This is a genomic window from Streptomyces sp. NPDC031340, assembly GCF_055569945.1.
The window spans coordinates 1-54,632 of the sequence record NZ_JBVIIE010000060.1 but is presented as its reverse complement, the minus strand read 5'-3'; the positions used below and the strand labels follow the sequence as shown (position 1 = coordinate 54,632).

General features: G+C 72.0%; 43 protein-coding genes, 1 tRNA gene and 1 rRNA gene. 30 read left to right on the top strand and 15 right to left on the bottom strand.

What is annotated here, in order from left to right; translation table 11 throughout:
- The 3 genes from rrf to ACZ5GT_RS33630 form a co-directional block, all read left to right on the top strand.
- Nucleotides 1-92: ribosomal RNA gene (rrf, locus tag ACZ5GT_RS33640) — 5S ribosomal RNA — on the top strand; the annotation flags it as partial.
- 114 nt (nucleotides 93-206) lie between these two features.
- A complete protein-coding gene (locus ACZ5GT_RS33635) occupies nucleotides 207-869 on the top strand; it encodes a DegT/DnrJ/EryC1/StrS family aminotransferase (protein ID WP_469033988.1) in 663 nt (220 codons plus the stop codon).
- Nucleotides 870-945: 76 nt separating this feature from the next.
- Nucleotides 946-1,021 (top strand) — tRNA-Thr (locus tag ACZ5GT_RS33630).
- Between the two features lie 53 nt (nucleotides 1,022-1,074).
- Here the strand turns inward: ACZ5GT_RS33630 and ACZ5GT_RS33625 are convergent.
- A complete protein-coding gene (locus ACZ5GT_RS33625; protein ID WP_469033983.1) occupies nucleotides 1,075-3,828 on the bottom strand; it encodes a SpoIIE family protein phosphatase in 2,754 nt (917 codons plus the stop codon).
- Between the two features lie 379 nt (nucleotides 3,829-4,207).
- Here ACZ5GT_RS33625 and ACZ5GT_RS33620 point away from each other — a divergent pair, with 379 nt between their 5' ends.
- The 9 genes from ACZ5GT_RS33620 to ACZ5GT_RS33580 all read left to right on the top strand — a co-directional run bounded on the left by ACZ5GT_RS33620 (nucleotide 4,208) and on the right by ACZ5GT_RS33580 (nucleotide 18,558).
- Nucleotides 4,208-9,667, top strand: coding sequence for a HAMP domain-containing protein (locus ACZ5GT_RS33620; protein ID WP_469033982.1), 5,460 nt, complete (start codon nucleotides 4,208-4,210; stop codon nucleotides 9,665-9,667).
- A gap of 277 nt (nucleotides 9,668-9,944) precedes the next feature.
- Entirely contained in the window at nucleotides 9,945-10,619 is a 675-nt protein-coding gene (locus ACZ5GT_RS33615) for a response regulator (protein ID WP_469033980.1), read from the top strand.
- A gap of 185 nt (nucleotides 10,620-10,804) precedes the next feature.
- Nucleotides 10,805-13,552 (top strand): DNA translocase FtsK, encoded by a 2,748-nt coding sequence (locus ACZ5GT_RS33610; RefSeq protein WP_469033978.1) that lies wholly within the window; start codon nucleotides 10,805-10,807, stop codon nucleotides 13,550-13,552.
- A gap of 259 nt (nucleotides 13,553-13,811) precedes the next feature.
- Nucleotides 13,812-14,651 (top strand): helix-turn-helix domain-containing protein, encoded by an 840-nt coding sequence (locus ACZ5GT_RS33605; protein WP_469033976.1) that lies wholly within the window; start codon nucleotides 13,812-13,814, stop codon nucleotides 14,649-14,651.
- A gap of 154 nt (nucleotides 14,652-14,805) precedes the next feature.
- Nucleotides 14,806-16,275: a 30S ribosomal protein S12 methylthiotransferase RimO gene (gene rimO, locus ACZ5GT_RS33600; RefSeq protein WP_469033974.1), complete on the top strand. Its 1,470-nt coding sequence runs from the start codon at nucleotides 14,806-14,808 to the stop codon at nucleotides 16,273-16,275.
- Nucleotides 16,272-16,997 carry a CDP-diacylglycerol--glycerol-3-phosphate 3-phosphatidyltransferase gene (gene pgsA / locus ACZ5GT_RS33595; RefSeq protein ID WP_469033972.1) on the top strand — a complete coding sequence of 242 codons (726 nt, stop codon included), beginning with the start codon at nucleotides 16,272-16,274 and terminating at the stop codon, nucleotides 16,995-16,997. The genes rimO and pgsA overlap by 4 nt, the downstream gene beginning before the upstream one ends.
- Entirely contained in the window at nucleotides 16,994-17,539 is a 546-nt protein-coding gene (locus tag ACZ5GT_RS33590) for a CinA family protein (protein ID WP_469033970.1), read from the top strand. The genes pgsA and ACZ5GT_RS33590 overlap by 4 nt, the downstream gene beginning before the upstream one ends.
- Before the next feature lie 109 nt (nucleotides 17,540-17,648).
- Complete coding sequence (locus ACZ5GT_RS33585; RefSeq protein ID WP_324789644.1) at nucleotides 17,649-18,029, top strand: helix-turn-helix domain-containing protein; 381 nt, start codon at nucleotides 17,649-17,651, stop codon at nucleotides 18,027-18,029.
- Between the two features lie 265 nt (nucleotides 18,030-18,294).
- The gene (locus ACZ5GT_RS33580) at nucleotides 18,295-18,558 is read left to right on the top strand and encodes a hypothetical protein (RefSeq protein WP_469033968.1); all 264 of its coding nucleotides are present in this window, start codon (nucleotides 18,295-18,297) and stop codon (nucleotides 18,556-18,558) included.
- On the opposite strand, the gene ACZ5GT_RS33575 is transcribed toward ACZ5GT_RS33580, so the two are convergent.
- The 3 genes from ACZ5GT_RS33575 to ACZ5GT_RS33565 form a co-directional block, all read right to left on the bottom strand.
- Nucleotides 18,506-19,270 carry an SDR family NAD(P)-dependent oxidoreductase gene (locus ACZ5GT_RS33575; protein ID WP_469033967.1) on the bottom strand — a complete coding sequence of 255 codons (765 nt, stop codon included), beginning with the start codon at nucleotides 19,268-19,270 and terminating at the stop codon, nucleotides 18,506-18,508. The genes ACZ5GT_RS33580 and ACZ5GT_RS33575 overlap by 53 nt on opposite strands.
- A gap of 79 nt (nucleotides 19,271-19,349) precedes the next feature.
- Nucleotides 19,350-20,186, bottom strand: a complete 837-nt coding sequence (locus ACZ5GT_RS33570) for an Fpg/Nei family DNA glycosylase (protein WP_469033965.1) — start codon at nucleotides 20,184-20,186, stop codon at nucleotides 19,350-19,352.
- Nucleotides 20,187-20,229: 43 nt separating this feature from the next.
- Nucleotides 20,230-25,134, bottom strand: coding sequence for an ATP-dependent helicase (locus ACZ5GT_RS33565; protein ID WP_469033963.1), 4,905 nt, complete (start codon nucleotides 25,132-25,134; stop codon nucleotides 20,230-20,232).
- A gap of 379 nt (nucleotides 25,135-25,513) precedes the next feature.
- Here ACZ5GT_RS33565 and ACZ5GT_RS33560 point away from each other — a divergent pair, with 379 nt between their 5' ends.
- From ACZ5GT_RS33560 to ACZ5GT_RS33550, 3 genes are read left to right on the top strand one after another with little or no spacing between them, the layout of a single operon-like run.
- Nucleotides 25,514-26,380: an AraC family transcriptional regulator gene (locus tag ACZ5GT_RS33560; RefSeq protein ID WP_469033961.1), complete on the top strand. Its 867-nt coding sequence runs from the start codon at nucleotides 25,514-25,516 to the stop codon at nucleotides 26,378-26,380.
- Nucleotides 26,377-27,081, top strand: coding sequence for an AzlC family ABC transporter permease (locus ACZ5GT_RS33555; RefSeq protein ID WP_469033958.1), 705 nt, complete (start codon nucleotides 26,377-26,379; stop codon nucleotides 27,079-27,081). The genes ACZ5GT_RS33560 and ACZ5GT_RS33555 overlap by 4 nt, the downstream gene beginning before the upstream one ends.
- The gene (locus tag ACZ5GT_RS33550; protein WP_469033956.1) at nucleotides 27,078-27,386 is read left to right on the top strand and encodes an AzlD domain-containing protein; all 309 of its coding nucleotides are present in this window, start codon (nucleotides 27,078-27,080) and stop codon (nucleotides 27,384-27,386) included. Before ACZ5GT_RS33555 ends, ACZ5GT_RS33550 begins: the two co-directional genes overlap by 4 nt.
- Before the next feature lie 4 nt (nucleotides 27,387-27,390).
- Here ACZ5GT_RS33550 and ACZ5GT_RS33545 read toward each other — a convergent pair whose 3' ends face one another.
- On the bottom strand, nucleotides 27,391-28,335 hold the full coding sequence (locus ACZ5GT_RS33545; protein WP_469033954.1) for a hypothetical protein: 945 nt from the start codon (nucleotides 28,333-28,335) through the stop codon (nucleotides 27,391-27,393).
- A 78-nt stretch (nucleotides 28,336-28,413) separates the two neighbouring features.
- Between ACZ5GT_RS33545 and ACZ5GT_RS33540 the strand changes: the two genes are divergently transcribed.
- The 4 genes from ACZ5GT_RS33540 (at nucleotide 28,414) to recX (ending at nucleotide 32,095) form a co-directional block, all read left to right on the top strand.
- Nucleotides 28,414-28,608 carry a DUF3046 domain-containing protein gene (locus ACZ5GT_RS33540; RefSeq protein WP_469033952.1) on the top strand — a complete coding sequence of 65 codons (195 nt, stop codon included), beginning with the start codon at nucleotides 28,414-28,416 and terminating at the stop codon, nucleotides 28,606-28,608.
- A gap of 60 nt (nucleotides 28,609-28,668) precedes the next feature.
- Entirely contained in the window at nucleotides 28,669-30,030 is a 1,362-nt protein-coding gene (locus ACZ5GT_RS33535; RefSeq protein ID WP_469033950.1) for an AI-2E family transporter, read from the top strand.
- Between the two features lie 256 nt (nucleotides 30,031-30,286).
- Nucleotides 30,287-31,414 (top strand): recombinase RecA, encoded by a 1,128-nt coding sequence (recA, locus tag ACZ5GT_RS33530; protein ID WP_469033948.1) that lies wholly within the window; start codon nucleotides 30,287-30,289, stop codon nucleotides 31,412-31,414.
- 3 nt (nucleotides 31,415-31,417) lie between these two features.
- A complete protein-coding gene (gene recX / locus ACZ5GT_RS33525; RefSeq protein ID WP_469033946.1) occupies nucleotides 31,418-32,095 on the top strand; it encodes a recombination regulator RecX in 678 nt (225 codons plus the stop codon).
- Nucleotides 32,096-32,281: 186 nt separating this feature from the next.
- Here recX and ACZ5GT_RS33520 read toward each other — a convergent pair whose 3' ends face one another.
- The 8 genes from ACZ5GT_RS33520 to ACZ5GT_RS33485 all read right to left on the bottom strand — a co-directional run bounded on the left by ACZ5GT_RS33520 (nucleotide 32,282) and on the right by ACZ5GT_RS33485 (nucleotide 38,808).
- The gene (locus tag ACZ5GT_RS33520) at nucleotides 32,282-32,719 is read right to left on the bottom strand and encodes a rhodanese-like domain-containing protein (protein ID WP_469033944.1); all 438 of its coding nucleotides are present in this window, start codon (nucleotides 32,717-32,719) and stop codon (nucleotides 32,282-32,284) included.
- Entirely contained in the window at nucleotides 32,716-33,312 is a 597-nt protein-coding gene (locus tag ACZ5GT_RS33515) for a cupin domain-containing protein (RefSeq protein WP_469033941.1), read from the bottom strand. Before ACZ5GT_RS33515 ends, ACZ5GT_RS33520 begins: the two co-directional genes overlap by 4 nt.
- A gap of 77 nt (nucleotides 33,313-33,389) precedes the next feature.
- Nucleotides 33,390-33,461 carry a putative leader peptide gene (locus ACZ5GT_RS33510; protein WP_309544753.1) on the bottom strand — a complete coding sequence of 24 codons (72 nt, stop codon included), beginning with the start codon at nucleotides 33,459-33,461 and terminating at the stop codon, nucleotides 33,390-33,392.
- Nucleotides 33,462-33,573: 112 nt separating this feature from the next.
- On the bottom strand, nucleotides 33,574-35,178 hold the full coding sequence (locus ACZ5GT_RS33505; RefSeq protein ID WP_469033939.1) for an FAD-dependent monooxygenase: 1,605 nt from the start codon (nucleotides 35,176-35,178) through the stop codon (nucleotides 33,574-33,576).
- A gap of 188 nt (nucleotides 35,179-35,366) precedes the next feature.
- Nucleotides 35,367-36,278 carry an amino acid ABC transporter permease gene (locus tag ACZ5GT_RS33500; RefSeq protein ID WP_469033937.1) on the bottom strand — a complete coding sequence of 304 codons (912 nt, stop codon included), beginning with the start codon at nucleotides 36,276-36,278 and terminating at the stop codon, nucleotides 35,367-35,369.
- The gene (locus tag ACZ5GT_RS33495) at nucleotides 36,275-36,943 is read right to left on the bottom strand and encodes an amino acid ABC transporter permease (RefSeq protein WP_469033934.1); all 669 of its coding nucleotides are present in this window, start codon (nucleotides 36,941-36,943) and stop codon (nucleotides 36,275-36,277) included. The genes ACZ5GT_RS33500 and ACZ5GT_RS33495 overlap by 4 nt, the downstream gene beginning before the upstream one ends.
- Before the next feature lie 109 nt (nucleotides 36,944-37,052).
- Entirely contained in the window at nucleotides 37,053-37,892 is an 840-nt protein-coding gene (locus tag ACZ5GT_RS33490) for a glutamate ABC transporter substrate-binding protein (RefSeq protein ID WP_469033932.1), read from the bottom strand.
- Nucleotides 37,893-38,031: 139 nt separating this feature from the next.
- A complete protein-coding gene (locus tag ACZ5GT_RS33485; protein WP_469033930.1) occupies nucleotides 38,032-38,808 on the bottom strand; it encodes an amino acid ABC transporter ATP-binding protein in 777 nt (258 codons plus the stop codon).
- Nucleotides 38,809-39,094: 286 nt separating this feature from the next.
- On the opposite strand from ACZ5GT_RS33485, the gene ACZ5GT_RS33480 reads away from it, so the two are divergent.
- Both ACZ5GT_RS33480 and ACZ5GT_RS33475 read left to right on the top strand, forming a co-directional pair.
- Complete coding sequence (locus ACZ5GT_RS33480; RefSeq protein WP_469033929.1) at nucleotides 39,095-39,781, top strand: response regulator transcription factor; 687 nt, start codon at nucleotides 39,095-39,097, stop codon at nucleotides 39,779-39,781.
- 9 nt (nucleotides 39,782-39,790) lie between these two features.
- Nucleotides 39,791-41,206: a sensor histidine kinase gene (locus ACZ5GT_RS33475; protein WP_469033926.1), complete on the top strand. Its 1,416-nt coding sequence runs from the start codon at nucleotides 39,791-39,793 to the stop codon at nucleotides 41,204-41,206.
- Here the strand turns inward: ACZ5GT_RS33475 and ACZ5GT_RS33470 are convergent.
- Nucleotides 41,185-42,183 carry a TAXI family TRAP transporter solute-binding subunit gene (locus tag ACZ5GT_RS33470; RefSeq protein ID WP_469033923.1) on the bottom strand — a complete coding sequence of 333 codons (999 nt, stop codon included), beginning with the start codon at nucleotides 42,181-42,183 and terminating at the stop codon, nucleotides 41,185-41,187. The genes ACZ5GT_RS33475 and ACZ5GT_RS33470 overlap by 22 nt on opposite strands.
- Nucleotides 42,184-42,290: 107 nt before the next feature.
- On the opposite strand from ACZ5GT_RS33470, the gene ACZ5GT_RS33465 reads away from it, so the two are divergent.
- The 3 genes from ACZ5GT_RS33465 to ACZ5GT_RS33455 all read left to right on the top strand — a co-directional run bounded on the left by ACZ5GT_RS33465 (nucleotide 42,291) and on the right by ACZ5GT_RS33455 (nucleotide 45,261).
- The gene (locus ACZ5GT_RS33465) at nucleotides 42,291-42,695 is read left to right on the top strand and encodes a pyrophosphohydrolase domain-containing protein (protein ID WP_469033921.1); all 405 of its coding nucleotides are present in this window, start codon (nucleotides 42,291-42,293) and stop codon (nucleotides 42,693-42,695) included.
- An 87-nt stretch (nucleotides 42,696-42,782) separates the two neighbouring features.
- On the top strand, nucleotides 42,783-44,300 hold the full coding sequence (miaB, locus tag ACZ5GT_RS33460) for a tRNA (N6-isopentenyl adenosine(37)-C2)-methylthiotransferase MiaB (protein WP_469033919.1): 1,518 nt from the start codon (nucleotides 42,783-42,785) through the stop codon (nucleotides 44,298-44,300).
- Nucleotides 44,301-44,538: 238 nt separating this feature from the next.
- Complete coding sequence (locus ACZ5GT_RS33455) at nucleotides 44,539-45,261, top strand: class III extradiol dioxygenase subunit B-like domain-containing protein (protein WP_469033917.1); 723 nt, start codon at nucleotides 44,539-44,541, stop codon at nucleotides 45,259-45,261.
- A gap of 159 nt (nucleotides 45,262-45,420) precedes the next feature.
- Here the strand turns inward: ACZ5GT_RS33455 and ACZ5GT_RS33450 are convergent, their stop codons facing one another.
- Complete coding sequence (locus ACZ5GT_RS33450; protein ID WP_469033915.1) at nucleotides 45,421-45,696, bottom strand: antitoxin; 276 nt, start codon at nucleotides 45,694-45,696, stop codon at nucleotides 45,421-45,423.
- 579 nt (nucleotides 45,697-46,275) lie between these two features.
- On the opposite strand from ACZ5GT_RS33450, the gene miaA reads away from it, so the two are divergent.
- The 6 genes from miaA (at nucleotide 46,276) to hflX (ending at nucleotide 54,465) form a co-directional block, all read left to right on the top strand.
- Complete coding sequence (gene miaA / locus ACZ5GT_RS33445; RefSeq protein ID WP_469033913.1) at nucleotides 46,276-47,214, top strand: tRNA (adenosine(37)-N6)-dimethylallyltransferase MiaA; 939 nt, start codon at nucleotides 46,276-46,278, stop codon at nucleotides 47,212-47,214.
- Nucleotides 47,215-47,322: 108 nt separating this feature from the next.
- Nucleotides 47,323-47,826 carry a hypothetical protein gene (locus tag ACZ5GT_RS33440; protein ID WP_469033985.1) on the top strand — a complete coding sequence of 168 codons (504 nt, stop codon included), beginning with the start codon at nucleotides 47,323-47,325 and terminating at the stop codon, nucleotides 47,824-47,826.
- A gap of 154 nt (nucleotides 47,827-47,980) precedes the next feature.
- Nucleotides 47,981-48,850 (top strand): diaminopimelate epimerase, encoded by an 870-nt coding sequence (gene dapF / locus ACZ5GT_RS33435; RefSeq protein ID WP_469033911.1) that lies wholly within the window; start codon nucleotides 47,981-47,983, stop codon nucleotides 48,848-48,850.
- A gap of 212 nt (nucleotides 48,851-49,062) precedes the next feature.
- Nucleotides 49,063-51,216: a RelA/SpoT family protein gene (locus ACZ5GT_RS33430; RefSeq protein WP_469033909.1), complete on the top strand. Its 2,154-nt coding sequence runs from the start codon at nucleotides 49,063-49,065 to the stop codon at nucleotides 51,214-51,216.
- Between the two features lie 69 nt (nucleotides 51,217-51,285).
- Complete coding sequence (locus tag ACZ5GT_RS33425; RefSeq protein ID WP_469033906.1) at nucleotides 51,286-52,824, top strand: M1 family metallopeptidase; 1,539 nt, start codon at nucleotides 51,286-51,288, stop codon at nucleotides 52,822-52,824.
- Nucleotides 52,825-52,971: 147 nt separating this feature from the next.
- On the top strand, nucleotides 52,972-54,465 hold the full coding sequence (gene hflX, locus ACZ5GT_RS33420; RefSeq protein ID WP_469033904.1) for a GTPase HflX: 1,494 nt from the start codon (nucleotides 52,972-52,974) through the stop codon (nucleotides 54,463-54,465).
- The last annotated feature ends 167 nt before the right edge of the window (nucleotides 54,466-54,632 follow it).

The following is a 54,632-nucleotide window of genomic DNA, read 5'->3' as shown; positions in this document are numbered from 1 at the left end:
CGCCCGGTTACATTCCGAACCCGGAAGCTAAGCCTTACAGCGCCGATGGTACTGCAGGGGGGACCCTGTGGGAGAGTAGGACGCCGCCGAACAAACTTTGAAAGGGTTGGGCCCGGAACTTCGGTTCCGGGCCCAACCCTTTTTTGTTGCACGTCACTTGAAGTTCACGTTGCGCAACCACCATCCGCAGCATGGGTACTGCTGCAATGCTCAGAGCCGCGGGCGTCGGGCCCGGTGACGAGGTCGTCGTGCCGGCGTTCGGGAACGTCGACGTCGCCGAGGCCGTCCGCCTGACCGGGGCGCTTCCGGTGTTCGCGGACATAGATCCGCTCACGTACTGCCTCGACCCGTCCGCCGTCGAGGCGGCGACAACTCCGCGGACCGCGGCCCTCGTTGCCGTGCACCGCTTTGGGCGGCCGGCCGACGTCGCGCGGCTGCACGGTGTCGGGCAGCGGCACGGGCTCCTGGTGCTGGAACAGGGGGAGTCCGAGGCGCCGTACGACGAGGTGGCTCAGCGCAGGGAGCGGGCGGCCTACCTCGACGCCAGGCTGAGGGGGGTGCGTACGCCCGACAGCGGTGAGGGGCACACCTACCAGCAGTACGTGGTGCGCGTACCGGGCAACGGACGGCCGGACCGGGACGCGTTCGCGCGAGCCGTACGGGCCAGGGGAGTCGAGTGCCGGGTGCCGGTGAAGACCCCCGTGCACCGACTGCCGGAATTCCGTAGCTGCGTGTCGCTTCCGGAGACCGAGCTCGCGGCCGACGAAACCCTTTCGCTGCCCGTCGACGCCACCCTGACCCGGCGGGACATGCAGCGGATCGTGGCCGCCTGCAATGCGCTCGGAGGACTGCTCCAACCCGCCTTCTGACGGAGTTGGGAGCAGCCATGTGTTCGGGGTATGATCTATTCCGTTGCCGCCGGGGGAAACTCCGAAAAGGCGACCGGCCCCTATAGCTCAGTCGGCAGAGCGTCTCCATGGTAAGGAGAAGGTCAACGGTTCGATTCCGTTTGGGGGCTCCAGAGAAAAGGCCCCGCCCTCTCGGGCGGGGCCTTTTCGCGTCTCCCAGCGTCTCTCAGTCCTTGTGGGGGACCGGAACCCGCATCGCCAGGATCGCCATGTCGTCCGAGGGCGCGTCCGAGGCGAAGCGCTCCACCGCGCGCATGATGCGAGCCGCGACCGCGCCCGCCGTCAGACCCGTACAGGTCGTCAGAACCTCGGCCAGGCCGTCGTCGCCCAGCATGCGGGTGCCCTCGCGGCGCTCGGTCACGCCGTCCGTCACACACAGCAGGACGTCGCCGGGGTCCAGGGTGACCGTCTGCTCGTACAGCTCCAGGTCCTCCATGACGCCCAGCAGCGGCTGAGGCTCCGCCGCCGGTTCCACCGTGCCGTCCTGGCGCAGCCGCAGCGGCAGCGGGTGTCCGGCGCAGACCACCTTGAGGACCGCGCTGCCGTCGTCCTGGGGCCACAGCTCGCCGTACAGCAGGGTCAGGAAGCGGCTGCGGGCGCCCTCGTCGAGGATCGCCGAGTTCAGGCGCTCCAGGACCGCCGGGCCGCCGAAGCCCTCCCGGGCCAGCAGCCGCAGCGCGTGCCGGGCCAGGCCGGTGACCGCGGCCGCCTCCGGGCCCGTACCGCAGACGTCGCCGATCGCGAAACCGTAGGCGCCGTCGCTGATCGGGAACAGGTCGTAGAAGTCGCCGCCGACCTCGTTGCCCTCGCCGGCCGCGCGGTAGATGACCTCGACCTCCACGCCGTCGATCCGGGGGAGCTCCGGGGGCAGGAGACTGCGCTGGAGGGACTGGCTGATGGCCGTGCGCTCCGAATACAGGCGGGCGTTGTCCAGGGCGAGCGCCGCGCGGCGGCTCAAGTCCTCCGCGAGTTCCAGTATTTCCTGGCGGAAGTGCTCGTCGGTGGGCTTGCCCAGGGTCAGCATGCCGATGACGCGGTTGCGGGCCACCAGAGGCAGCACGACGGTCTCGCCGCCGACCGCCGAGGCCGTGGCGAGGGTGGGCCCGATGCCCGAGGCGACCCGGTAGGTGGGGGCGCCGCCGAGACCGAGGCTGCGCATCGAACTGCGCAGAGCGGCCTGGTGGGCCACCTCGCCGGGAGCCGGCCAGACGCGGGCGCCGGGCGTCGGTACCGGATCGGGCGGCGGGATCTTCGACAACAGCGACTTGATGCCGTCGATGAGTTCTTCGTCCTCGTGCAGCACGTACGACAGGTACGGCTCGGAAGCCTGGTCGGCGATCGTGTAGACGGCGCACCAGGTGGCGAGGGTCGGGACCGTCATCTGCGCCATCAGGGCGAGGGTCTGGTCGCGGTCCAGGGTGCCGGCCAGCAGGTCGGAGGCCTCCACGAGGAAGCTGAGGGAGCCTCGGCGCAGCCGCTCCAGTTCGCCCAGGCGGGCCGACTCGACCGCCAACGCGATCCGGTCCGCGGCGAATTGGAGGCGCAGCGCCTCTTCGTTGGAGTACCTGCCGGGGGCCTCGGCGGCCACGCCGAGAGAGCCGGTGAGACGGCCCTCGACCTTCAGCGGGACCGTGACGACGGAGCGCATGCCGGTGCCGGTGAGCAGCGGCACGGCGCCGGGTACGGCCGTCAGGTCGTCGTGGACGGCCGGCATGCGGGCGGAGCCGTAGCGGCCCGGGCCGGCCTCGACGGGGACGCGGGCGAAGCGCTGGCGGGCGGAGGGCAGGCCCGTCGAGGCGCGGACCTCCAGCTCGGTCTCGTCGTCGGTCGCCAGGAGCAGGAAGGCGGCGTCCGCGTCGAGCATGTCGCGGGCGCGCTCCACCGTGCGCTGCAGGAGGCCGTCGAGGTCGTCCGGGGCCGGGGAGCCGATGAACACCTCGAAGGGGTCGGCGCTCTGTCCCTCGGAGACGGTGGCCTTGTCCGAGGCGGGACCCCGCAACGGGGTCTGCAGAACGGCGCGTTCGTGGTCGCGGACGAGGAGGCAGACCGTGGACGGCTCGCCGTCGGTGTCGCGGACGCGGAGGTGGGAGGCATACACCGGCAGGACACGGCCGTTGGCGCCCCTTATGCCGTAACTGCCCTCCCAGCGGGAGAGTTGGAGTGCCTCGGCGATGCCCGTGCTGGTGCCGGGGGTGTGCGGCCAGGCCGCCAGGTCGGTCAGCGGCTTTCCGACGACCTGTTCGGCCGGGTAGCCGAAGAGGTCCTCCGCGTCCTCGTTCCAGGCGGTGAGCGCGCCCGCGCGGTCGATCTGGACGACCGCGACGCGTACCCGGCTGTCGGCCAGCGGAAGGAGGTCGGCGGGCAGCGTCGGGCCCGCGGCGCGCGTCCCGACCGGGCGGTCGGGGAGGTCGAGCTGGAACCAGACCTGCTTGTGGGTGGGCGTGTACTCCACGCCCCAGCGGCCGGCCAGCGCCGCGCACAGCTGGAGCCCGCGGCCGCCCTCGCGGTCGGGGCTGCCCATGGTGGCGGGCGAGCCCTGGAGGGGGATCTCGCGCTCCGGGTAGCGGTCGGAGACCTCGACGCGCACGCCGTGGTCGCTGCGCAGGCACAGCACGTCCGCGGAGGTGCCCGCGTGCACCACGGCGTTGGTGACCAGTTCGCTGGTGAGCACCACGGCGTCGTCCACGATGTCGGCGAAGCCCCAGCCCTGGAGCGTGTCGCGGACGAAGGAGCGGGCGCTCGCGACCGATCGCCCCACGGGCTCGAAGCTGGCGGCCGCGCGCGCGGTGATCACAGCACTCCTCGTCCGGTTGTCGATGTGCGGGGCCCCCTGGCCGACCGGATCGTGCCGCTGGTACGGCAGACCGCCCGTCGGCCGGTGGTCCGGGGGCTGTCCCCCCGGGATCAGTCCGGTGGTCATGTGTGCGGCCGCCCCTCCGATGCCCGCTCGTACTCGTGCCACCGCCCAGGCCGGACGGACCGGCGCGGCTGGACAGCCGCATGCAAGGTTACTTACCTTCGCCGTCCGTGCGGATGCCGGTCCGCAGTGTTTCCGCCCGCAGGGTGGTGTGCGGACGATGTGCGAAGCTGCCGAACTGTTATGGCCTGGTTCGGCCGGGGTGAAACACTGGGCAAGCTTCTTGTGAAAGTCCGGGCAGGCTGCGTGTCTTCCACATACGACGGGCAGCAGCCCTTGATGTGAGCTGAGGCATCGGGCAGCAAGGCGCGGCAGTGACAGGTACCCCGAGAGGCGGTACCCGAGTACGGCGGCAACGGTCGAACCCTCCGGGAGGGAACAAGTGGAGTCTGGCGCGGCGACGCGGGCCACTGGGACGCGCGCGAAAGGCGGACAGCCCCTGGGCGGTCGACGCACACCGCGCGGTGGCACCACCGCGGTGGACACGGCTGCCCTGAACCGGCTGCTGGCGGCCCTGGCGGCCATGCGGGACGGGAACTTCCGCAAGCGCCTCACGGTGTCCGGGGACGGCGTGATGGCGGAGATCGCGGCCGTCTTCAACGAGGTGGCCGACCGGAACCTCCATCTGACCGGCGAACTGTCCCGGGTGCGCCGCATGGTGGGGCGCGAGGGCAAGCTCACGGAGCGGCTGGAGACGGGCGCCTGCGAGGGGTCCTGGGCGGCCGCCATCGACGCGTCGAACGCCCTCGTGGACGACCTCGTGCGGCCGGTCTCCGAGGTCGGCCGGGTGCTGGCGGCCGTGGCGGACGGTGACCTGTCGCCGCGCATGGAGCTGCGGTCGCAGTCGGCGGACGGCGGCGGGCATCCGCTGCGCGGGGAGTTCCTGAAGGTCGGGCGCACCGTCAACAACCTGGTCGACCAGTTGTCGACGTTCACCGACGAGGTCACCCGCGTGGCCAGCGAGGTGGGCACCGAGGGCAAGCTGGGCGGGCAGGCACGGGTGCGTGGCATGTCGGGTTCGTGGAAGGACCTCACGGACTCGGTCAACACGATGGCGTACCGGCTGACCGCGCAGGTGCGGGACATCGCGCTCGTCACGACCGCGGTGGCCAAGGGCGACCTGTCGCGGAAGGTGACGGTTCACGTCGCCGGCGAGATGCTCGAGCTGAAGAACACCGTCAACACGATGGTGGACCAGCTGTCGTCGTTCTCCTCCGAGGTCACGCGGGTGGCCCGGGAGGTCGGTGTGGAGGGTGAGCTCGGCGGTCAGGCGCAGGTGCCGGGCGTGGCCGGGGTGTGGAAGGACCTCACCGACTCGGTGAACCTGATGGCCGGCAACCTGACGGCCCAGGTGCGCGGCATCGCCCAGGTGACCACCGCCGTGGCCAACGGCGACCTGTCGCAGAAGGTGACCGTGTCGGCGCGCGGCGAGGTCGCGCAGCTCGCGGACACCATCAACCAGATGACCGAGACGCTGCGGATCTTCGCGGACGAGGTCACCCGGGTGGCCAACGAGGTCGGCGCGGCGGGACAGCTGGGCGGGCAGGCGAACGTGCCCGGCGCCGCCGGCACCTGGAAGGACCTCACCGACTCCGTCAACACGGTGTTCCGGAATCTGACCATTCAGGTGAGGGACATCGCCGCCGTCACGACGGCCGTGGCCAACGGTGACCTCTCGCAGAAGGTCACGGTCGACGTGGCCGGCGAGATGCTGGAGCTGAAGAACACCGTCAACGGGATGGTGGACCAGCTGTCGTCGTTCGGTTCCGAGGTCACGCGGGTGGCCCGCGAGGTCGGTGTGGAGGGTGAGCTCGGCGGTCAGGCGCAGGTGCCGGGCGCGGCCGGGACGTGGAAGGACCTGACCGACTCCGTCAACACGGCGTTCCGCAACCTCACCGGACAGGTGAGGAACATCGCCCAGGTGACGACGGCGGTCGCCAACGGCGACCTGTCGCAGAAGGTCACCGTGGACGTCTCCGGCGAGATGCTGCAGCTGAAGAACACCGTGAACACGATGGTGGACCAGCTGTCGTCGTTCGCCGACCAGGTGACGCGGATGGCCCGGGACGTGGGCACCGAGGGCCGCCTCGGCGGGCAGGCGGTCGTGCCGGGAGTGTCCGGCACGTGGAAGGAACTCACCGACTCCGTCAACTTCATGGCGGGCAACCTCACCTCGCAGGTGCGGCAGATCGCCCAGGTGACGACCGCGGTGGCGCGCGGTGACCTCTCCCAGAAGATCGACGTCGACGCGCGCGGCGAGATCCTCGAGCTGAAGAACACCATCAACACGATGGTCGAGCAGCTCTCCGGCTTCGCCGACCAGGTGACCCGGGTGGCCCGCGAGGTGGGCACCGAAGGACGTCTGGGCGGTCAGGCGCAGGTGCCGGGCGTGGCCGGCGTGTGGCGGGACCTGACCGACTCCGTGAACGGGATGGCGTCCAACCTGACCGGCCAGGTCCGCAACATCGCGCAGGTGGCCACGGCGGTGGCGCGCGGTGACCTCTCCCAGAAGATCACCGTGGACGCGCGCGGGGAGATCCTGGAGCTGAAGAACACCCTGAACACGATGGTGGACCAGCTGTCGTCGTTCGCCGAGGAGGTCACCCGGGTCGCCCGCGAGGTGGGCACCGAGGGCCAGCTGGGCGGTCAGGCCGAGGTGCAGGGCGTCTCCGGCACCTGGAAGGACCTCACCCAGTCCGTCAACTTCATGGCGAACAACCTGACCATCCAGGTCCGCAACATCGCCGAGGTCACCACCGCGGTCGCCAAGGGCGATCTGTCGAAGAAGATCACCGTCGACGCGAAGGGCGAGATCCTCGAACTCGTCACCACCGTCAACACGATGGTCGACCAGCTGTCGTCCTTCGCCGAGCAGGTGACCCGGGTGGCCCGTGAGGTGGGCACCGAGGGCATCCTGGGCGGCCAGGCGCACGTGCCGGGCGTCACCGGCATCTGGAAGGACCTCAGCGACAACGTCAACCTGATGGCCAAGAACCTGACCATGCAGGTGCGCAACATCTCCCAGGTCGCGGCGGCCGTCGCCAACGGCGACCTGACCCGGACGGTGACGATCGAGGCGCGCGGCGAGGTCGCGCAGCTCGCCGACACCTTCAACACCATGGTGAAGACGCTGAGTTCGTTCGCCGACCAGGTCACCAAGGTGGCCCGCGAGGTGGGCACGGACGGCATCCTGGGCGGGCAGGCGCACGTACCCGGCGTGGCCGGCACGTGGAAGGACCTCACCGAGTCCGTGAACCAGATGGCGTCCAACCTGACCGGCCAGGTGCGCAACATCGCCATGGTCACCACCGCCATCGCCAAGGGCGACCTGACGAAGAAGATCGACATCGACGCGCGGGGCGAGATCCTCGAGCTGAAGACGACCATCAACACGATGGTGGACCAGCTGTCGTCGTTCGCCGAGGAGGTCACCCGGGTGGCCCGTGAGGTGGGCACCGAGGGGCAGCTCGGCGGCCAGGCACGCGTGCGGGACGTCGACGGCACCTGGCGCGACCTGACCGAGTCGGTGAACGAGATGGCCGGGAACCTCACCCGGCAGGTGCGCGCCATCGCGCGCGTGGCGACGGCGGTGACCCGCGGCGACCTGAACCTGAAGATCGACGTCGACGCGTCCGGCGAGATCCAGGAACTGCAGGACTACATCAACAAGATGATCGCCAACCTGCGCGACACCACGATGGCGAACAAGGAGCAGGACTGGCTCAAGGGCAACCTCGCGCGCGTGTCCGCCCTGATGCAGGGCCGGCGCGACCTGCAGGACGTGGCCTCGCTCATCATGAGCGAACTGCCGCCCCTGGTGGCCGCGCAGCACGGCGCGTTCTTCCTGGCGATGCCTCCGGCCGACGGCAAGGACGGCGGCGACGAGTACGAGCTGCGGATGCTGGGCTCGTACGGCTACTCGATGGGCTCCATGCCGACGTCGTTCCGGCCCGGCGAGGCGCTGATCGGGACGGCCGCCCAGGAGAAGCGCACCATTCTGGTGGAGAACGCGCCCAGCGGCTACCTGAAGATCTCCTCCGGGCTCGGCGAGGCCCCGCCCGCGCAGGTGATCGTCCTTCCGGTGCTGTTCGAGGGCCAGGTGCTCGGCGTGATCGAGCTGGCGTCGTTCACGCCGTTCACGCAGATCCAGAAGGACTTCCTCAACCAGCTCGCGGAGATGATCGCCACCAGCGTCAACACCATCTCGGTGAACACCAAGACCGAGCAGCTGCTGAAGCAGTCGCAGGAGCTGACCGAGCAACTGCGTGAGCGCTCGGCGGAGTTGGAGAACCGGCAGAAGGCGCTCCAGGCGTCCAACGCCGAACTGGAGGAGAAGGCCGAGCTGCTGGCGCAGCAGAACCGCGACATCGAGGTGAAGAACACCGAGATCGAGGAGGCGCGGCAGGTCCTGGAGGAGCGCGCCGAGCAACTCGCGGTCTCCATGCGGTACAAGAGCGAGTTCCTCGCCAACATGTCGCACGAGCTGCGCACGCCGCTCAACTCGCTGCTGATCCTGGCCAAGCTGCTCGCCGACAACGCCGAGGGCAACCTGTCGCCGAAGCAGGTGGAGTTCGCCGAGACCATTCACGGCGCCGGCTCCGACCTGCTCCAGCTGATCAACGACATCCTGGACCTGTCGAAGGTCGAGGCGGGCAAGATGGATGTCTCGCCGACGCGCATCGCGCTCGTCCAGCTCGTCGACTACGTGGAGGCCACCTTCCGGCCGCTGACCGCGGAGAAGGGCCTGGACCTGTCCGTGCGGGTCTCGCCGGAGCTGCCCGCCACCCTGCACACCGACGAGCAGCGGCTGCTGCAGGTGCTGCGCAACCTGCTGTCCAACGCGGTGAAGTTCACCGACTCCGGCTCGGTGGAGCTGGTGATCCGGCCGGCCGGCGCGGACGTGCCGCAGTCCATCCGGGAGCAGCTGCTGGAGGCCGGTTCGCTGACCGACCCGGACGCCCCGCTGATCGCGTTCTCCGTCACCGACACCGGTATCGGCATCGCGGCCAGCAAGATGCGGGTGATCTTCGAGGCGTTCAAGCAGGCGGACGGCACGACCAGCCGCAAGTACGGCGGCACGGGCCTGGGCCTGTCCATCTCGCGGGAGATCGCCCAGCTGCTCGGCGGTGAGATCCACGCGCAGAGCGAACCGGGACGCGGCTCGACGTTCACGCTGTATCTGCCGCTGCACCCCAGCGAGCTGCCGCCGCAGGGCTACCAGCAGCCGGTGCCCGCCCTGGAGGCCGGTGACCTGGTGGCCGCCTCGGACCTGTCCCAGCTGTCCGAGGCGCAGATCGAGACGCCGGCCGAGGTGAAGTCGTACCAGGAGACGCAGAACGGGGCCGCGGCGCTGTTCCGGCGCCGCCGCAAGCCCGGACCGGACGCCGGGGCGCGCACGGTGACGCCGGAGCGGCGGCCGGACGCCGGGCAGAGCGAGGCGCCACGGGGGCGGCGCGGCATCCGGTTCGGCGGGCACAAGGTGCTGATCGTCGACGACGACATCCGCAACGTCTTCGCCCTGACCAGCGTCCTGGAGCAGCACGGGCTGTCCGTGCTGTACGCCGAGAACGGCCGCGAGGGCATCGAGGTGCTGGAGCAGCACGACGACGTGGCGGTCGTCCTGATGGACATCATGATGCCCGAGATGGACGGGTACGCGACGACCACGGCGATCCGCCGGATGCCGCAGTTCGCGGGCCTGCCGATCATCGCGCTGACGGCGAAGGCGATGAAGGGCGACCGGGAGAAGGCGATCGAGTCGGGCGCCTCCGACTACGTGACCAAGCCGGTCGATCCGGATCATCTGCTGACGGTGATGGACCAGTGGATGCGGGCCGAGTGAACGCGAGGAGCGAGGTGCCCGCGAAGCCGCCGATCCGGTGGGGCCGGGACCGTGTAGAAACGGGGGATCCGGGGAACCTTCTGGTCTCCCGCCCCGTTTCCGCTGCGTGCACAGTGACATCACGGTGACAGGGTGTGGCGATGGGCGGGGTGCGGCTACGATGACCGGCACAAGGACGGGCGGCGCAAGGGAGTCGTCCCCTGGGGCGGCACCCGAGGGTGTCGTCCCGAGTCCTAAGGACAGGGGAGGCCCCACGCCGGGGCGAGGAGGGCGGGCCATGGTGCAGAAGGCCAAGATCCTCCTGGTCGATGACCGGCCGGAGAATCTGCTGGCGCTGGAGGCCATCCTCTCCGCGCTCGATCAGACGCTGGTGCGGGCATCGTCCGGGGAGGAAGCGCTCAAGGCACTGCTGACGGACGACTTCGCGGTGATTCTGCTGGACGTCCAGATGCCGGGCATGGACGGTTTCGAGACGGCCGCGCACATCAAGCGGCGGGAACGCACCCGGGACATCCCGATCATCTTCCTCACCGCGATCAACCACGGCCCCCACCACACCTTCCGCGGATACGCGGCGGGCGCGGTCGACTACATCTCCAAGCCGTTCGACCCGTGGGTGCTGCGCGCGAAGGTGTCGGTTTTCGTCGAGCTGTACATGAAGAACTGTCAGCTCCGGGAGCAGGCGGCGCTGCTGCGGTTGCAGTTGGAGGGCGGCGACAAGGCCGCGGCCGGCGAGTCCAGGGAGCCGGCCGGCCTGCTCGCCGAGCTGTCGGCGCGGCTCGCGGCGGTCGAGGAGCAGGCCGAGGCGCTGTCCAAGCAGCTCGACGACGAGTCGGCGGACGCGGCGGCGGTGGCCACCGCGGCCCATCTCGAACGCAAACTCACCGGGCTGCGGCGGGCGCTGGACGCGCTGGAGCCGGGTACCGGGAGCACCTCCTCGGTGACCTCCTAGCACCCGGACGCGGGCCCGCGGTCCGCACGGGCTGCCCCTGTGCCTCACCTCGCGTACCCACGGCCCAGCCGCTCCGCCGCAACCGGTGAGCCCGCGTCAGCTTGCGTCCGCCGCAAGGGCGACACGAACGGGTGAAGCAGTGGGCACACGTGTCCGCGGCCGTCTCCACCGGTAATCTCACACCCATGGCCTCACGTCCCTCCGCAGCCAAGAAGCAGCCCGCGAAGAAGGCGGCCGCTCCGGCGAAGGCTCCGGCGAAGCAGGCCGCCGCGAGGAAGGCCCCGGCCAAGAAGGCGCCCGCGAAGAGGGCGGCGAAGAAGTCCGCGCCTCCGCCCAGGCCGGCGCCGAGCCCGACCGGGGGCCTCTTCCGCATCGTGCGCGCCCTCTGGCTGGGCGTGGCGCACGCCGTGGGCGCCGTCTTCCGCGGGATAGGGCAGGGCGCCAGGAACCTCGACCCGGCACACCGCAAGGACGGCGTCGCGCTGCTGCTGCTCGGCATCGCCCTGATCGTCGCCGCGGGGACCTGGGCCGACCTGGAGGGCCCCGTCGGCGACCTCGTCGAGATCCTGGTGACCGGCTCCTTCGGCCGTCTCGACCTGCTCGTGCCGATCCTGCTCGCGGTCGTCGCGGTGCGCCTCATCCGGCACCCCGAGAAGCCCGAGGCCAACGGCCGCATCGTGATCGGCCTGTCCGCGCTCGTCATCGGCGTGCTCGGCCAGGTCCACATCGCCTGCGGCGCCCCCGCCCGCAGCGGCGGCATGCAGTCCATAAGGGACGCCGGCGGCCTCATCGGCTGGTCCGCGGCGACCCCGCTGACGTACGCCATGGGCGAGGTGCTCGCCGTGCCGCTGCTCGTGCTGCTGACGGTCTTCGGGGTGCTCGTGGTGACGGCCACCCCGGTCAACGCGATCCCGCAGCGGCTGCGGATGCTCGGGGTGCGGCTCGGGCTGGTCCACGACCGGCCGCAGGACCTGACCGACGAGGACCTGCGCTACGACGAGCAGTGGCGCGAGGCGCTGCCCGCCGACCCGCGCCGGCGCGGACCGGCCCCGGATGTGTACGACCCCGACAGCGCCGAGCAGGAGGCCCTCTCGCGGCGCCGTGGCCGCCCCAGGCGCTCCGCGGTGCCGCAGCCGGACATGGAGCGTCGGATGGACGCCGTGGACGTCGCCGCGGCCGCCGCCGCCGCGCTCGACGGCGCGGTCCTGCACGGCATGCCGCCCTCGCCGCTGGTCGCCGACCTCACCCACGGCGTGAGCGCCGGCGTCGGCGACCGCGAGCAGACCACCCCGGTCCCCACCGCCACGCCCGCCCCGGTGCCCGCCGCACGTCCGAAGCGGGAGAAGCCGAAGGAACCGGGAGAGCCGGAGAAATCGGGCTCGGGTGTCGCGGACCTCACCAAGGCACCGCCCGAGGTGCCCCGCGACCTGCCCGCGCGCGCGGAGCAGCTTCAGCTCGCCGGCGACATCACGTACGCCCTGCCGTCCCTGGACCTGCTCGAGCGCGGCGGCCCGGGCAAGGCGCGCAGCGCCGCCAACGACGCCATAGTGGAGGCGCTGACCACCGTCTTCACCGAGTTCAAGGTCGACGCCCGGGTCACCGGCTTCACCCGGGGCCCGACGGTCACCCGCTACGAGGTCGAGCTCGGTCCCGCCGTGAAGGTGGAGCGGATCACCGCGCTGACCAAGAACATCGCGTACGCCGTCGCCAGCCCGGACGTGCGGATCATCAGCCCCATCCCGGGCAAGTCGGCGGTCGGCATCGAGATCCCGAACACCGACCGCGAGATGGTCAACCTCGGCGACGTGCTGCGCCTCGCGGCGGCCGCCGAGGACGACCATCCGATGCTGGTCGCGCTGGGCAAGGACGTCGAGGGCGGCTACGTGATGGCGAACATCGCGAAAATGCCGCACGTGCTGGTCGCCGGAGCCACCGGCTCCGGCAAGTCGTCCTGCATCAACTGCCTGATCACCTCGATCATGATGCGGGCGACCCCGGAGGAGGTCCGCATGGTCCTCGTCGACCCCAAACGCGTCGAGCTGACCGCCTACGAGGGCATCCCGCACCTGATCACGCCGATCATCACCAACCCGAAGCGGGCCGCCGAGGCGCTGCAGTGGGTCGTCCGCGAGATGGACCTCAGGTACGACGACCTGGCGGCGTACGGCTACCGGCACATCGACGACTTCAACGCGGCCGTGCGGGTGGGCAAGGTGAAGGCGCCCGAGGGCAGCGAACGCGAGCTCCAGCCCTACCCGTACCTGCTGGTCATCGTCGACGAGCTGGCCGACCTGATGATGGTCGCCCCGCGTGACGTCGAAGACTCCATCGTGCGCATCACGCAGCTCGCGCGGGCGGCGGGCATCCACCTGGTGCTCGCCACCCAGCGACCGTCGGTCGACGTCGTCACCGGTCTGATCAAGGCGAACGTGCCCTCCCGGCTGGCCTTCGCCACCTCCTCGCTCGCCGACAGCCGCGTCATCCTCGACCAGCCCGGCGCCGAGAAGCTCATCGGCAAGGGCGACGGACTGTTCCTGCCGATGGGCGCGAACAAGCCGGTCCGCATGCAGGGCGCCTTCGTGACCGAGGAGGAGGTCGCGGCCGTCGTCCGGCACTGCAAGGACCAGATGGCGCCCGTCTTCCGGGACGACGTCACCGTGGGATCCAAGCAGAAGAAGGAGATCGACGAGGAGATCGGCGACGACCTCGACCTGCTGTGCCAGGCGGCCGAACTGGTCGTCTCCACGCAGTTCGGGTCGACGTCGATGCTCCAGCGCAAGCTGCGCGTCGGCTTCGCCAAGGCCGGCCGGCTCATGGACCTCATGGAGTCCAGGGGGATCGTGGGACCGAGCGAAGGCTCCAAGGCACGTGACGTTCTGGTGAAGGCAGACGAGTTGGACGGAGTGCTCGCGGTGATCCGCGGGGAGGCTTGAGAAGGGGAGGCTTGAGAACGAGCCCCGACCGGCGTGCCGGCGATGCCTGATCGTGACTCAGCCGTGAGGAATCCGCGAGCAACCCTTTCCCCACGGCGAACGTCAAGTTGGGGTAAGCGTCAAGCAGTGACCCCACCATCGGCGTGTCCGGCCATACCGATGGGCTACAAAGTCCGACCGCCCGGTTGCCCCACCCTTTTCCACCCCCCCTAGACTGAACCTCCAGCACAGGTGGCTTAAACGCTCGAAAGGCGCCCCCGTGTCCATCGCCAACTCACCTGAAGACGAGCGTCCGTTCGAAGACGACCGCGAAGAAGCCCGCCTCCCTGTCGGCCGCGCCCTGAAACAGGCGCGCATCGACGCCGGGCTGACCGTGGACGACGTCAGCAACGCCACCCGGGTCCGCATCGCCATCGTGCACGCCATCGAGGCGGACAACTTCGCCCCCTGCGGCGGGGACGTCTACGCACGGGGTCACATCCGGACCCTGGCCAAGGCCGTCCACCTGGATCCGGCGCCGCTGCTGGCCCAGTTCGACGCCGAGCACGGCGGCCGCCCCGCCCCGACCCCGGCGGCTCCGCTGTTCGAGGCGGAACGCATCCGCCCCGAACGACGCGGGCCCAACTGGACCGCGGCCATGGTCGCCGCGATCGTCGCCGTGGTCGGCTTCGTCGGCTTCACCGCCTTCCGGGGCGGCGACGACAGCGGCGCCGACACCCAGGTCGCCGAGGGCTCCACGCCCACGGCCGCCAAGTCCACCTCCACCACGCCCAAGGGCGGCAAGCCCGCCGACCCCACGCCCGGCCCCTCCGACAGCGCCATCGCGGCCGCGCCCCAGGACAAGGTGACCGTCCAGGTCAGCGCCGCCGACGGACGCAGCTGGATCTCGGCCAAGGACCACAACGGCCGGCTGCTGTTCGACGGACTGCTCAAGCAGGGCGAGTCCAAGACCTTCCAGGACAGCGACAAGATCAACCTGGTCCTCGGCGACGCGGGCGCGATCCAGCTCTACGTCAACGGCAAGAAGATCGAGGACGACTTCCAGCCCGGCTCAGTGGAGCGGCTGACGTACACCAAGGGCGACCCGCAGGTCGGATGACGGACCGGACCGGCGCACCGCCGGCCGGACAGCGGGCCGGAACAGCGGACCGCCGGCCGGATCAGCGGGCCGCGGCGCAGGACGTACGGGGTTGGCCGGGATCGGCCAACCCCGTCGACGTGGGCCGTCAGTGAGACAAAGTAGTCTTGAGCGCATGCCTGAACGCCGTACCGTCGCACTGGTCACCCTTGGCTGCGCCCGTAACGAGGTGGACTCGGAGGAGCTCGCAGGCCGCTTGGAGGCGGACGGCTGGGACCTCGTGGAGGACGCCGCCGACGCGGACGTCGCTGTCGTCAACACCTGCGGATTCGTCGAGGCCGCCAAGAAGGACTCCGTCGACGCCCTCCTGGAGGCCAACGATCTCAAGGGCCACGGGAGAACCCAGGCCGTCGTGGCGGTGGGCTGCATGGCCGAGCGGTACGGCAAGGAGCTCGCCGAGGCCCTCCCGGAGGCCGACGGCGTGCTCGGCTTCGACGACTACGCCGACATCTCCGACCGCCTGCAGACCATCCTGAACGGCGGCATCCACGCCCCCCACACCCCGCGCGACCGGCGCAAGCTGCTGCCGATCAGCCCCGCCGAGCGGCAGCAGTCCGCCGCCGGCGTCGCGCTGCCCGGGCACGGCCCGGCCGACCTCCCGGAGGGCGTCGCCCCGGCCTCCGGCCCGCGCGCGCCCCTGCGCCGCCGGCTGGACGGCTCCCCGGTCGCCTCGGTGAAGCTCGCCTCCGGCTGCGACCGGCGCTGCTCCTTCTGCGCCATCCCGTCCTTCCGCGGCTCCTTCATCTCCCGCCGCCCCGGCGACGTGCTCAACGAGACGCGGTGGCTGGCCGAGCAGGGGGTGAAGGAGGTCATGCTGGTCTCCGAGAACAACACCTCCTACGGCAAGGACCTGGGCGACATCCGCCTGCTGGAGTCCCTGCTGCCCGAGCTCGCCGAGGTCGACGGCATCGAGCGGGTCCGGGTCAGCTACCTCCAGCCGGCCGAGATGCGCCCGGGGCTCATCGACGTGCTGGCCTCCACGCCGAAGATCGCCCCCTACTTCGACCTGTCCTTCCAGCACTCCGCCCCCGGCGTGCTGCGCGCGATGCGCCGCTTCGGCGACACCGACCGGTTCCTGGAACTGCTCGACACCATCCGCGGCAAGGCCCCGCAGGCCGGTGTCCGCTCCAACTTCATCGTCGGCTTCCCCGGCGAGTCCGAGGCCGACCTGGCCGAGCTGGAGCGCTTCCTCAACGGTGCGCGGCTGGACGCCATCGGCGTCTTCGGCTACTCCGACGAGGAGGGCACCGAGGCCGCCGGCTACGACGGCAAGCTCGACCAGGACGTCGTCGCCGAGCGGCTGGCCCGCGTCTCCCGGCTGGCCGAGGAACTCGTCTCGCAGCGCGCGGAGGAGCGCGTGGGCGAGACCGTGCACGTGCTCGTGGAGTCCGCCGACGACGAAGGCGTGTACGGCCGCGGGGCGCACCAGGCCCCCGAGACGGACGGCCAGGTGCTGCTCACGGGCGGCGAGGGCCTCGTCGCCGGCCGTATGGTCGAGGCGAAGGTGGTCGGCACGGAGGGTGTCGACCTGGTGGCCGAGCCGCTGACCGGCTCGCTCGGATGTAGTGAGGAGGCGGGCAGATGACCGGAGTGCCGGCATCGGCGGCGAACGGCTCCTCCAAGGCGGCTTCCTCGAGAGCCGCCGGCACCACCGATTCCGAGACGGCGGGCGGCGCCCGGCCCGCGCGGGGCGGAAAGCTGGCGGCCGCGGCCGTCAACCAGGCCAGCGTGTGGAACATCGCCAACCTGCTGACCATGCTCCGGCTGCTGCTCGTACCGGGCTTCGTCGCACTGATGCTGGCCGACGGCGGATACGACCCGGCGTGGCGCTCGCTGGCCTGGGCGGCCTTCGCCGTCGCCATGATCACCGACCTGTTCGACGGTCACCTGGCGCGCACCTACAACCTCGTCACCGACTTCGGGAAGATCGCCGATCCCATCGCCGACAAGGCGATAATGGGGGCCGCGCTGATCTGTCTCTCCGCGCTGGGCGACCTGCCGTGGTGGGTGACGATCGTCATCCTCGGCCGGGAACTCGGGATCACCCTGCTGCGTTTCCTCGTCATCCGCTACGGCGTGATCCCGGCGAGCCGCGGCGGCAAGCTGAAGACGCTCACCCAGGGCGTCGCGGTGGGGATGTACGTCCTGGCGCTCACCGGCTGGCTGGCGACGCTGAGGTTCTGGGTGATGGGAGCGGCGGTCGTCCTGACCGTGGTGACCGGCCTTGACTATGTGAGACAGGCCATTGTGCTGCGCAGACAGGGAATCGCCGCCCGCAGGTCCGCGTCGGAGGAGACGGAAGCGTGAGTTCCGAGGCCGCCGAACTGGTGCGACTACTGACCGTGAGGGGCGAGACCCTGGCCGTCGCCGAGTCGCTGACCGGCGGCCTGGTCGCGGCGGAGATCACGGCGGTCCCCGGGGCCTCCAAGGTCTTCCGCGGCTCGGTGACGGCCTACGCGACCGAACTCAAGCACGACCTGCTGGGCGTGGACGCGACCCTGCTGGCCCGGCGCGGGGCGGTCGATCCGCAGGTCGCGGCGCAGATGGCGGTCGGCGTCCGCAAGGCGCTCGGCGCCGACTGGGGCCTGGCGACCACCGGCGTGGCCGGCCCCGCTCCCCAGGACGGCCAGCCGGTCGGCACCGTTTTCGTCGCCGTGGACGGGCCGTTCGGCCCTGGCACCGGTTCTGCCGCTGGCGGAAAAGTGGAGGCCCTGCGGTTGAACGGCGACCGCGCGGAAATTCGTATGGAGAGTGTACGGAGCGTGCTCGCGCTGCTGCTGAGGCAGCTCGCGGGCGAACAGACCGGAAATGAGCTGGCACAGGATACGGAACAGAACGGGGGGTTTTGATGTTTGCAGCCCTGAGTGAACACGACATCGCTCCCCGCACGGCCGCGGCGCGAGGCGGTACGGTGGGGCGAGAAGGATGCGGCTACGCGGTCCGAGGAGGGAGCCACCGATGATTCTGCTCCGTCGCCTGCTGGGTGACGTGCTGCGTCGGCAGCGCCAGCGCCAGGGCCGTACTCTGCGCGAAGTCTCCTCGTCCGCCCGAGTCTCACTCGGCTATCTCTCCGAGGTGGAGCGGGGGCAGAAGGAGGCTTCCTCCGAGCTGCTCGCCGCCATCTGCGACGCGCTGGACGTACGGATGTCCGAGCTCATGCGGGAAGTGAGCGACGAACTCGCCCTCGCCGAGCTGGCCCAGTCTGCTGCGGCCACCCCCAGCGAGCCCGTACCCACGCGGGTTCGTCCGATGCTGGGTTCCGTGTCGGTGACCGGTGTGCCACCGGAGCGGGTGACCATCAAGGCGCCCGCCGAGGCGGTGGACGTGGTCGCCGCATGACACTCACGGGCGGTCGCCGCGTGGCACTCACGCGCGCGGCCGTGTGACACGGTACACGCATGCGAGGCCCCGGCCGGGGTTTCTCCAGATCGGCGGATCGACAGATCGCCCAGATCGTCTGGAGAGGCGCCGGCCGGGGCCCTCGTGCATGGTGGGAGGAGCCGGGCCGGCGGGCCGGGCGGTGGGCGGTGCGCCCAGGTGCCCCTCGGTACGCCCTGTCCGCGGGCGCGGAAGGCGCCGTAGCGTCGGGCTGGAGGTGACGTCCATGGCACGGCCGGCGGTGCGCTGGGGGACGGTGGCCGGGCTCGGCGTGCTGTGGTGGTGGGCGGTGCTGCGGATCGTCCTGGCGCCCGGCGCGGGCGTGCTGGAGGCAGCCGTCGCGGCCGGGGGTTGGGGGCTGAGCCTGTTGCCGGTGCACTGTGTGCCGAAGGAGCGGGCGGTGGGTGCCGTCGCGGAGGCGCGGAAGGGCCGCCCGGCTACCACGGCATCGCCACCCCGCCGTTCGGACGCAGGATCTGACCCGTCGTGAAGGACGACGCGTCGGAGGCCAGGTAGAGCACGGTGTGGGCGACGTCCTCCGGTTCGCCGACCCGGCCCAGCGGGGACGTCCGGGCCATCAGCGCCTCGGTCCTGGCTTGTTCCCCGGCCTCGTGGCGGTCGGTCATGGGCGTGCGGATCCAGCCCGGCGCGACCGCGTTCACGCGGATCCCGTGCCGGCCGACCTCGCTCGCCAGCGTCCTGGTCAGCTGGACCACGGCCGCCTTGGCGACGCCGTAGCAGAGCAGGCCGGGACGGCCGGTGTCGATGGCGCCGGACGCCATGGTGATGATGCTGCCGGCGGTCTCGCGGGCGAGCATCAGCCGCGCGGCCTCCTGGCAGGCGTACAGCACCCCCTTGAAGTTGACGTCCAGGACCCGGTCGAGGTCCTCGTCCCGGGTCTGCAGGACCGGGCTGGTGTGCATGATGCCGGCGATCGCGGCCATCACGTCCAGGCGTTCGCAGACGGCGACGGCCCGGCGCAACTGTTCGCGGTCGGTGACGTCGAGGCGGTGGGTGCGGGCCGTGCCGCCGGCCGACTCGATCAGGGCCGCTGTCTCGCGCAGGCCCTCGGGGTCGCGGTCGGCGCAGTGGACCGTGGCGCCGGCTTCGGCGAGCAGCACGGCCGAGGCGCGGCCGATGCCGCCCGCGGCCCCGGTGACGAATGCGGTGCGTCCGGTGAGGTCGTACGCCTTGACGGTCATGAGGGGACCGTACGAAGATTTCTGACGGTCCGTCAATTATTTCTCGCCTGCTTCGTCGACTGCTTCGCGGATTGCCTCGTCAATCGCTCGTGCGGCGTGCTGTTCCGCGCATCGGCGGCGAGTGGGGCGCGGGGCCCGACTGGCAGAACGGGCACCAGTACGTGGGGCGTTCGCGGGAGCCGTCGCCCTGGTCGGCCACCCGCACGGGCGTCCCGCAGCGCAGGCAGGGGCGGGGCGCGCGGCCGTACACGAACAGGTCCTGGCCGCGGCGGCCGGTCGTGCTGCGGACCGGGCGTTCGCGGTTGGCCTCCAGCAACTTCTTCGCGAGCATGGGCAGTTGCGTGGTGCGGTCGGCGGGCAGGGCGCCTACGGGGAGCCATGGGGTCACGCCGAGCAGGAAGCAGAGCTCGCTCTTGTACACGTTGCCGATGCCGGCGAGGTTGCGCTGGTCGAGCAGGGCCTCGCCCAGCGGGCGGGCGGGGTCCGCCAGGACGTTGGCGAGGGCCAGGTCCGGGTCCCAGTCCGGGCCGAGGAGGTCGGGGCCGAGATGGCCGACGGCGCGCTCCTCGTCGCGGGTGCGCAGCAGCTCCAGGACCGGGAGGCGGTAGCCGACGGCCGTGCGGTCGGCGGTGCCGAGGATCGCGCGGATCTGGTGGGCCGGGCCGCCGGTCCAGCGCCGGCCGGGCTCGTACACCTTCCAGGCGCCGTCCATCCGCAGGTGCGAGTGGAGCGTCAGGCCGCCCTCGACGCGGGTCAGCAGGTGCTTGCCGCGGGGGGTGACGTCCAGGACGGTGCGGCCCGTGAGGTCGGCCGTGGCGAACCGGGGCACCCGCAGGTCGCTGCGGGTCAGCACCCGGCCGGCGAGGGCGCCGTGCAGCCGCTTCGCCGCCTGCCAGACCGTGTCTCCTTCGGGCATGGGTCAAGGGTTGCACGGGGCGGGGCGTCGAGGGTGGCTCCGTTCAGGCGCGCAGCCGGAGGCCGCGGGGGGTCGCTATGAAGCCCGCTCCTTCCAGCAGGGCGCCGATGGGGGAGGTGAGGGCCGGCACGCCGTTGATCCGCTCCACCGTGACGGTGCCGAGGGAGCCCGCGCGTGCGGCCGTGGCCAGGGCGGCGGAGGCCCGGGGCAGGCGGGGGTCGTCGGGGCCCGGGCCGTCCGTGTCGGCGGGCCAGGCCAGCAGGGTCTTGCCGCCGCGCTCCATGTACAGCGTCAGCTCACCGTCGACCAGGACCACGAGAGAGCCCGCCTTGCGGCCGGGTTTGTGTCCCGCGCCGGTCGGGGGTTCCGGCCAGGGCAGAGCCGCGCCGTAGGCGTTCGCGGGATCGGCTGCGGCCAGGACGACGGCTCCGGTGTCGGGAGCGCGCTGAGGACCGCGGTGCGGGGAGACGGGGCCGAAGGACCGGTGGCGGTCGGCAGCGGGCAGCGGATCGCGGAAGCCCTGGCCCGCCAGGTCGCGGGGGGACGTGTACTCGTGCGGGGCGGGGTTCCAGGAGGCGAAGTCGTCGGGGCCGGGGGCGCCGAATTCGGGGTCGGGGTGGGGGAACGGCTGGTCGTCGGGCAGGGCGAAGCCGTCGACGCCGGTGAGCGCGCCGTTCCCGGAGGGCCGGTCCGGCAGGGGCTCGCCCCGGTCGCGGGCGTTCGACACCGCGCGCAGCCGGTCCACCGCGCCGTCCATCGCGAACTGGGCCGCGCCGAGTCCCTCCACCACGTAGCCGCGGCGTGCCTGGCCGCTCTCCTCGAAGACGGACAGGACGCGGTACGTCGCCGAGAAGCCGCCCTCGACGCCCTCCGCGGCCACCGCACCCCGGGTGACCACGCCGTGCCGGTCGAGCAGGGTGCGGGCCAGCGCGTGCGCGCGCACCGTCGCATCGGGCTCGCGCGCCGGGAGCAGCGACCAGCGGCCGGCGACCGTGGGCGGGCCGGTGCGGGAGGCGGTGCGGGCGGCGGCGGTCAGGGAGCCGTAGCGGCCGCGCGGGACCGCGCGCTTGGCACGGTGGGCCGTGGAACCGGCGGTGCGGCCCGAGCCCAGCAGGGACCGCAGGGGCGCGAGCGTGTCGTTGGTCAGGCGTCCGGACCACGCCAGGTCCCACACGGCGTCGGCGAGCTGGGGGTCCGTGGCGTCCGGGTGGGTCGTCGCGCGGACCTGGTCGGCGATCTGGCGGAAGAACAGGCCGTAGCCGCCGGAGAGGGCGTCCAGGACGGACTGGTGGAGCGCCGTCAGCTCCAGCGGGCTGGGCGGGGGCAGCAGCAGCGGAGCCGCGTCCGCCATGTAGAGCGAGAGCCAGCCGTCCTTGCCGGGTAGGGCGCCCGCGCCGGCCCACACCACTTCTCCGGAGGCCGTCAGCTCGTCCAGCATCGCGGGGGCGTAGTCCGCGACGCGGGACGGCAGGACCAGCTTCTCCAGGGCCGACGCGGGAACGGAGGCGCCCTGCAGTTGCTCGACGGCGCGCACCAAGCCGTCGACGCCGCGCAGTCCGTGCCCCTTGCCGATGTGCTGCCACTGAGGCAGGAACTGGGCGAGCGCGGCCGGGGGCACCGGCTCCAGTTCGTGCCGCAGCGCGGCGAGGGAACGACGGCGCAGCCGCCGCAGCACCGCCGCGTCGCACCACTCCTGTCCGATGCCCGCCGGGTGGAACTCACCCTGCACGACCCGGCCGCCCGCGGCGAGGCGCTGCAGGGCGCCCTCCGTGACCGCGACGCCGAGGCCGAAGCGGGCCGCCGCCGTGACCGACGTGAACGGGCCGTGGGTGCGCGCGTAGCGTGCGAGGAGGTCGCCGAGGGGATCCTTCACCGGTTCCGTGAAGGCCTCCGGGACGCCGACCGGCAGCGCCGTGCCGAGCGCGTCGCGCAGCCGGCCCGCGTCCTCGATCGCCGCCCAGTGTTCGGCGCCGGCGACGCGGACGCGGATGGCGCGCCGGGCCCCGGCGAGTTCCCGGGCCCAGTGCGGCTGCGCGCCGCGTTCGGCCAGCTCGGCGTCCGTGAGGGGGCCTAGCAGACGCAGCAGGTCGGCCACGCCTTCGGCGTCCTTGACGCGTCGGTCCTCGGTCAGCCACTGCAGCTCCCGCTCCAGTTCGGCCAGCACCTCGGCGTCCAGCAGTTCGCGCAGCTCGGCCTGGCCGAGCAGCTCGGCCAGCAGGCGCGAGTCCAGGGACAGGGCGGCCGCGCGGCGCTCGGCGAGCGGGGAGTCCCCCTCGTACAGGAACTGGGCGACGTACCCGAACAGGAGGGAGCGGGCGAACGGTGACGGCTCCGGTGTGGTGACCTCGACCAGGCGCACCCTGCGCGACTCCAGGTCGCCCATCAGCTCGACCAGTCCGGGCACGTCGAACACGTCCTGGAGGCACTCGCGGACCGCCTCCAGGACGATCGGGAACGAGCCGAACTCGCTCGCCACCTGCAACAGCTGGGAGGCGCGCTGACGCTGCTGCCACAGCGGGGTGCGCCGGCCGGGGTTGCGGCGCGGCAGCAGCAGCGCGCGGGCGGCGCACTCGCGGAAGCGGGAGGCGAACAGGGCCGAGCCGCCGACCTGGTCGGTGACGATCTGGTCGACCTCGCCCTTGTCGAAGACGACGTCCGCGGCGCCGACGGGGGCCTGCTCGGCGTCGTACTCGCTGCCCGCCCTCGCCGGTTCCTGGTCCAGCAGGTCCAGGCCCATCAGGTCGGCGTCGGGCAGGCGCAGGACGATGCCGTCGTCGGCGTGCATGACCTGCGCGTCCATGCCGTAGCGCTCGGAGAGCTTGGCGCCGAGCGCCAGCGCCCACGGGGCGTGGACCTGGGCGCCGAAGGGGGAATGGACGACCACCCGCCAGTCGCCGAGCTCGTCACGGAAGCGCTCCACGACGATCGTGCGGTCGTCCGGGACGTGGCCGCAGGCCTCCCGCTGTTCGACGAGGTAGGACAGGACGTTGTCCGCCGCCCAGGCGTCCAGCCCCGCCGCGAGGAGGCGGAGGCGGGCGTCCTCCTTCGACAGCGCGCCGACCTCGCGCAGGAACGCGCCCACCGCGCGACCCAGTTCCAGCGGGCGGCCCAGCTGGTCGCCCTTCCAGAAGGGGAGGCGGCCCGGGACGCCGGGGGCGGGGGAGACGAGGACGCGGTCGCGCGTGATGTCCTCGATGCGCCAGGAGCTGGTGCCGAGCGTGAAGACGTCCCCCACCCGCGACTCGTAGACCATCTCCTCGTCCAGCTCGCCGACCCGGCCGCCGCCCTTCTTGGGGTCGGACCCGGCGAGGAAGACGCCGAACAGACCGCGGTCCGGGATCGTGCCTCCGGAGGTGACGGCGAGACGCTGGGCGCCGGGGCGGCCCGTGACGGTGCCGGTGACGCGGTCCCACACCACGCGCGGGCGCAGCTCGGCGAAGGCGTCGGAGGGGTAGCGGCCCGCGAGCATGTCCAGGACCGCCGTGAACGCCGACTCGGGGAGAGAGGCGAAGGGGGCGGCGCGGCGGACCGTGGCGAGCAGGTCGTCCACCTGCCAGGTGTCCAGCGCCGTCATCGCGACGAGCTGCTGGGCCAGCACGTCCAGGGGGTTGGACGGCACCCGCAGGGACTCGATGGCGCCGGTGCGCATGCGTTCGGTGACGACGGCTGCTTGGACGAGGTCGCCGCGGTACTTCGGGAAGACCACGCCGGTGCTGACCGCGCCGACCTGGTGTCCCGCGCGCCCCACACGCTGGAGGCCGGAGGCCACGGACGGGGGCGACTCGACCTGGACCACGAGGTCGACCGCGCCCATGTCGATGCCCAGTTCGAGGCTCGAGGTGGCCACGACGGCGGGGAGGCGGCCGGCCTTGAGGTCCTCTTCGACGAGGGCGCGCTGTTCCTTGGAGACCGAGCCGTGGTGGGCGCGGGCGATGACGGAAGGGGCGCCCTGGGCCGCCCCGGAGCCGCCCATCAGCTGGGCGGGCGCGTGGTGCTCGTCGAGGGTTTCGCCGGTGGCCCGTTCGTAGGCGATCTCGTTGAGGCGGTTGCAGAGGCGTTCGGCGAGGCGGCGGGAGTTCGCGAAGACGATCGTGGAGCGGTGGGACTGGACCAGGTCGGTGATCCGCTCCTCGACGTGCGGCCAGATCGACGGGCGTTCGGCGCCCTCCGAGCCGTCGGCGACGGGGGAGCCGCCCAGCTCGCCCAGGTCCTCCACCGGGACGACCACCGAGAGGTCGAACTCCTTGCCCGACACCGGCTGGACGATCTCCACCTTGCGGCGGGGGGAGAGGAAGCGGGCGACCTCGTCGACCGGGCGGACCGTCGCCGACAGGCCGATGCGGCGGGCCGGCCGCTTGAGCAGCTCGTCCAGACGCTCCAAGGAGAGCGCCAGGTGGGCGCCGCGCTTGGTGCCCGGCACGGCGTGGACCTCGTCGAGGATCACCGTGTCGATGCCGGCGAGCGCGTCGCGGGTGGCCGACGTGAGCATCAGGAACAGGGACTCGGGGGTGGTGATCAGGATGTCCGGGGGGCGGGTGGCGAGCGCGCGGCGCTCGGCTGCCGGGGTGTCGCCCGAGCGGATGCCGACCTTGATCTCGGGTTCGGGCAGGCCCAGGCGTACGGACTCCTGGCGGATGCCGGTCAGGGGGCTGCGGAGGTTGCGCTCGACGTCGACCGCGAGGGCCTTGAGGGGGGAGACGTAGAGGACTCGGCAGCGCTTCCTCGGGTCGGCGGGTGGGGGTGTGGACGCCAGTTCGTCCAGTGCGGCGAGGAAGGCGGCCAGGGTCTTGCCGGAGCCGGTGGGGGCGACTACCAGCACGTCCGAGCCCTCGCGGATGGCCTGCCACGCGCCGGCCTGGGCGGCTGTGGGCGCGGAGAAGGCGCCCGTGAACCAGCCACGGGTGGCGGGGGAGAAGCCGTCCAGGGCTCGGTGTGCGGAGCTGGCCATGGGTCCATCCTGCACCCGGGGACTGACAACGCGGGGTGCCTGCGGCGGCCTGCGCGGGTTCGGTGGGGTGCGGGTGCCTGCGGTGGTCTGCGGCGGCTTTGTGGGGGTGCCTGCGGCGCCTGTGCGGGTTCGGTGGGGGTGCGCGTTGCGCTCACGGTGGGGGTGGGTCGGGGCCGGGCCGGGGGTGTCCGTCCTCGGAACGGCGCGGAATCGGTGGGCTGCGGAGGTGCTGGGGTTGACGCGCCAACCGCTGCGGGCGGACACCCCCGTCCCGTCCCCTTCCCGCCGTGGGCGGGTGCGGGTCCCGCGACAGCCCGGACACCGCTTCACCGCCGTGCGCGGCCGACGGCCCCTTCCGGGCCGATGGGACAATGGGGCCATGGTCGGACCGGGTGAGCGGGCGCGGCACTGGCAGTACGCCGAGTTGCCCGGGGTCGACCTGCTCAGGGCCCGGTACATCCGCAAGAGCTTTGTGCGGCACACGCATGAGCACTTCGTCATCGCCGCCATCGCCGACGGGGTCGAGGTGTTTCACCATGGCGGGGCCGATCAGTACGCGGGGGCGGGCGCGCTGGCGCTGGTCAATCCCGACACCGCGCACACGGGCCGGGCCGGTGGGCCGGAGGGGTGGCGGTACGGGGCCCTGTACCCGGCGCCGGAGGTGGTGGCCGAGATCGCCGCCGAGACGACGGGGATCCGGGGTACGCCGGGGTTCGTCAGGCCGGTGCTGGACGATCCGTACAGCGTGGGGCTGGTGCACCAGGTGCTGCGCGCCGCCGAAGAGGGAAACGCGCTGGCCGCCGACACCCTGCTGAGGGTTGCGGTGACCCGGCTGCTGCGGCTGAACGGCGGGGCGCTGCCGCAGCGGGTGGTGCGGACCGCGGGGGCTCGGGCGGCGGCACGCGCGCGTGCGCTGCTGGAGGAGCGGATGGACCGGCCGCCGACTCTGGAGGGGCTGGCCGCGGATCTGGGGACCGGTCCGTTCGCGTTGTTGCGGGCCTTTCGTGAGGTGTACGGGATGCCTCCCCATGCCTGGCTGACGGACGCGCGGGTGCGCAGGGCGCGGCGGCTGCTGGAGGCCGGGACGTCGCCGGCCGAGGCCGCCGTCGCCGTGGGGTTCACCGACCAGCCTCATCTGAACCGGCACTTCAGCCGGATCGTCGGGGTGCCGCCGGGGGCGTACCAGCGGGAGCGCAAGAACGTACAAGACGTGCGGGCGCGGGCGGACATACCGTCCGGGGCGTGACGGAAGCTGTTGTTGACATACGTACCTCGGAAAAGCCGGACGCCGCTGTCGTACGGGACGCCCTCGGCGTCGGCGTCGCCGTGGGGCTGTCCGGGTTCGCCTTCGGGGTGACCTCGGCCGGCAGCGGGCTGTCGCTGCTGCAGACCTGCGCGCTGAGCCTGCTGGTGTTCACCGGGGCGTCCCAGTTCGCGCTGGTGGGAGCACTCGCGGCCGGAGGCAGCCCGCTCACGGCGGCCGCGGGCGCGTTCTTCCTGGGGGTGCGCAACGCCTTCTACGGGCTGCGCCTGTCGCAGTTGCTGGCCCTCCCGCGCGCGGTGCGGCCGTTCGCCGCGCAGTGGGTCATCGACGAGACCACCGCCGTCGCGCTGGCACAGCCGGCGCGCCGCAGCGTGCGGATCGGGTTCACCGTCACCGGGCTCAGTCTGTACGTGCTGTGGAACCTCACCACGCTGGCGGGGGCGCTGGGCGCCCAGGCCATCGGGGACACCGACGTCTGGGGGCTCGACGCGGCGGGGCCCGCCGTCTTCCTGGCGCTGCTCGCGCCGATGCTGAAGACCGCCACCGAGCGGGCCGTCGCGGGTCTCGCCGTGCTCCTGGGGCTCGGGCTGCTGCCCGTACTGCCCGCCGGTGTGCCCGTCCTGGCGGCCGCCCTGGCGGCGCCCGTCGTGCTGTGGCTGCGCGGGCGGGGGGAACAGCGGTGAACACCTGGATCGCGATCGGCGCGACCGCCCTCGGCTGCTACGCCGTCAAGCTCGCCGGGCTGCTCGTGCCCGCCGGGGCTCTCGAACGCCCGCTCGTCCGGCGGCTGGCCGCGCTGCTGCCGGTGGCTCTGCTCGCCGCGCTCACCGCCCAGCAGACCTTCGCCGACGGGCGCGTCCTGGTGCTCGACGCGCGCGTGGCAGGGGTTGCCGCGGCCGCTGTGGCGCTCGTCCTGCGCGCGCCGTTCCTGCTGGTCGTGGCGGTGGCCGTGGCGGTGACCGCGGGGGTGCGGGCCTTGGGCGGGTGAACGGTCAACCGATGGTGCGGCCGTACGCCCTGAGGGTGCGCAGGGCCTCGATCGTCACCATGGGGCGTGCCTCCAGGGCGATGCCCGGTGCCCACTGGCGCCAGTTGACCGGCCAGCCGCCGTCCTCCTGCTGGCTCTCCGCGAGGTGGTCCAGGGAGCGCGCCATCTCGGCGTCCGTGAACCACGCGCGCGCGAGGGAGTCCGGCGTCCTCGCGAAGTCGTGCGGGAAGTGGTGCTCGCCCGGGGCGTAGCCCGGCGCCACCGGGAACGCCTCCAGGCCGTCCGGGTCCAGCGCCGCGAGCCGCTGCGCGCGCACCAGACGGCCGAGGCGGTGGGCGGCCGCCTCCGCGCGCGGGCGGTCGGGCGCGGAGTCCAGGAAGGCGACGGCGGCCTCGACCTCGTAGGGGTGGGACGTCTCCAGGGACTCGATCGCGTGCCAGCAGAACTCCGTGGCCCGGAACAGCCAGGCGTGCCACACGTCGTTGCGGTGCAGCAGACCCACCACCGGTCCGGTGGCGAGGAGGTCGCCGGGCGGGTCGTCGACGACCGGGATGAACGGGGCCGTGGGATAGCCGCGCTGGCCGGGATGGATCGCCGGCAGCGCGCCGTCCGCCGTCGAGACGGAGGTCAGATAGCCGCACACGCGCTCCGCGCGCCGGCCGTCGCAGCGCCCGATGGAGTCCAGGACGTGCAGCGCGCGACCGGTGTGCAGCGGCTGGCTGACCGGGCCGCGCAGGTCGGGCTCCAGAGCGTGGCCGTAGCCGCCGTCCTCGTTGCGGTAGGCGTCCAGCGCCCGCTCCACCGGGTCGGCGCCGCCGTTGAGGAAGTGGTGTGCGAAGAGGTGCTGCTCCAGCACGCGCGCGGTGAGCCAGACGAAGTGTTCGGCGCGGAAGAGCGGGGAGCGCGCCGAGGGCTTTGTGGGGAGTGGGGAAGCTCCGGTTGCGGACATGCGTCAGACCGTAGGGGAAAGCGGTCGCGGCAGGTGGCCCCGGCTCGGGCCCACCCCCGCAGGCGGGATACTGGAGGCATGCGGTTGACGGTCTTCTGGCAGCGTATGGCGGATCACTTCGGTCCCGAGTACGCCGACACCTTCGCGCGCGACCACGTCATGGCGCAGCTCGGCGGACGCACGGTGCACCAGGCGCTGGACGAGGGCTGGGAGGCCAGGGAAGTGTGGCGCGTGGTCTGCGCGGTCATGGACGTTCCGGGAGAGAAGCGCTGAGCCGTCACGAAGATCGCAGGACCGCAGCCGATTGTCCGTGGCGTGGGCGAGACTTGCACCGTGGCATCCACTGACGACACCGGGCAGCCGGCCCGGCAGCCCTCCCCGCCCCTCCCGCCCCCGGCCGACGACGCCGCCGTGACGGGCGGGCGCATGCCGCGCTGGCTGCCGCGCGCGGCGGTGCTCGTCCTCGCGCTGTACGCCGCGTTCCAGCTGGGCACGTGGGCCTTCCACCAGCTCACCGGCCTGCTGGTCAACATCCTCATCGCGTTCTTCCTGGCCCTCGCCATCGAGCCCGCGGTGAGCTGGATGGCCTCGCGCGGGATGCGCCGAGGGCTGGCCACCGGGCTGGTCTTCCTCGCCGTGATGATCGTCACAGCGGGCTTCGTCACGCTGCTCGGGTCCATGCTCGCGGGCCAGATCATCAAGATCGTCGAGAATTTCCCGGACTACCTCGACTCCGTCATCGGCTGGATCAACACGCACTTCCACGCCGACATCAGACGGGTGGACGTCCAGGAGGGCCTGCTGCGCTCCGACTGGCTGCGCAACTACGTGCAGCACAGCGCCACCGGCGTCCTGGACGTGTCCGCGCAGGTCCTCGGGGGCCTGTTCCAGCTGCTGACGATAACGCTGTTCTCGTTCTACTTCGCCGCGGACGGCCCCCGGCTGCGCCGCACGGTCTGCTCGCTGCTGCCGCCCGCACGGCAGGCCGAGGTCCTGCGCGCGTGGGAGATCGCCGTCAACAAGACCGGCGGCTACCTGTACTCGCGTGGCCTGATGGCCTTCATCTCCGGCGTCGCGCACTTCGTCCTCCTGCAGGCCCTGAACGTGCCCTACGCGCCCGTGCTCGCGGTCTGGGTGGGACTGGTCTCGCAGTTCATCCCCACCATCGGCACGTATCTCGCGGGCGCCCTGCCCATGCTGATCGCCTTCACGGTCGATCCCTGGTACGCGCTGTGGGTGCTGATATTCGTGGTGGTCTACCAGCAGTTCGAGAACTACATGCTGCAGCCCAAGCTGACCTCGAAGACCGTCGACATCCACCCCGCCGTCGCCTTCGGCTCGGTCATCGCCGGCACCGCCCTCCTCGGCGCCGTCGGCGCGCTGATCGCGATTCCGGCGGTCGCCACCCTGCAGGCGTTCCTGGGGGCCTACGTGAAGCGGTACGCGGTCACGGACGATCCCCGTGTCCACGGGCACCGGGGCGGCGGATCGGGGCGGGGCCTGCTCCGGCACGCGCGGCAGCTGTGGACACGGAGACCGGGGGCGGAGCGGTCCGGTGCGGGCGACTCCGATTCCGGCTCCGACTCCGACTCCGTCTCCGACTCCGGTCCTGGTTCGGGCGCTGGTCCTGATTCGGGCTCCGGCTCAGGCTCCGGCTCCGATTCCGGCTCGGGTTCCGGGAGCAGTCCTTCCTGAGGCGGAAGGGTGGTCGTGGGCTGTCGGACGGCCCGGAGGTTGCGCTTGCGCCGGCGCCGGGTGCGCTTGACACGAAAATCGAACATCTATTCTCATGGAGGCTCCGGCGGGGTCTCGGGCGGGTGTTTCGTTCCGGTTCGAGCGGGGATGTGCCCGAGTTATCCACAGGCCGGACCGGCGTCGGGGCGCATTGTCAGTGGCAGGCGTTAGCGTCTTTGACGTGAAGCGATCGAATCAAGCAAATCGGGTGGAACCCATGGCAGGAACCGACCGCGAGAAGGCCCTGGATGCCGCGCTCGCACAGATTGAACGGCAATTCGGCAAGGGCGCGGTCATGCGCATGGGCGAGCGGTCCAGGGAGCCCATCGAGGTCATCCCGACCGGGTCGACCGCGCTCGACGTCGCCCTCGGCGTCGGCGGCCTGCCCCGCGGCCGTGTCGTGGAGATCTACGGACCGGAGTCCTCCGGCAAGACCACGCTGACCCTGCACGCGGTGGCGAACGCCCAGAAGGCCGGCGGCCAGGTCGCCTTCGTGGACGCGGAGCACGCCCTCGACCCCGAGTACGCGCGCAAGCTCGGCGTCGACATCGACAACCTGATCCTCTCCCAGCCGGACAACGGCGAGCAGGCCCTGGAGATCGTGGACATGCTGGTCCGCTCCGGTGCCCTCGACCTCATCGTCATCGACTCCGTCGCGGCGCTCGTCCCCCGTGCCGAGATCGAGGGCGAGATGGGCGACAGCCATGTCGGTCTGCAGGCCCGCCTGATGAGCCAGGCCCTGCGGAAGATCACCAGCGCGCTCAACCAGTCCAAGACCACCGCCATCTTCATCAACCAGCTCCGCGAGAAGATCGGCGTGATGTTCGGCTCCCCGGAGACCACGACCGGTGGCCGGGCGCTGAAGTTCTACGCCTCGGTGCGCATCGACATCCGTCGCATCGAGACCCTGAAGGACGGCACGGAGGCGGTCGGCAACCGCACCCGCTGCAAGGTCGTCAAGAACAAGGTCGCGCCGCCCTTCAAGCAGGCAGAGTTCGACATCCTCTACGGCCAGGGCATCAGCCGCGAGGGCGGCCTGATCGACATGGGCGTGGAACACGGCTTCGTGCGCAAGGCCGGCGCCTGGTACACGTACGAGGGCGACCAGCTCGGCCAGGGCAAGGAGAACGCGCGCAACTTCCTGAAGGACAACCCCGACCTGGCCAACGAGATCGAGAGGAAGATCAAGGAGAAGCTGGGCGTGGGCGTGCGCCCCGAGGAGCCGGCCGTCGAGCCGGGAGCGGGTGCCGCGGTCCCCGCCGCCACGGACGACGCCGCCAAGACGGCGCCCGCCCCCGCGGCGGCCAAGGCCGCCAAGACCAAGGCTCCGGCGGCCAAGAGCTGACCCGTGACACGGCGAACCGACTGGGCCGAGTACGCCTCCCCGGACACTCCGCGAGACCGGAGACGGGCAGGCGACGCAGGGTCCGCCGGGACGGGCGGCGAGATGCGCGGGCACGTCCCGGCGCACGATGAAGACGGGGGCTCGCCCTCCTCGTCGAGGGCCGAGAAAGGGGAGCCCCCAGGGGACCCGGTCGAGCGGGCACGGGCCATCTGCCTGCGCCTGCTGACCGGAACCCCGCGCACGCGGAAGCAGCTGGCGGACGCCCTGCGCAAGCGGGAGATCCCGGACGACGCCGCCGAGGAGGTGCTGTCGCGGTTCGAGGAGGTCGGCCTGATCGACGACGGCGCGTTCGCGGACGCCTGGGTGGAGTCCCGGCACCACGGCCGTGGACTGGCCCGGCGGGCACTCGCCCGGGAACTGCGGACCAAGGGCGTGGACTCCGCCCTGATCGACGAGGCCGTCGCACAGCTCGACTCCGAGCAGGAGGAGTCGACCGCGCGCGAGCTGGTCGCCCGCAGACTGCGCTCCACGCGCGGCCTCGACCGCGACAAGCGGCTGCGGCGTCTCGCGGGCATGCTCGCCCGTAAGGGCTACTCCGAGGGCATGGCCCTGCGCGTGGTCCGGCAGGCACTGGAGGAAGAGGGCGAGGACACGGAGTTTCTCGAGGACGGCGGCGTCTGAGGCGGACGGCCTGCCACGGCGGCACGACAGGAAGGCAGGCCACGGGGTGCCGGCAACCGGGCCGGCGGCCAGGCCCCCGCGCCCGACGGACCGCACCAGACCTCCGGGCTTACCTTGCGTTGCCAGGAGGGTGAGTCCGGTGCGGGCGCCGGTACCGTCCAGCAGACTTCCACTGACCCCGCAGGGCTACGACGTCACCGGCAGCCCCGCCGCCCGCCACGCCTGGAACCCGTCCACCAGGTCGGTGGCCCGGTGCAGCCCCAGCCGGTGCAGCGATGCCGCCGCGAGGCTCGACGCGTAGCCCTCGTTGCAGATGACGACGATCCGCAGGTCGTGGCCGGTGGCCTCGGGTACGCGGTGGCTGCCCTGCGGGTCGAGGCGCCACTCCAGCTCGTTGCGCTCGACGACGAGGGCGCCGGGGATCAGGCCGTCGCGCTCACGCAGTGCCGCGTACCGGATGTCCACCAGCAGCGCCTCGCCGGCCCGGGCGGCCTCGTACGCCTCCCGGGCCTCGATCCGCTGGTAGTCCGCGCGTACCCGCTCCAGCAGCTCGTCGATGCCGACGGGCCGCTCTCCCGCCTCACGCACGTACCTGTCCGCCCCGGTACCGCCGGTTGCGCTCACTGCCAGTCCTCCGGGTGTTCGACCTGCTCCAGGCGCAGCACCTGGCCCGTGCGACTGTAGCGACGGATCCGCGGCAGGGGCGGGTAGTAGGCGTGGACGGAGACGGCGTGGCGGTCGCCGGAGGTGTTCAGCACCTCGTGGACGTGGTGGTGGCCGAAGGAGCGGCCCTGACCGGCCGGCAGCCGTCGTTCCCGGTCCACGCCGTCGGTGAGTTCGAGGGTCTTCCAGCCGTCGGTGGGCAGCCGGGCGGCGAGCGAGTTCTCCCTCAGCTCACCGGCCGCGACCACGAACGCGCCCACGGAATCCGCGTGGTCGTGCCAGCCGGTGCCCGTGCCGGGCGGCCAGCCGATCAGCCAGGCCTCGCTGCCGCCGGGGCCGTCGAGCCGCACCCAGGTGCGGCCCTCCGGGTCGAGCGGGAGCGAGGCGACGAGCTCGGCGTCGGCGGCCGTACGCCGCGCGAACTCCAGGAGTTCGGCCCGGGCCGGCCCGGACCCGGGCGCGCCGGCGGATCCGGAATCCGGCGCCGAGGCGGCGGCGGACGTGGGTGCAGAAGGGAAGGAATAGGGGGAAGGGGAGGAAGGGGAGACAGACAACTCGTACCGTCCTGAAGATGGTTCGCGGAAACGCGCGACAGCCAGGAGACGGCGCGCGCGGAAAAGGGGGAGCGAATTCAGCAGGACGGACGACACACGCAGCCCGCATAGCGGACGAGGTCCATATGGACCCTCCGCCACAGGCGCACACAGGTGTCGGTCACGGTCCGGAGTGAACCATGACGGTGCGGACCGGTCAACTCACCGTCACCATGTGGACGCACGGTGACGGTGAGCCCGGTGACGGTGAGCACGGCTATGTCAGTGGGCACCCGCCTCGGCCTCGGCCTGCGTCTTCGCCGGACCGCCCAGCGTGGCCTCCGCCGCGGCGTACAGGTCGGCCGGCCGGACTCCGCCCAGCGCGGTGACGAGGTGACCGTCGGGCCGTACCAGCAGCACGGTGTGGGCCGACGCCCCCGGGTAGCTCTCGGCGACGAGCAGTTCGGCGGCGTGCGGCAGGGCGCTGACGGCGGCCGCCAGCCGGGGCATGACCCCGGCGGTCACCCAGTGCTTGCGGTCCCACACGCCCGTGCCCGGCGCGACGAGCACCACCAGCAGCGCGCCCCGGCCGAGCCGGTCCCGCAACCGCACGAAGGAACCGTCCTCCGCGGTGACCCGGACGTCGGCGACCGGCGCGCCCGGAGGCGTGTCCACGGGCACCTCCCCTTCGAGGTGCCGGGGGGCGAGCGGCGAGCCGGCGTACGTCCCCGGCGCGCCGAGGGCACCGTGCCCCAGATGACCTTCGGTCAGCAGCGCGTCGTGGCCGCGGGCCGAACCGGGGACGTAGGCCCGCAGCCCTCCACCGCCGCGCAGCAGCGGCAGCGCCTGGTCGGCGGCGCGCAGCCGGGCGGCGACCGCCGTGCGCCGCTCCGCCTGGTAGCTGTCGAGCAGGTCCTCGTGCGGCCCGTGGTGCCAGGCCGACGCCAGCTTCCAGGCGAGGTTGTCGGCGTCCCGCAGGCCCTCGTCCAGCCCCTGCGTGCCGAGCGCGCCGAGCAGGTGCGCGGCGTCCCCGGCGAGGAACACCCGCCCGGCACGCCAGCGGCGGGCCAGCCGGTGGTGGACGATGTGGACGCCGGTGTCCAGCAGGTCGTAGGGCGGTGTGGAGCCGTCGGTCCAGCCCGCCAGCGTCTCCCTGATGCGGGTCACCAGCAGTTCGGGCGTGACGAGGTCCTTGCCCGGCGGCAGCAGCCAGTCCAGGCGCCACACGTCGTCCGGGAGGGGCCGCGCGGTGATCTCCCCGGCGCTGGGGCCGGACGTCCGCCACGGCGGCAACCGGTGCAGTACCGCTTCCTCGGGCCAGGGAAGCTCCGTGCGCAGCGCGGCGACGGCGTGCCGCTCCACCGCCGTACGGCCCGGGAAGCGGATGTCCTGCAGCTTGCGCACGGTCGACCGCGGGCCGTCGCAGCCCACCAGGAAGCTGCCGCGCCACCAGGTGCCCTTCGGGCCGCGGGTGTGGGCGGTGACGCCGGAGCGTTCCTGCTCCATGCCGTCGAGACGGCTGTCGACGGCGACCTCGGCCAGCGGCTCACCCGCCAGGGCCGCGCGCAGGGCGCCGGTCAGGACGTGCTGCGCGATGTGCAGGGGAGCGGGGCCGGTGTCGTCGTCGAACGTGACCTCGCGCATCACCTGCTTGCGCCGCAACGACCGCCATCCGGCCCAGGGCAGGCCCGCCTCCGCGAGCGGCACTCCGGTCAGCCGTTCCACCAGACCGGCGGTGTCCTCGCGCAGGACGACGGTGCGCGCGAGGCGTGGCTCGTCCGTGCCGGGGCCCTCGTCGAGCACGACCGACGGCACTTCCTGGCGCGCCAGGGCCAGGGCGAGCGTGAGCCCGACGGGCCCCGCCCCGACGATGATCACCGGATCCACGGCGCGGCGCCCCCTGCCCGCGGAGACGTCCGGGAGGACGTGTGTGAACAGGAAGTTTGAGCAGGGTGCACGATCACAGAACGTATGCAACCCATTGCCGGTGCTTGCGTCAAGTGACGGAGGCAGTGGCGATCATGCCACTGCCTCCGCACAGGTGACGCGAGGTGCCGGAGCGCCGGAACGTGCCGTCAGACGGTGCTCTTGCCGGCCCCGGCCGCCGGGGCGCCGCCCACCTCTCCGGCGTTGATGTCGTCCACGTCCTCGGCCCCCAGGACCGTGCCCGTGCCGCGCTTGCTGCGCCGCAGCCGGCCCTCCAGCCAGCTCGCGAAGCTGGTGAGCGCGAAGTTGACGACGATGAAGATGATGCCCACGCCGATGAAGCTGGGGACGACGTCGGCGTAGTTCGCCGCGAACGTGCTGCGGGCGTTGAGCAGCTCGGTGTAGCCGATCATCACGCCGCCCAGCGCGGTGTCCTTCACGATGACCACGAGCTGGCTGACGATGGCCGGCAGCATCACCGTGACGGCCTGCGGGAGCAGGATGGTGGTCATCGTCTGGCCCTTGCGCAGGCCGATCGCGTACGCGGCCTCCGTCTGGCCCCGGGGCAGGGCGAGGATGCCGGCCCGGACGATCTCGGCGAGGACCGAGGCGTTGTACAGGACCAGGCCGGTGACGACCGCGTACAGGGGCCGCTCCGCGCTGTCCACGCCGGCGGAGCGGGCGTAGACCTCGTTGGCGAACAGCATCAGCAGCAGGACCGGGATCGAGCGGAAGAACTCGACCACGACGCCGGCCGGCACCCGGACCCACCGGTGGTCGGACAGGCGGGCGATGCCGAAGAACGCGCCCACCGGAAGCGCGATGACCATGGACAGGGCGGCGGCCTTGAGGGTGTTGCCGAGGCCGGGCAGCAGATACGTGGTCCACGCCTCGGCGGTGGTGAACGGCTCCCACAGGGCCCATTCCAGCTGGCCCTTGTCGTCCATCGTCCGCCAGATCCACCACACCAGCAGGGCGAGCAGGATGACGAAGACGATCGAGAAGACGGCGTTGCGCCGCCTGGCCCGGGGGCCGGGGGTGTCGTAGAGGACGGAGGTCATCGCTTCACCGCCAGTCGCTTGCCGAGCCAGCCCAGGATGAGGCCGGTGGGCAGGGTCAGTACCACGAAACCGAAGGCGAAGACCGCGCCGATGGCCAGCGTCTGGGCCTCGTTCTCGATCATCTCCTTCATCAGGTAGGCCGCCTCGGCGACGCCGATCGCGGCCGCCACCGTGGTGTTCTTGGTCAGCGCGATCAGCACGTTGGCCAGCGGGCCGATGACCGAGCGGAACGCCTGCGGCAGCACCACGAGCCGCAGGGTCTGGCTGAAGCTCAGCCCGATCGCGCGGGCCGCCTCGGCCTGCCCGAGCGGCACCGTGTTGATGCCGGAGCGCAGCGCTTCGCAGACGAAGGCGGAGTGGTAGGCGACGAGGCCGAGTACCGCGAGGCGGAAGCCCTGGGCCTTGAAGTCGTCAGGGGCGCCCATCGTCGCGCCGAAGATGTCGGCGAGGCCGAGCGAGGTGAAGACGATGATGACCGTCAGCGGGATGTTCCGCACGATGTTGACGTAGACGGTGCCGAAACCGCGCATCAGCGGGACCGGACCGACCCGCATGGCGGCCAGCAGGGTGCCCCAGACCAGGGAGCCGAGGCCGGAGAGGAGGGTGAGTTTCACCGTCATCCAGAACGCCCCGAGGACGTCGTAACCTTCAAGAAAGTCGAACACGATCTCCCGCGCTTCCGGGTGTGTGGGGAACGAGGAGGGCCTGGCGCGCCGCCGCCGTGATCGCGACGGGCGGCGGCGCTGGAGGAACCCTGCGGAGCCGGGCGGCTGCCTACTTGACGATCTGGCCGATCTTCGGGGCCGGCTCGTTCTTGTAGTCGGCCGGGCCGAAGTTCTTGTCGACCGCCTTCTGCCAGGAACCGTCGCCGACCATCTTCTCCAGGGCGGCATTGATCTTGTCGACGGTGGCGCTGTCGCCCTTCTTCACGCCGATGCCGTAGTTCTCGTTGCTCAGCTTGAGACCGGCGAGCTTGAACTGGCCCTTGTACTTGTCCTGCGCGGCGAAGCCCGCGAGGATCGAGTCGTCGGTGGTCACGGCGTCGACGGCGCCGCTCTGCAGGCCCGCGATGCACTCCGAGTAGCCGCTGTACTCCCGCAGCTGGGCCTTGGGGGCGATCGTGTCGTGCACGTTCTGCGCCGAGGTGGAACCGGTCACGGAACACAGCTTCTTGCCGTTGAGGTCCGTGCCCTTGCTGATCGTCGAGTCCTTCTTGACCAGCAGGTCCTGGTGGGCCAGCAGGTAGGGGCCGGCGAAGTCGACCTTCTGCTTGCGCTCGTCGTTGATCGAGTAGGTGGCCGCGATGAACTTCACGTCGCCGCGCTGCAGCGCGTTCTCCCGGTCGGCGCTCTTGGTCTCGACCCACTCGATCTGGCCGGGCTTGTAGCCGAGCTGCCCCGCCACGTACGTCGCCACGTCCACGTCGAAGCCGGAGAAGGAACCGCCCGGCTCCTTCAGGCCCAGACCGGGCTGGTCGTACTTGATGCCGATCTTGATCTTCTTTCCGCCGCCGGACGAGCCGCTGTCGGTGTCGTCGCTCGAACCGCAGGCCGTCGCGGCGACGGCGAGGGCGAGTACGGCGGCGGAGGCGGCGGTGACCTTGCGGAGCTTCATGGTGCACATCCTTCGGTGGTGGAGAGACGGAGGCCGTCCGGTGGTGGGGAGACGGGGCCGTCGGTGGCGGTGGAGAGCGGCAAGCTCCGTGGCGGAGCTCGGTGGTGAGCTCCGTGGTGGAGCTCAGTGGGAATGGAGCTCAGTGGTGAAGGATCTTGGACAGGAAGTCCTTGGCCCGGTCGCTGCGCGGATTGCTGAAGAACTGGTCCGGCGCGGCCTCTTCGACGATCCGGCCGTCCGCCATGAAGACCACACGGTTCGCGGCCGATCGCGCGAACCCCATCTCGTGGGTGACGACGATCATGGTCATGCCGTCGCGGGCGAGCTGCTGCATGGCCTCCAGCACCTCGTTGATCATCTCCGGGTCGAGGGCCGACGTGGGCTCGTCGAAGAGCATGACCTTCGGGTCCATCGCGAGGGCCCGGGCGATGGCCACCCGCTGCTGCTGGCCGCCGGAGAGCTGCGCGGGGTACTTGTCGGCCTGCGTGGCCACGCCCACCCGGTCGAGCAGGGCCCGGGCCTTCTCCTCGGCCTGCCTCTTGTCCGCCTTGCGGACCTTGATCTGGCCCAGCATCACGTTCTCGAGCACCGTCTTGTGCGCGAAGAGGTTGAAGGACTGGAAGACCATGCCGACGTCGGCCCGCAGCCGGGCCAGTTCCCGGCCCTCCTGGGGCAGCGGCCTGCCGTCGATGCTGATCGTGCCCGAGTCGATTGTCTCCAGGCGGTTGATGGTGCGGCACAGGGTGGACTTGCCGGACCCGGAGGGTCCGATGACGACCACGACCTCGCCGCGGGCGATCGTCAGATCGATGTCCTGGAGCACGTGCAACGCGCCGAAGTGCTTGTTGACGCTACTCAGGACGACCAGATCGCCGGTTGGGGCCAAGTCTCGCTTGTCCAAGGCTACTTCGGTCATCGCTCTCGGGCTCCGTCCTCCTCGGTTTCGGAGGACAGTAGTGACCCGCCACGACCAGCGTCATCACATCTGAGCGGAATCTGAGCATCACGAGTCGATAGCAATCGGACACGTGTCGTAGCAGTCGTCCGGGCTTGCGTATCGTCCGCGTAACTAAAGCGGCGGGCAACCTGAACCCACTTGACGGCGTGGTCGTCCATCAGCGTCACTGCACTTGCTGCACGCGCTGCGTGCACGCGAATGTACCGATCCTGATCGTACGGCCGATGAACCGAAGAAGGACCGGATGAGACTGCTCCTCGTCGAGGACGACAACCACGTCGCCGCCGCGCTGTCCGCGGTGCTGGCGCGCCACGGTTTCGAGGTCACCCACGCGCGCAGCGGCGAGGAGGCGCTCCAGGCCCTCGTCCCGGAGGGCACAAGCTTCGGGGTCGTGCTGCTCGACCTGGGCCTGCCCGACCAGGACGGCTACCAGGTCTGCGGCAAGATCCGCAAGCGCACCAGCACCCCGGTGATCATGGTCACCGCCCGCTCCGACGTGCGCTCCCGCATCCACGGCCTCAACCTGGGCGCCGACGACTACGTGGTGAAGCCGTACGACACCGGGGAACTGCTCGCCCGGATCCACGCCGTCAGCCGGCGCACCGCCACGGAGGACACCGCCCCGGGCGGCGACGGCGCGCTGCGGCTCGGCTCCGTCCTCATCGAACTGCCCACCCGCCAGGTCACCGTGGACGGCACGGTCGTCCAGCTCACCCGCAAGGAGTTCGACCTCCTCGCCCTGCTCGCCCAGCGCCCCGGGGTCGTCTTCCGCCGGGAGCAGATCATCAGCGAGGTCTGGCGCACCAGTTGGGAGGGGACCGGCCGCACCCTGGAGGTGCACGTCGCCTCGCTGCGCGCCAAGCTGCGCATGCCGGCACTGATCGAGACCGTACGCGGCGTCGGCTACCGGCTCGTCGCGCCGGCCGCTTAGCGTGCACGGGTGCGTACACGTCTCCTTCCGCTGCTCATCGTCCTGATGGCGGCCGTGCTGCTCGCGCTCGGCGTCCCGCTCGCGGTGAGCGTCGCCGCGGCGCAGCAGCAGAAAGTGGTCGTCGACCGGATCGACGACACGGCCCGCTTCGCCGCCCTCGCCCAGTTCGTCACCGACGCCTGCGGATCGAGCCGCACGTCCACCGACGAGCGCCTGAAGACGCTGATCAGCGAGCTCGCCAGCTACCGCGAGGTCTACGACATCAAGGCCGGCGTCTTCTGCCGCACCGGCACCCCCATGGCCAACGCCCCGGCGACCTGGCTCGTGCCCGAGACCGGCGAGGTGCGCGAGGCGTTCGCCGAGGCACTGCTCAGCCGCCGCAGCCACGACCCGAAGCAGGTCTGGCCCTGGCAGCACGGAACCCTCGTCGTCGCCTCACCGGTCATCCGGGACGGTGACGTCGTCGCGGTCGTCGTCACCGACTCGCCCACCGGGCAGATGCGTGCCCGGATCCTGCACGGCTGGCTGGTCATCGGCATGGGCGAGATCGGCGCGATGCTGCTGGCCGTCGGCGCAGCGCTCCGGCTGACCGGCTGGGTGCTCAAACCCGTGGGCGTCCTGGACGCCACCACCCACGACATCGCCACCGGACGGCTGAAGTCTCGGGTCGCGGCCGCCGGCGGACCCCCGGAACTCAGGCGCCTGGCCCAGTCGTTCAACGAGATGGCGGACCACGTCGAGGACGTGCTCGAGCAGCAGCGCGCCTTCGTCGCCGACGCCTCCCACCAACTGCGCAACCCGCTCTCCGCGTTGCTGCTGCGCATCGAACTGCTCGCCCTCGAACTGCCCGAGGACAACGAGGAGATCGCCTCCGTCCGCACCGAGGGCAAGCGCCTCGCCCAGGTCCTCGACGACCTGCTCGACCTGGCCCTGGCTGAGCACACCGAGGCCGACCTGCAGGTCACCGACGTCGGCGCGCTGACCGCCGAGCGCGTCGCCGCCTGGACGCCCACGGCCGAGGCCAAGGGCGTACGGCTGGTCGGCGACTGCCCGCCCACCACCGCCTGGGCCGATCCGGTCACCCTGTCCAGCGCGCTGGACGCGGTGATCGACAACGCGGTCAAGTTCACCCCCGAGGACGGGACGGTCGAGGTCACGGTCGCCGTCGACGGCGACGCCTCGACCGTCGTGGTCGCCGACCACGGGCCGGGGCTGACCGACGAGGAACTGACCCGCGTCGGCGACCGCTTCTGGCGCAGCGGCCGCCACCAGAACATCAAGGGCTCCGGCCTCGGCCTGTCGATCTCCCGCGCCCTGCTCACCGCGGGTGGCGGCTCCGTCTCGTACGCCCACAACGAGCCGCACGGGCTGCGGGTGACGGTGTCGGTGCCGAGGAGCGGGCCCTACGGTTTGACGGACCGGTAGTAGCGCCGGGCGCCCTCTTGCAGGGGCAGCGGATCGGTGTAGATCGCCGTGCGCAGGTCGACGAGCTGGGCGGAGTGGACGTCCCGGCCGATGAGGTCCCGGCTCTTGATCACGGTGCGGGTCACCCACTCGGTGAGCCGGGTGTCCATGTCCTCGCGGGTCACCAGGAGGTTCGAGACGGCCAGCGTCGGCACGGCGACACCGTTCTGGATGCTCGGGTAGGCCGACTCCGGCATGTTCGTGGCGCGGTAGTAGCGGGTGGCGCCGCCCTGCTCGTGCAGCTTGGCGACGAGGCTCGCCGGGATCGGCACGAAGCGGAACGCGAAGGTCTCGGCGAGGTCCCTCAGCCCGTCCGTCGGCAGCCCGCCCGACCAGAAGAAGGCGTCGATGCGGTGCTTCTTCAGCCCGCTCGGTCCGGTGTCGATGCCGTCGGGCAGCGGGGTGATGTCCTTGGCCGCGTCGATCCCGGCCGCCTCGAGCACCCGCGTGGCGATCAGTCGCACCCCCGAGCGGGGCAGTCCTATCGCCACCCGCTTGCCCCGCAGGTCGGCGACGGAATCGATACCGGAGTCACGTGCCACCACCAGCTGCACGTAGTCGTCGTACAGGCGGGCGACACCGCGCAGTCCGCCGGCGCCGGGCTTGTGGCCGAGCTCGTAGGTGTCCACCGCGTCGGCCGCGGCGATGGTGAAGTCGGCCTTCCCGGTCGCCACCCGCTTGACGTTCTCCTGCGATCCGGGGCTGGTCTGCAGCTCCACCCGCAGGCCCGGCATGTCCTTGTCGAACTCCTTGCGGAGCATCTCGCCGTACTTGTGGTAGACGCCCAGCTGCGTGCCGGTGCTGAACGTTATCGTGCCGCTCGGGGGATCCTCGCCCAGCGGCAGCAGCCACCACAGCAGCAGCCCGAGAGCGACGATGCCGGCGGCCGCGCCCCGCAGGGCCCGGCGCCTGCCGATCCGGGCGGATGTCTTGGACATGCGCGCGATCCTGCCAGCCGGCAGGCCTTCCCGGCCAGGGCAGGGGCACAACCGGCGCCACAACCGGGGCCGGTGGGGCTGTCGGTGCCGGTCGGTAGAGTCGCCGTATGAGCTCATCGCCAGCCGACCTGGTCCGCGCGTTCCACCTGGCCGTCGGGCTGGACGCCCGCACCACCCCTACCGAGGTCGAGCCGGAACTGGCCGCCCACCGCGGCGAACTGCTGGCCGAGGAGGCCGCGGAGGCCGTCGAGGTCGCGGTCACCGGCCCCCTCGACAAGCTCGCGCACGAACTGGCCGACGTGGTCTACGTGGCGTACGGCACGGCCCTGGTGCACGGCATGGACCTCGACGCCGTGATCGCCGAGATCCACCGCTCCAACATGACCAAGATCGGGCCCGACGGCCGCGTCACCCGCCGCGCCGACGGCAAGGTGCTCAAGGGCGAGCACTACGAGGCGCCGGACGTGGCGGGCGTGCTGCGGCGCCAGGGGTGGGAGCCGCGCCGGGCGTGACCGCGCCCCGTTGCCCGCGGTCCGCCGTCCGCCGTCTCGGGGCGAAAGGCGGCCCGGGCCGCTCCGGGGACCCCCTACCCTTGTGGCATGAGCAGCATCGACCGGAGCCAGGCAGTGGGCGCGAAGACCTACGAAGTGCGCACCTACGGGTGCCAGATGAACGTCCACGACTCCGAGCGATTGTCCGGGCTGCTGGAGGAGGCGGGCTACGTCCGCGCCCCGGAGGGCTCCGACGGCGACGCGGACGTCGTCGTCTTCAACACCTGCGCCGTGCGGGAGAATGCCGACAACCGCCTCTACGGCAACCTCGGCCGTCTCGCACCCAGGAAGGCGAGCCGGCCGGGCATGCAGATCGCCGTCGGCGGCTGCCTCGCGCAGAAGGACCGCGACACCATCGTGAAGAAGGCGCCCTGGGTGGACGTCGTCTTCGGCACGCACAACATCGGCAAGCTGCCCGTCCTGCTCGAGCGCGCCCGCGTCCAGGAGGAGGCGCAGGTCGAGATCGCCGAGTCGCTGGAGGCGTTCCCGTCGACGCTGCCGACGCGCCGCGAGAGCGCCTACGCGGCCTGGGTGTCGATCTCCGTCGGCTGCAACAACACCTGCACCTTCTGCATCGTCCCGGCGCTGCGCGGCAAGGAGAAGGACCGCCGCCCCGGCGACATCCTCGCCGAGGTCGAGGCCCTGGTCGCCGAGGGCGTCTCCGAGATCACGCTGCTCGGCCAGAACGTCAACGCCTACGGCTCCGACATCGGCGACCGCGAGGCCTTCAGCAAGCTGCTGCGCGCCTGCGGGACGATCGAGGGCCTGGAGCGGGTCCGCTTCACCTCCCCGCACCCGCGCGACTTCACCGACGACGTCATCGCCGCCATGGCCGAGACGCCGAACGTGATGCCGCAGCTGCACATGCCCCTGCAGTCCGGCTCGGACACGGTCCTGAAGGCGATGCGGCGCTCCTACCGCCAGGAGCGCTACCTGGGGATCATCGAGAAGGTCCGCGCGGCCATCCCGCACGCGGCGATCACCACCGACATCATCGTGGGCTTCCCCGGCGAGACCGAGGAGGACTTCGAGCAGACCCTGCACGTCGTCCGCGAGGCGCGCTTCGCGCAGGCGTTCACCTTCCAGTACTCCAAGCGGCCCGGAACCCCGGCCGCGACCATGGAGAACCAGATTCCCAAGGAGGTCGTCCAGGCGCGCTACGAGCGTCTCGTCGCCCTCCAGGAGGACATCTCCTGGGCGGAGAACAAGAAGCAGGTCGGCCGCACCCTGGAGCTGATGGTCGCGGAGGGCGAGGGCCGCAAGGACGGCGCCACCCACCGCCTCTCCGGCCGCGCCCCCGACAACCGGCTGGTGCACTTCACCAAGCCGGAGCAGGAGGTGCGCCCCGGCGACGTGGTCACCGTCGAGATCACCTACGCCGCCCCGCACCACCTCCTCGCCGAGGGCGCCGTCCTCGGCGTGCGCCGCACGCGCGCGGGTGACGCCTGGGAGAAGCGGAACACCGCCGAGGCCGCCAAGCCGGCCGGCGTGATGCTCGGCCTGCCGAAGATCGGCGTGCCCGAGCCGCTGCCGGTCGCCACGGGCAGCGGCTGCGGCCGCGACTGAGCGGAGGGTCGGTGAGCGGCGGGTCGGGCGGCTGACCGGCGGGTCGGGCGGCTGACCGGCGGCGGGGCGGCTGACCGGCCCGTCCGGGCGGCGGGCGGCCTGCCCGCGTCCCGGCCGCTCCCGCTGCCCGCCCCGACGGGTGGTCCGCCGGACAGCCTTGCGTGTACCGCCGCCCTGCCCCGCCGGGCCGGGGTGGTGCGGGGGACCGGGCGCGCGCCGACCGCGTAACCTGCCGATCATGCTTGTCGCCGCTGCCGTCTGCCCCTGCCCGCCGCTCCTCGTGCCCGAGGTCGCCGCGGGCGCAGCCCCGGAACTGGACGCCGCGCGTGCCGCGTGCACGGACGCCCTCGGAGTCCTCGCCGCCGCCCGGCCCGACCGGCTCGTGGTCGTGGGGCCCGCCGCGGAGGGGGAGCACGGGGCGTATCCGGAGGGCGCCGGTGGCTCGTTCCGCGGCTTCGGGGTCGATCTGGGCGTGCGGCTGGGCAGGGCCGGGGACGCGGGTGGCGACCCCGGGGCGCGCCCGCTTCCGCCCTCGCTCGCCGTCGCCGCGTGGCTGCTGGAGCGGACCGGATGGTCGGACGCCCCGGTCGAGGCGCTCGGCGTGGTGGAGACCCTCGGCACCGAGCGATGCGTCGCGGCCGGTAAGGAGATCGCGGCCGGTGCCGGACGGGTGGCGCTGCTGGTGATGGGCGACGGCAGCGCGTGCCGCACCCTCAAGGCGCCGGGCTACCTGGACGAGCGCGCGACGCCCTTCGACGCGGAGGTCGCGCGGGCGCTGGCGTCGGCGGACGCGGCGGCCCTCGAAGCGCTGGACGCCGGGTCGGCGCAGGAGTTGATGGTGTCGGGCCGGGCGCCCTGGCAGATCCTCGCGGGCGCCGCGGAGGGCGCGGAGCTCTCGGGCGTGCTGCTGTTCGAGGACGCGCCGTACGGGGTGGGGTACCTGGTCGCAGCCTGGTCGTAGGACCGCAGGACCGCAGGACCGCAGGACCGCAGGACCGTAGGACCGGCGTGCCGTAGGAAACGCGGCCACGGTCCGACACGGCGGACGGCCGGGAGCGCTCGGGCCCCGCGGCCGTCCGTCGGTGTGCCGTGCCGTGCTGTTCGGCGGGCCTGTCGCCGCTCAGGAGACCGGCGGCGGGGAGGCGGGGGGCGGCGGCGGTGTCCCCGTGCCGCCCGTCCCCGGGCCGCCCTTGTGCGCGAGCCGGTCCACGGCGCCCTTGGCCTTGTCGGTCCCCGTGTGGATCCGGTCGCTGTACTTGCCCTTGGTCTTCTCGTCGACGACCCGCGCCGCCTTGTCGATACCGTGCGAGAGCTTGCCCCCGTGCTGCTGGGCGAGGCCGGAGACCTTGTCCTTGGCCGGGGCGAGACGGGACTTCAGATTGTTCAGGAGACCCATGATCCACCTTCCGTGGCGTACTTGCGGGCGGTTACCTGCGGGCGCCCTCGCCGGCCTCGCTGTCGGCCGCCGGCGCGACGGACTGCTGCTTGGGGATCCCGATGCCCGCGCCCCTCGCACCGTCGCCGGACTCCGTCACGGACTCGGACCCAGCCCCGGTCTCGGCCTCGGTCTCGGGTCCACTGCCGGTACCGGTCCGAGTCCGGGTTCCGCCTTCGGGCTCGGGTTCGGGTTCGGTCTGGGCCTCGGTCGGTCCCTCCGCCTCTGCCGCCTCCGTCGCCGGCGCTGCCTCCGCCGCCGGGGGTTCGGCCGTCGGCGCGTCGGCCGGTGCCTCGGCGGCAGGCGCCTGCTCCGTGGTGGTCGACCTCCGGAAAAGTCGTGCGAAAACGCCCATATCAGCTCCATACGTTACTCGTGCGGGCGACATCCCGCGTCATCCGGTGCGTCCGTTCGCGGCGCCCGGGCCGCCCGCCCGGGAAGCCCGGCGGCGGGGAAACCTCGCAACGGGCAACGACCCCGCGCCCGTACCGTCACGCAACTCGTTCGAGGAGTGCCCCGCGTGTTTGCGAGACTGGTGCGGTGAGCACCGCACCCTCCGCACCCCGAGTCATCGCCGTCGTCGGACCGACCGCGGCAGGCAAGTCGGATCTGGGCGTCTTCCTCGCCCGGCAACTCGGCGGCGAGGTCGTCAACGCCGACTCCATGCAGCTCTATCGCGGCATGGACATCGGCACCGCCAAACTGACGCCCGAGGAACGCGGCGGCGTCCCGCACCACCTCCTGGACGTCTGGGATGTGACGGTCACCGCGTCCGTGGCGGAGTACCAGAGGCTGGCCCGCGCCAGGATCGACGCGCTGCTCGCCGAGGGCCGTTGGCCGATCCTGGTCGGCGGCTCCGGGCTGTACGTCCGCGGGGCCGTGGACAATCTCGAGTTCCCCGGCACCGACCCCGAGGTCAGGGCCCGGTTGGAGGAGGAACTCACCCTGCGCGGCTCGGGCGCGCTGCACGCCCGCCTGGCCGCCGCCGACCCGGAGGCGGCCCAGGCGATCCTGCCCAGCAACGGCCGCCGTATCGTGCGCGCCCTCGAAGTGATCGAGATCACCGGGCGGCCCTTCACCGCGAACCTCCCCGGCCACGACTCGGTCTACGACACCGTCCAGATCGGCGTCGATGTGACGCGTCCCGAACTCGACGAGCGCATCGCGCGCCGGGTCGACCGGATGTGGGAGGCGGGGCTCGTGGACGAGGTGCGCGCGCTGGAGGCGCAGGGCCTGCGCGCGGGGCGCACGGCCTCCCGCGCGCTCGGCTACCAGCAGGTGCTCGCGGCGCTCGAGGGGGAGTACACGCTGGAGGAGGCGCGGACCGAAACGGTGCGTGCCACCAAACGCTTCGCGCGCCGTCAGGATTCGTGGTTCAGGCGCGATCCGCGGGTGCACTGGTTGAGTGGGGCCGCGGCGGACCTCATGGAACTTCCCGAACTCGCCCTGGCGTTGGTCGAACGACCGGTTACAGCCTGATCACGTCATGGCATCGGGACGCTCCGGCCGTCATCCCGGCCTCCGGTGCCGTGCCATCATCGTGCTTCGATCGACCAAGTGGAGTCCAAGTTGGGAGGGCGCGTGGCGATGGAGGCCGGCCCTCGCGACACCGCACAGGACACCGAGCCCCTCACCGCCGACAGCGGTGAAGCGGAGCGCGACGCGGAGGGGCTGGACCCGGACGCGCTCGACGAGATGCAGGACGGCGTGACCGACGACGGCCCCGAGCCCGAAGAGATGTTCACGGGCGGGCCAGAGGTCGAGGTCGAGCTGCGGCCGCAGCGTCGGCTGCGCATCTGGCAGCTCGCGCCCATCGTGGCGCTGGCCGCGGTCGGCTCCCTGATGTTCGCCTTCCCGCTCGCCTTCGACTTCGGCGACAGCGGTGCCGTCATCGCGATGCTGGGGCTGCTGATCTGTTCCTGCGCGGCTGGCTGGGGCATGACGGCCGCCCGGCGGGTGGGACACACCTGGCCCGGGCTGCCGCAGCGCGGGTCCGGCCGCCGCCCGGACTGGCGGGTCGTGCTCGCCTACGTCGTGATCGTCGCCGCGGTGGTCGTGCTCGCCGTGTGGCGCGTGGCAAGGCTGCGCTGAGGCGCCCGGCGGAAGCGCGGCAACCGCGCGACCGGCCCCGGCCCCCGCGCCCTGACGGCCCCGGCCAGGCCCTACCGCCCACCGCCCCTACCGTCCCCGGCCACCCCCGTAAGCCCGTCCGTCCGCCGGCGCGGCGCTCCCGTACGATCGAGGAATGAGCACGCGGATCGCCTTCCTCAAGGGTCACGGCACGCAGAACGACTTCGTCATCGTCCCGGACCCCGAGAACGCCGTCGCCCTGCCCCGGGCCGCCGTCGCCGCCCTGTGCGACCGCCGCGCGGGCATCGGCGGCGACGGACTGCTGCACGTGGTGCGGTCCGCGGCGCACCCCGAGGCGCGGCACATGGCGGCCGAGGCGGAGTGGTTCATGGACTACCGCAACGGCGACGGCTCGATCGCGGAGATGTGCGGCAACGGCGTACGCGTGTTCGCGCGCTACCTCCAGCGCGCCGGACACGTCGGCGAGGGCGACCTCGCGGTCGCCACACGCGGCGGCGTGAAGACCGTGCACATCGCCAAGGACGGTGACATCACCGTCGGCATGGGCCGGGCGCTGCTGCCCGAGGGGGCCGTCACGGTCAGCGTGGGTGAGCGCAGTTGGCCCGCGCGGAACGTGAACATGGGCAACCCGCACGCGGTGGCCTTCGTCGACGACCTCGCGCACGCCGGCGACCTGCTCAGCCCGCCGCCGTTCAGCCCGGCCGCGGCCTATCCGGAAGGCGTGAACGTCGAGTTCGTGGTCGACCGCGGTCCCCGTCACGTCGCGCTGCGCGTGCACGAGCGCGGCGCGGGCGAGACCCGCTCCTGCGGCACGGGCGCGTGCGCCGTCGCCGTGGCCGCCGCCCGCCGCGACGGCGCCGACCCGGCGGTCACCGGCAGCCCCGTCACGTACACCGTCGACGTGCCCGGAGGCACCCTGGTGATCACCGAGCGGCCCGACGGCGAGATCGAGATGACCGGCCCCGCGGTGATCGTGGCCGAAGGCGAGATCGACGCGGAGTGGCTGGGAACCGCCGCTCGATGAAACCGGCCGTACTTCAGCCGACATCGAGGCCGTAAACCTCAAAACGGTCGCTCGAATGGGTGATCCGTTTCACGCTCGACGAGAGCTGGTCAGGCGCACGTGGTGGGCTCGGTAGCATCAAGCACCGGCCCGGACGGGGGACCGATGCCGCCCCCTGAGCCGTGTCCGCCCTGGGGCACCCCGTCCGCCGGTCCACGCAGCCGGAGGTGCCCATGAGTGCGGAGGCCACGAACCCCGCGACCCCGAGTCCGGTGACAGGCCCGGGGGCGCGCTGGCGGGCGCGGATCGACCTGCGCCGCCTCGGCCGGGCCGCGCTGCTCGGCCCCGCCGCTCGCGACCGGCTGCCCGACGCCATCAGCCACCTCGTCGACGCCCACCGCGCCCACCACCCCGACGCCGACCTCGAACCCCTGCGCCGCGCCTACGTGTTGGCGGAATCCTCGCACCGCGGCCAGATGCGCAAGAGCGGCGAGCCGTACATCACGCACCCCCTCGCGGTGACCCTCATCCTCGCCGAACTCGGCGCGGAGACAACGACACTGACGGCCTCTCTGCTGCACGACACCGTCGAGGACACGGACGTGACGCTCGATCAGGTCGGCGAGCAGTTCGGCGCGGAGGTCCGCTACCTCGTCGACGGCGTCACCAAGCTGGAGAAGGTCGACTACGGCGCCGCCGCGGAACCCGAGACCTTCCGCAAGATGCTCGTCGCCACCGGCAACGACGTCCGCGTGATGTCGATCAAACTCGCCGACCGCCTGCACAACATGCGCACCCTCGGCGTGATGCGCCCCGAGAAACAGGCCCGCATCGCCAAGGTGACCCGCGACGTCCTCATCCCGCTCGCCGAACGGCTCGGCGTCCAGGCCCTCAAGACCGAGCTCGAGGACCTGGTCTTCGCGATCCTCCACCCCGAGGAGTACGAACACACCCGGGAGTTGATCGTCGACAACGCCTCGCGGCCCGACGACCCGCTCGCCGAGATCGCCGACGAGGTGCGCGGCGTCCTGCGCGAAGCCGACATCCCGGCCGAAGTCCTCATCCGGCCAAGGCACTTCGTCTCGGTGCACCGGGTCGCCCGCAAGCGCGGCGAACTGCGCGGCACCGACTTCGGCCGCCTGCTGGTGCTGGTGAACGAGGACGCGGACTGCTACGGCGTCCTCGGCGAACTGCACACCTGTATGACGCCCGTCGTCTCGGAGTTCAAGGACTTCATCGCCGTCCCCAAGTTCAACCTGTACCAGTCGCTGCACACCGCCGTCGCGCGAGCCGACGGCCAGGTCGCCGAAGTGCTCATCCGCACCCACCTGATGCACAAGGTCGCCGAGGCCGGCGTCGTCGCGCTCGGCAACCCCTACGCCGCCCCCGCCGAGGACCAGTCCACGGAGTGCTCGGCGGAGTCCCCCGCGGCGCAGTCCGCCACGAGCTACGGCGAGCGCGTCGACCCCACCCGCCCCGGCTGGCTCTCCCGACTTCTGGACTGGCAGGAGGCCGCGCCCGACACCGACATCTTCTGGTCCACCCTCCGCGAGGACCTCGCCCAGGACCGCGAGATCACCGTCTTCCGCCCCGACGGCGGCGCGCTCGGCCTGCCCGAGGGCGCGACCTGCGTGGACGCCGCCTACGCGCAGTACGGCGAGGACGCGCACGCGTGCATCGGCGCCCGCGTCAACGGCCGTCTCGCGACCCTGAGCACCGTCCTGCGGGACGGCGACACCGTTCAGCTCCTCATGGGCCAGGACCCGGCGTCCGAGCCCTCCCGGGAATGGCTGGAGCACGCGCACACCCCCGCCGCCCGCATCGCCATCCAGCGGTGGCTGGCGGCCCACCCGACCCACCCGACGCGCCCCGAGGAGACGGTCAGCGAGCGGCCCGCCGCCCCCCGCCCCGCCGCCGAGCAGCCGGCCGCCCGCCCGGCCCACCCCGACGTCATCGTCGACCAGCCCGGCGCGACGGTGCGCCTCGCCGGCTGCTGCACCCCCGTACCCCCCGACGAGGTCACCGGCTTCGCCGTGCGCGGCGGCGTGGTCACCGTCCACCGCGTCGAGTGCGCCGCGGTGGCACGCATGAGGGACGGGGGGCGCACGGAGGTCGGCGTCCGCTGGGGCGACACCGCGGAGTGCCGGGTCACCCTGCTCGCCGAATCGTTCGTCCGGCCGCACCTGCTGGCCGACCTGACCGAGGCCATGGCCCTCGAAGGCGCCGAGATCGTCTCCGCGACCGTGGAGCCCCCGGCCCAGCAGCGGGTCCGCCACACCTACACCGTCCAGCTCCCCGACGCGGCCCTCCTGCCGGGCCTGATGCGGGCCATGCGCAACGTGCCGGGCGTGTACGACGTGAACCGGACGCAGGCGCCCGGCGCCTGAACGACCCGTTCGGGTGGGCCGGTCGCGCGTCGTCGCCGCCACACGCGCGGGCACTGGTAGCCGTGGTGCATGCCGCTCACCCACCGCCCCAGGACCCGCCCCGGGCCGCGGGCCGCCGCACTGCTCGCCCCGGCCGTCTGCGTCTGCCTCCTCGCGGCGAGCGCTCCCGCCACCCCGCTGGGCGTCGGCGACCGCCTCTTCCCGTACCTGGGCAACCCCGGGTACGACGTGGCGTCGTACGACCTCTCCTTCAGCTACTCCGGCCGCAACAGCGAGCCGCTGCGGGCGGTCACCACGATCGACGCCTGGACGACCGCCGACCTGGACCGCGTCAACCTCGACTTCGCGCACGGCACGGTGGAGTCGGTGCGGGTGGACGGGGAGCCGGCCACGTTCAGACAGGCCGGCGACGACCTGGTGGTCACCCCCGAGGACCCGCTGCCCGAGGGCAGCTGGACCCGCATCACCGTGCGGCACACCAGCGACCCCGTCCCCGCCCGGGGCCAGGACGGCGGCTGGGTGCGCACCGCTGACGGACTCGCCATGGCCAACCAGGCCGACGCCGCCCACCTGGTGTTCCCGTGCAACGACCACCCCTCCGACAAGGCGCGGTTCACCATCCACGTCACCGCGCCCGACGGCTACACGGCCGTCGCGAACGGCCTGCCGGCCGGCGTCGACCGGGACGGCGGGGCGACCACCTGGACCTACCGCAGCCGCCACCCCATGGCCACCGAGCTGGCCCAGGTGTCCATCGGCCGGTCCGGCGTGCTGGACCGCGAGGGCCCGCACGGACTGCCCGTGCGCGACGTCGTGCCCGCGAAGGACCGCCGGCGGCTCGAACCGTGGCTGGAGCGGACTCCCGGGCAGATCGCCTGCATGGAGAGCAAGGCCGGCCCCTACCCCTTCGAGACGTACGGCCTGCTCATCGCCGACGCGGACACCGGCTTCGAACTCGAGACGCAGACGCTCTCCCTCTTCGAAAAGGGCCTGTTCACCGACCCCGGCCAACCGAAGTGGTACGTCGAGTCGATCATGGTGCACGAGCTGTCCCACCAGTGGTTCGGCGACAGCGTCACCCCGCGCACCTGGTCCGACCTGTGGCTCAACGAGGGACACGCCACCTGGTACGAGGCCCTGTACGCGCAGGAGAAGGCGGACAAGCCCATGGAGACGCGGATGAAGGCCGCCTACGCCGCCTACGCCGCCTCCGACCGCTGGCGCGCCGCCGGCGGACCGCCGGCCGTTCCCAAGGCCCCCACCCCCGGCCGGAAGATCAGCATCTTCCGGCCCAACGTCTACGACGGAGCCGCGCTCGTCCTGTACGCCCTGCGCCAGGAGATCGGCCGCCCGGCCTTCGAACGCCTGGAACGGGCCTGGGTGCGGGCCCACCGGGACTCCACGGCGACGACCGAGGACTTCGAACGGCTGGCCGCCGAGATCTCCGGACGCGACCTGAGCGGCTTCTTCAAGGCCTGGCTGTACGGCGAGAAGACCCCACCGATGCCCGGCCACCCGGACTGGAAACCGGCCGCGCCCACCGCCTCGCCCGGAGCCGCGCCCACCGCCTCGGCCAGTGCCGCGCCCGCCGCCTCGGGCGGCGAATAAGACGGTGACGGAACGGACCGCACCGTGCCACCATCGTCAGGCCGGCGTCGCAGGGGACACGGGAATCTCCCGGGGTACTCATGCGTTGTGCAGAATGACCGCCGGCACCACTGCCGGCACGGCACCCACCGACGACGTAAGGATCCAATGACCTCCTCTTCATCCCCTTCCCAGGACACGCAGCGCCTCGCGCACACCTACCCCGAGGGTCTTCGGGCCGATGCCCTGATGGAAGAGGACGTCGCCTGGAGCCACGAGATCGACGGCGAGTGGGACGGCGACCAGTTCGACCGCTCCGAGCGCGCGGCCCTGCGCCGCGTCGCGGGACTGTCCACCGAGCTCGAGGACGTCACCGAGGTCGAGTACCGCCAGCTCCGCCTGGAGCGGGTCGTCCTCGTCGGGGTCTGGACCTCGGGGACCGTGCAGGACGCGGAGAACTCGCTGGCCGAGCTCGCCGCCCTCGCGGAGACCGCGGGCGCGCTGGTGCTCGACGGCGTGATCCAGCGCCGCGACAAGCCCGACGCGGCCACCTACATCGGCTCCGGCAAGGCCACCGAGCTGCGGGACATCGTCCTGGAGACCGGCGCGGACACCGTCATCTGCGACGGTGAGCTCAGCCCCGGCCAGCTCATCCACCTCGAGGACGTCGTCAAGGTCAAGGTCATCGACCGTACGGCCCTGATCCTGGACATCTTCGCCCAGCACGCCAAGTCCCGGGAGGGCAAGGCGCAGGTCGCGCTCGCGCAGATGCAGTACATGCTGCCGAGGCTGCGAGGCTGGGGTCAGTCCCTGTCCCGGCAGATGGGCGGCGGCAAGGGCGGCGGCCTCGCCACCCGTGGCCCCGGTGAGACCAAGATCGAGACGGACCGGCGGCGGATCCGCGAGAAGATGGCGAAGATGCGCCGGGAGATCGCGGAGATGAAGACCGGCCGCGAGATCAAGCGCAGGGAACGCAAGCGCAACAAGGTGCCGTCCGTCGCCATCGCGGGCTACACCAACGCGGGCAAGTCCTCGCTGCTCAACCGCCTCACCGGCGCGGGCGTCCTGGTCGAGAACGCCCTGTTCGCGACCCTGGACCCGACCGTGCGCCGGGCGCAGACCCCGAGCGGCCGGCTCTACACGCTCGCGGACACCGTCGGCTTCGTCCGGCACCTGCCGCACCACCTGGTCGAGGCGTTCCGCTCCACCATGGAGGAGGTCGGCGAGTCCGACCTGATCCTGCACGTGGTGGACGGCGCTCACCCGAACCCGGAGGAGCAGCTCGCCGCCGTGCGCGAGGTGATCAGGGACGTCGGCGCGACCGGCGTACCCGAGATCGTCGTCATCAACAAGGCCGACGCGGCCGACCCGCTGACCCTCCAGCGGCTGCTGCGGATCGAGAAGCGGTCCATCGCCGTCTCCGCCCGCACCGGCCAGGGCATCCCCGAGCTGCTCGCCCTGATCGACAGCGAGCTGCCCAGGCCGTCCGTCGAGATCGAGGCGCTCGTGCCGTACACCCACGGCAAGCTGGTCGCCCGCGCCCACTCCGAGGGCGAGGTGATCTCCGAGGAGCACACCCCGGAGGGCACCCTGCTCAAGGTGCGGGTGCACGAGGAGCTGGCGGCCGACCTGGCGCCGTACGTCCCGGCACCGGCCGCGTAGCCACCGGGCGCATAGTCACCGGTCCAGCCACCGGTGTAGTCGCCCGAGACAGCCCGAAGGCCCGCCCCTCAGCTTCCGTTCTAGTGGTCGTCGCAACACCCCAGCTCAGGGGATGCGATGGACTTCAAGATTCGGGAGCTGCGGACAGTGGCTCAGGGCCGCAAGCA

Coding starts and splice junctions, on each gene's coding strand:
- ACZ5GT_RS33470 (WP_469033923.1), bottom strand. CDS start 42,183: ATGTCCAAGACATCCGCCCGGATCGGCAGGCGCCGGGCCCTGCGGGGC.
- ACZ5GT_RS33540 (WP_469033952.1), top strand. CDS start 28,414: ATGCGGTTGACGGTCTTCTGGCAGCGTATGGCGGATCACTTCGGTCCC.
- ACZ5GT_RS33425 (WP_469033906.1), top strand. CDS start 51,286: ATGCCGCTCACCCACCGCCCCAGGACCCGCCCCGGGCCGCGGGCCGCC.
- ACZ5GT_RS33455 (WP_469033917.1), top strand. CDS start 44,539: ATGCTTGTCGCCGCTGCCGTCTGCCCCTGCCCGCCGCTCCTCGTGCCC.
- recA (WP_469033948.1), top strand. CDS start 30,287: ATGGCAGGAACCGACCGCGAGAAGGCCCTGGATGCCGCGCTCGCACAG.
- pgsA (WP_469033972.1), top strand. CDS start 16,272: ATGACCGGAGTGCCGGCATCGGCGGCGAACGGCTCCTCCAAGGCGGCT.
- ACZ5GT_RS33440 (WP_469033985.1), top strand. CDS start 47,323: ATGGAGGCCGGCCCTCGCGACACCGCACAGGACACCGAGCCCCTCACC.
- ACZ5GT_RS33450 (WP_469033915.1), bottom strand. CDS start 45,696: ATGGGTCTCCTGAACAATCTGAAGTCCCGTCTCGCCCCGGCCAAGGAC.
- ACZ5GT_RS33610 (WP_469033978.1), top strand. CDS start 10,805: ATGGCCTCACGTCCCTCCGCAGCCAAGAAGCAGCCCGCGAAGAAGGCG.
- ACZ5GT_RS33490 (WP_469033932.1), bottom strand. CDS start 37,892: ATGAAGCTCCGCAAGGTCACCGCCGCCTCCGCCGCCGTACTCGCCCTC.
- ACZ5GT_RS33570 (WP_469033965.1), bottom strand. CDS start 20,186: ATGCCCGAAGGAGACACGGTCTGGCAGGCGGCGAAGCGGCTGCACGGC.
- ACZ5GT_RS33625 (WP_469033983.1), bottom strand. CDS start 3,828: ATGACCACCGGACTGATCCCGGGGGGACAGCCCCCGGACCACCGGCCG.
- hflX (WP_469033904.1), top strand. CDS start 52,972: ATGACCTCCTCTTCATCCCCTTCCCAGGACACGCAGCGCCTCGCGCAC.
- ACZ5GT_RS33485 (WP_469033930.1), bottom strand. CDS start 38,808: ATGACCGAAGTAGCCTTGGACAAGCGAGACTTGGCCCCAACCGGCGAT.
- ACZ5GT_RS33635 (WP_469033988.1), top strand. CDS start 207: ATGCTCAGAGCCGCGGGCGTCGGGCCCGGTGACGAGGTCGTCGTGCCG.
- ACZ5GT_RS33560 (WP_469033961.1), top strand. CDS start 25,514: ATGGTCGGACCGGGTGAGCGGGCGCGGCACTGGCAGTACGCCGAGTTG.
- ACZ5GT_RS33480 (WP_469033929.1), top strand. CDS start 39,095: ATGAGACTGCTCCTCGTCGAGGACGACAACCACGTCGCCGCCGCGCTG.
- rimO (WP_469033974.1), top strand. CDS start 14,806: ATGCCTGAACGCCGTACCGTCGCACTGGTCACCCTTGGCTGCGCCCGT.
- ACZ5GT_RS33575 (WP_469033967.1), bottom strand. CDS start 19,270: ATGACCGTCAAGGCGTACGACCTCACCGGACGCACCGCATTCGTCACC.
- ACZ5GT_RS33465 (WP_469033921.1), top strand. CDS start 42,291: ATGAGCTCATCGCCAGCCGACCTGGTCCGCGCGTTCCACCTGGCCGTC.
- ACZ5GT_RS33430 (WP_469033909.1), top strand. CDS start 49,063: ATGAGTGCGGAGGCCACGAACCCCGCGACCCCGAGTCCGGTGACAGGC.
- ACZ5GT_RS33580 (WP_469033968.1), top strand. CDS start 18,295: ATGGCACGGCCGGCGGTGCGCTGGGGGACGGTGGCCGGGCTCGGCGTG.
- ACZ5GT_RS33585 (WP_324789644.1), top strand. CDS start 17,649: ATGATTCTGCTCCGTCGCCTGCTGGGTGACGTGCTGCGTCGGCAGCGC.
- ACZ5GT_RS33615 (WP_469033980.1), top strand. CDS start 9,945: ATGGTGCAGAAGGCCAAGATCCTCCTGGTCGATGACCGGCCGGAGAAT.
- ACZ5GT_RS33545 (WP_469033954.1), bottom strand. CDS start 28,335: ATGTCCGCAACCGGAGCTTCCCCACTCCCCACAAAGCCCTCGGCGCGC.
- ACZ5GT_RS33500 (WP_469033937.1), bottom strand. CDS start 36,278: ATGACCTCCGTCCTCTACGACACCCCCGGCCCCCGGGCCAGGCGGCGC.
- ACZ5GT_RS33565 (WP_469033963.1), bottom strand. CDS start 25,134: ATGGCCAGCTCCGCACACCGAGCCCTGGACGGCTTCTCCCCCGCCACC.
- miaB (WP_469033919.1), top strand. CDS start 42,783: ATGAGCAGCATCGACCGGAGCCAGGCAGTGGGCGCGAAGACCTACGAA.
- dapF (WP_469033911.1), top strand. CDS start 47,981: ATGAGCACGCGGATCGCCTTCCTCAAGGGTCACGGCACGCAGAACGAC.